The organism is Mariniradius saccharolyticus AK6 (assembly GCF_000330725.2).
Taxonomy (GTDB): Bacteria; Bacteroidota; Bacteroidia; order Cytophagales; family Cyclobacteriaceae; genus Mariniradius; species Mariniradius saccharolyticus.
In genome coordinates this window covers 173,014-230,684 of record NZ_AMZY02000018.1, presented here as the reverse complement: position 1 = coordinate 230,684, position 57,671 = coordinate 173,014, and the positions used below count along the sequence as shown (strand labels likewise).

General features: G+C 46.9%; 46 protein-coding genes, 1 tRNA gene and 1 pseudogene (2 of these 48 only partly in view). 32 read left to right on the top strand and 16 right to left on the bottom strand.

Annotated elements, in window-relative coordinates:
• The 5 genes and pseudogenes from C943_RS17620 to C943_RS17600 form a co-directional block, all read right to left on the bottom strand.
• Positions 1 to 254, bottom strand: a pseudogene (locus tag C943_RS17620) (hypothetical protein); its annotated part reaches 363 nt to the left of the window's first position; the annotation flags it as partial.
• 351 nt (positions 255 to 605) lie between these two features.
• Positions 606 to 1,880, bottom strand: coding sequence for a LamG-like jellyroll fold domain-containing protein (locus C943_RS21560; RefSeq protein ID WP_157198596.1), 1,275 nt, complete (start codon positions 1,878 to 1,880; stop codon positions 606 to 608).
• A gap of 409 nt (positions 1,881 to 2,289) precedes the next feature.
• Positions 2,290 to 2,772: a response regulator transcription factor gene (locus C943_RS21555; RefSeq protein WP_008630575.1), complete on the bottom strand. Its 483-nt coding sequence runs from the start codon at positions 2,770 to 2,772 to the stop codon at positions 2,290 to 2,292.
• A 335-nt stretch (positions 2,773 to 3,107) separates the two neighbouring features.
• Positions 3,108 to 3,180: transfer RNA gene (locus tag C943_RS17605), tRNA-Gly, on the bottom strand.
• Between the two features lie 101 nt (positions 3,181 to 3,281).
• On the bottom strand, positions 3,282 to 4,373 hold the full coding sequence (locus C943_RS17600) for a DUF1573 domain-containing protein (RefSeq protein WP_008630573.1): 1,092 nt from the start codon (positions 4,371 to 4,373) through the stop codon (positions 3,282 to 3,284).
• Positions 4,374 to 4,445: 72 nt separating this feature from the next.
• Here C943_RS17600 and trpS point away from each other — a divergent pair, with 72 nt between their 5' ends.
• The 4 genes from trpS to C943_RS17580 all read left to right on the top strand — a co-directional run bounded on the left by trpS (position 4,446) and on the right by C943_RS17580 (position 8,432).
• Positions 4,446 to 5,420 (top strand): tryptophan--tRNA ligase, encoded by a 975-nt coding sequence (gene trpS / locus C943_RS17595; protein WP_040481201.1) that lies wholly within the window; start codon positions 4,446 to 4,448, stop codon positions 5,418 to 5,420.
• A 350-nt stretch (positions 5,421 to 5,770) separates the two neighbouring features.
• Positions 5,771 to 6,949 carry an aspartate aminotransferase family protein gene (locus C943_RS17590; protein WP_008630569.1) on the top strand — a complete coding sequence of 393 codons (1,179 nt, stop codon included), beginning with the start codon at positions 5,771 to 5,773 and terminating at the stop codon, positions 6,947 to 6,949.
• A 69-nt stretch (positions 6,950 to 7,018) separates the two neighbouring features.
• Complete coding sequence (locus tag C943_RS17585; protein WP_040481167.1) at positions 7,019 to 7,450, top strand: hypothetical protein; 432 nt, start codon at positions 7,019 to 7,021, stop codon at positions 7,448 to 7,450.
• A gap of 22 nt (positions 7,451 to 7,472) precedes the next feature.
• Entirely contained in the window at positions 7,473 to 8,432 is a 960-nt protein-coding gene (locus C943_RS17580; protein WP_008630565.1) for a maleylpyruvate isomerase N-terminal domain-containing protein, read from the top strand.
• A 19-nt stretch (positions 8,433 to 8,451) separates the two neighbouring features.
• Here C943_RS17580 and C943_RS17575 read toward each other — a convergent pair whose 3' ends face one another.
• From C943_RS17575 to C943_RS17560, 4 genes are all read right to left on the bottom strand, one after another.
• A complete protein-coding gene (locus tag C943_RS17575; protein ID WP_008630563.1) occupies positions 8,452 to 10,119 on the bottom strand; it encodes an FAD-dependent oxidoreductase in 1,668 nt (555 codons plus the stop codon).
• 184 nt (positions 10,120 to 10,303) lie between these two features.
• Entirely contained in the window at positions 10,304 to 11,620 is a 1,317-nt protein-coding gene (gene xylA / locus C943_RS17570) for a xylose isomerase (protein ID WP_008630561.1), read from the bottom strand.
• A 110-nt stretch (positions 11,621 to 11,730) separates the two neighbouring features.
• The gene (locus C943_RS17565; RefSeq protein WP_040481198.1) at positions 11,731 to 13,224 is read right to left on the bottom strand and encodes a xylulokinase; all 1,494 of its coding nucleotides are present in this window, start codon (positions 13,222 to 13,224) and stop codon (positions 11,731 to 11,733) included.
• Positions 13,225 to 13,234: 10 nt separating this feature from the next.
• Positions 13,235 to 14,878 carry a sodium/sugar symporter gene (locus C943_RS17560; RefSeq protein ID WP_008630556.1) on the bottom strand — a complete coding sequence of 548 codons (1,644 nt, stop codon included), beginning with the start codon at positions 14,876 to 14,878 and terminating at the stop codon, positions 13,235 to 13,237.
• Positions 14,879 to 15,029: 151 nt separating this feature from the next.
• Here C943_RS17560 and C943_RS17555 point away from each other — a divergent pair, with 151 nt between their 5' ends.
• Positions 15,030 to 17,168, top strand: a complete 2,139-nt coding sequence (locus C943_RS17555; protein WP_008630553.1) for an alpha-glucuronidase family glycosyl hydrolase — start codon at positions 15,030 to 15,032, stop codon at positions 17,166 to 17,168.
• Here the strand turns inward: C943_RS17555 and C943_RS17550 are convergent.
• Positions 17,165 to 18,871, bottom strand: coding sequence for a M56 family metallopeptidase (locus tag C943_RS17550; RefSeq protein ID WP_008630551.1), 1,707 nt, complete (start codon positions 18,869 to 18,871; stop codon positions 17,165 to 17,167). The two genes, C943_RS17555 and C943_RS17550, sit on opposite strands and share 4 nt — an antisense overlap.
• Complete coding sequence (locus tag C943_RS17545; protein WP_040481165.1) at positions 18,868 to 19,239, bottom strand: BlaI/MecI/CopY family transcriptional regulator; 372 nt, start codon at positions 19,237 to 19,239, stop codon at positions 18,868 to 18,870. The genes C943_RS17550 and C943_RS17545 overlap by 4 nt, the downstream gene beginning before the upstream one ends.
• A 198-nt stretch (positions 19,240 to 19,437) precedes the next feature.
• Between C943_RS17545 and C943_RS17540 the strand changes: the two genes are divergently transcribed.
• Positions 19,438 to 20,310 (top strand): hypothetical protein, encoded by an 873-nt coding sequence (locus tag C943_RS17540; protein ID WP_008630547.1) that lies wholly within the window; start codon positions 19,438 to 19,440, stop codon positions 20,308 to 20,310.
• The gene (locus C943_RS17535) at positions 20,307 to 21,872 is read left to right on the top strand and encodes a S1 family peptidase (RefSeq protein ID WP_008630545.1); all 1,566 of its coding nucleotides are present in this window, start codon (positions 20,307 to 20,309) and stop codon (positions 21,870 to 21,872) included. The genes C943_RS17540 and C943_RS17535 overlap by 4 nt, the downstream gene beginning before the upstream one ends.
• A gap of 37 nt (positions 21,873 to 21,909) precedes the next feature.
• Here C943_RS17535 and C943_RS17530 read toward each other — a convergent pair whose 3' ends face one another.
• From C943_RS17530 to C943_RS17515, 4 genes are read right to left on the bottom strand one after another with little or no spacing between them, the layout of a single operon-like run.
• A complete protein-coding gene (locus C943_RS17530) occupies positions 21,910 to 23,310 on the bottom strand; it encodes a TolC family protein (protein WP_008630543.1) in 1,401 nt (466 codons plus the stop codon).
• Between the two features lies 1 nt (position 23,311).
• Positions 23,312 to 24,664 (bottom strand): HlyD family secretion protein, encoded by a 1,353-nt coding sequence (locus C943_RS17525; RefSeq protein ID WP_008630540.1) that lies wholly within the window; start codon positions 24,662 to 24,664, stop codon positions 23,312 to 23,314.
• Positions 24,665 to 24,676: 12 nt separating this feature from the next.
• Positions 24,677 to 26,377: a peptidase domain-containing ABC transporter gene (locus tag C943_RS17520; protein ID WP_040481160.1), complete on the bottom strand. Its 1,701-nt coding sequence runs from the start codon at positions 26,375 to 26,377 to the stop codon at positions 24,677 to 24,679.
• Entirely contained in the window at positions 26,367 to 27,047 is a 681-nt protein-coding gene (locus C943_RS17515; protein WP_040481196.1) for a TetR/AcrR family transcriptional regulator, read from the bottom strand. Before C943_RS17515 ends, C943_RS17520 begins: the two co-directional genes overlap by 11 nt.
• Before the next feature lie 250 nt (positions 27,048 to 27,297).
• Between C943_RS17515 and C943_RS17510 the strand changes: the two genes are divergently transcribed.
• From C943_RS17510 to msrB, 24 genes are all read left to right on the top strand, one after another.
• Positions 27,298 to 30,537 (top strand): S41 family peptidase, encoded by a 3,240-nt coding sequence (locus C943_RS17510; protein ID WP_008630537.1) that lies wholly within the window; start codon positions 27,298 to 27,300, stop codon positions 30,535 to 30,537.
• A gap of 1,426 nt (positions 30,538 to 31,963) precedes the next feature.
• On the top strand, positions 31,964 to 32,782 hold the full coding sequence (locus tag C943_RS17505; RefSeq protein ID WP_169334635.1) for a sensor histidine kinase: 819 nt from the start codon (positions 31,964 to 31,966) through the stop codon (positions 32,780 to 32,782).
• Positions 32,783 to 32,784: 2 nt separating this feature from the next.
• A complete protein-coding gene (locus C943_RS17500; protein ID WP_008630529.1) occupies positions 32,785 to 33,528 on the top strand; it encodes a LytR/AlgR family response regulator transcription factor in 744 nt (247 codons plus the stop codon).
• A 100-nt stretch (positions 33,529 to 33,628) separates the two neighbouring features.
• Positions 33,629 to 33,880, top strand: coding sequence for a hypothetical protein (locus C943_RS17495; RefSeq protein WP_040481158.1), 252 nt, complete (start codon positions 33,629 to 33,631; stop codon positions 33,878 to 33,880).
• Positions 33,881 to 34,300: 420 nt separating this feature from the next.
• Complete coding sequence (locus tag C943_RS22115) at positions 34,301 to 34,765, top strand: hypothetical protein (protein ID WP_157198594.1); 465 nt, start codon at positions 34,301 to 34,303, stop codon at positions 34,763 to 34,765.
• A 66-nt stretch (positions 34,766 to 34,831) separates the two neighbouring features.
• A complete protein-coding gene (locus C943_RS17485) occupies positions 34,832 to 35,491 on the top strand; it encodes a hypothetical protein (RefSeq protein WP_157198593.1) in 660 nt (219 codons plus the stop codon).
• Between the two features lie 5 nt (positions 35,492 to 35,496).
• The gene (locus C943_RS17480) at positions 35,497 to 36,147 is read left to right on the top strand and encodes a hypothetical protein (RefSeq protein WP_008630515.1); all 651 of its coding nucleotides are present in this window, start codon (positions 35,497 to 35,499) and stop codon (positions 36,145 to 36,147) included.
• Between the two features lie 220 nt (positions 36,148 to 36,367).
• A complete protein-coding gene (locus C943_RS17475; RefSeq protein WP_040481152.1) occupies positions 36,368 to 37,210 on the top strand; it encodes an N-acetylmuramoyl-L-alanine amidase-like domain-containing protein in 843 nt (280 codons plus the stop codon).
• Positions 37,211 to 37,308: 98 nt separating this feature from the next.
• Positions 37,309 to 38,397, top strand: coding sequence for a DUF2891 domain-containing protein (locus tag C943_RS17470; RefSeq protein ID WP_008630509.1), 1,089 nt, complete (start codon positions 37,309 to 37,311; stop codon positions 38,395 to 38,397).
• Positions 38,394 to 39,605: an Nramp family divalent metal transporter gene (locus C943_RS17465; protein ID WP_008630508.1), complete on the top strand. Its 1,212-nt coding sequence runs from the start codon at positions 38,394 to 38,396 to the stop codon at positions 39,603 to 39,605. Before C943_RS17470 ends, C943_RS17465 begins: the two co-directional genes overlap by 4 nt.
• 426 nt (positions 39,606 to 40,031) lie before the next feature.
• Entirely contained in the window at positions 40,032 to 40,361 is a 330-nt protein-coding gene (locus C943_RS17460) for a hypothetical protein (protein WP_008630507.1), read from the top strand.
• 511 nt (positions 40,362 to 40,872) lie between these two features.
• Positions 40,873 to 41,889, top strand: coding sequence for an alkaline phosphatase D family protein (locus tag C943_RS17450; protein WP_008630506.1), 1,017 nt, complete (start codon positions 40,873 to 40,875; stop codon positions 41,887 to 41,889).
• A 125-nt stretch (positions 41,890 to 42,014) separates the two neighbouring features.
• Positions 42,015 to 42,950 carry a DUF1593 domain-containing protein gene (locus tag C943_RS17445; RefSeq protein ID WP_211208896.1) on the top strand — a complete coding sequence of 312 codons (936 nt, stop codon included), beginning with the start codon at positions 42,015 to 42,017 and terminating at the stop codon, positions 42,948 to 42,950.
• Positions 42,951 to 43,026: 76 nt separating this feature from the next.
• Positions 43,027 to 43,836, top strand: a complete 810-nt coding sequence (locus C943_RS17440) for a metallophosphoesterase family protein (protein WP_040481148.1) — start codon at positions 43,027 to 43,029, stop codon at positions 43,834 to 43,836.
• Positions 43,837 to 43,910: 74 nt separating this feature from the next.
• Entirely contained in the window at positions 43,911 to 44,408 is a 498-nt protein-coding gene (locus C943_RS17435) for a nuclear transport factor 2 family protein (protein ID WP_008630502.1), read from the top strand.
• Between the two features lie 106 nt (positions 44,409 to 44,514).
• A complete protein-coding gene (locus tag C943_RS17430) occupies positions 44,515 to 45,081 on the top strand; it encodes a Crp/Fnr family transcriptional regulator (protein ID WP_008630501.1) in 567 nt (188 codons plus the stop codon).
• 69 nt (positions 45,082 to 45,150) lie between these two features.
• A complete protein-coding gene (locus C943_RS17425) occupies positions 45,151 to 46,005 on the top strand; it encodes an alpha/beta fold hydrolase (RefSeq protein ID WP_008630500.1) in 855 nt (284 codons plus the stop codon).
• A gap of 205 nt (positions 46,006 to 46,210) precedes the next feature.
• Positions 46,211 to 47,302: a 6-phosphofructokinase gene (locus C943_RS17420; RefSeq protein WP_008630499.1), complete on the top strand. Its 1,092-nt coding sequence runs from the start codon at positions 46,211 to 46,213 to the stop codon at positions 47,300 to 47,302.
• A 4-nt stretch (positions 47,303 to 47,306) separates the two neighbouring features.
• The gene (locus tag C943_RS17415) at positions 47,307 to 47,750 is read left to right on the top strand and encodes a DinB family protein (RefSeq protein WP_008630498.1); all 444 of its coding nucleotides are present in this window, start codon (positions 47,307 to 47,309) and stop codon (positions 47,748 to 47,750) included.
• Positions 47,751 to 49,187, top strand: a complete 1,437-nt coding sequence (locus C943_RS17410; protein ID WP_008630497.1) for a sulfatase family protein — start codon at positions 47,751 to 47,753, stop codon at positions 49,185 to 49,187. It begins immediately after the preceding gene.
• Between the two features lie 222 nt (positions 49,188 to 49,409).
• Positions 49,410 to 50,567 (top strand): acyl-CoA dehydrogenase family protein, encoded by a 1,158-nt coding sequence (locus tag C943_RS17405; RefSeq protein WP_008630496.1) that lies wholly within the window; start codon positions 49,410 to 49,412, stop codon positions 50,565 to 50,567.
• 153 nt (positions 50,568 to 50,720) lie between these two features.
• Positions 50,721 to 52,403, top strand: coding sequence for a long-chain-fatty-acid--CoA ligase (locus tag C943_RS17400; RefSeq protein ID WP_008630495.1), 1,683 nt, complete (start codon positions 50,721 to 50,723; stop codon positions 52,401 to 52,403).
• Positions 52,404 to 52,488: 85 nt separating this feature from the next.
• On the top strand, positions 52,489 to 54,087 hold the full coding sequence (locus C943_RS17395; protein ID WP_008630494.1) for a GMC family oxidoreductase: 1,599 nt from the start codon (positions 52,489 to 52,491) through the stop codon (positions 54,085 to 54,087).
• Between the two features lie 109 nt (positions 54,088 to 54,196).
• A complete protein-coding gene (gene msrB, locus C943_RS17390) occupies positions 54,197 to 54,619 on the top strand; it encodes a peptide-methionine (R)-S-oxide reductase MsrB (RefSeq protein ID WP_008630493.1) in 423 nt (140 codons plus the stop codon).
• A 25-nt stretch (positions 54,620 to 54,644) separates the two neighbouring features.
• On the opposite strand, the gene C943_RS17385 is transcribed toward msrB, so the two are convergent.
• The gene (locus tag C943_RS17385) at positions 54,645 to 56,168 is read right to left on the bottom strand and encodes a sulfatase family protein (RefSeq protein WP_008630492.1); all 1,524 of its coding nucleotides are present in this window, start codon (positions 56,166 to 56,168) and stop codon (positions 54,645 to 54,647) included.
• A 328-nt stretch (positions 56,169 to 56,496) separates the two neighbouring features.
• On the opposite strand from C943_RS17385, the gene C943_RS17380 reads away from it, so the two are divergent.
• On the top strand, positions 56,497 to 57,671 hold the 5' portion of the coding sequence (locus tag C943_RS17380; RefSeq protein WP_008630491.1) for a linear amide C-N hydrolase. It continues 205 nt past the right edge of the window; only the first 1,175 of its 1,380 coding nucleotides appear in the window; its start codon is at positions 56,497 to 56,499; its stop codon lies beyond the right edge, outside the window.

Here is a 57,671-nt window from a genome sequence, read left to right as displayed (position 1 = left end):
TTAGAATCCCTTATGGCAAAATAATTCGCGCTACCGGGTTCGATGCAATCGGACTCACAGTCCGAACTGTAGACCAAGCGGGCACCTATCGGATCTTCGTCAGGTTCGAGCGCAATACCGTCCATATCCACGAATTCTTCCGAAACCTGTACAGGCGCTTCCTCGGGAGCTAATTGCTCACAGGAAAAAAGCAAACCAAACGCAAACAAAACCACCAAGTAGTTTTGGATGCTCTTCCTTTTTAGTATTTCCATCTTTTTTGGGTTTTTGATTGGAACTTAACTTCAAATAAAGCTACCTCCATCGGGGGAAAATGGGAATGATGACAGGCATCAGAATGAGTGATTTTTATCATTAAAATACTGTAAATCAGTAAATTGAAAGACTATTTCCAAACGTTCAAACCTAAATCAGGCTAATCATCTAAAAAGCATACCCTACTATTAGGACAATTGGAAAACGAACAGAATCGAAATCAAACATTAATTACATGCTGTCAAAAAAAGTCGTGGCATAAGTGCTATTTACAATTTTCTGGAGAACCTCAGGATTCAAAAAACATAAGTTCCGACTTGACCCGTCGAAACTTATGATTCAAGCTAACCTCAATGTCCTTCCGTATCCCGATCCGAGAAATCGGTTTTGGCGTAGTTCCAAACCTTGATATTGTCGATGACGCCACCGGCACCCCAGGTATCCCAAGCCACAAAGTTTCCAATTCTAAATCCACCTTCTCCAAATTGTCCTACATGAGCCATGTCACCGTTATCAAATTCCATGTTAAATCCAATCACCTCTATTCCATTTCTAAACATTTTCATCCTTTGGCCTACAGTCCAGTTTGCATCGTGAGAAATCGCCAAATGAATCCATTCATCTTTCGGGAAAAATTCAGAATAATTCTGTTGGTTCCCAAGGTCGATCTTATGCCTGCTTACCCAATCCCCTGAATTATTGTTAATTGTAAAAAACAATTGCCACGATCCAACATATCCACTATGGCCTGTAAAATCGACAATTCCAATTCCATTATCTTCATAGGCTCCAGAAATGAATGAGTAACCCTCCCAGTCCTCAACAGTCCTTTTATACCAAAATTCTATACAAAATGCGCCAAGTGGGATGACATTTCTTGGGCTGAAAGGAGAATGCACTTCCCTTTGTCCATCATATTGGGGCACAAATAATCCATTTCCATATTTACCAATTTCAAACAACATCCCTGATCCCGGAAACAAATCAGGTCCAAACTCACTGTTGGTGATTTCTTCAAAGGATCCAAGTTTATTCCAAAGAATTAGTCCTTCATGGGTATCCTCACAGACCGGTATCAAATTATAGTCTTCTGAAAATGATATCGGAGATCCAAGACCATTTTGGACGATCGAAAAACTAACCAAATCGCATTTTGCCCATCCTTCCGAAAGCGGGACCGAATAGGTGGCGGTGTATCCAGAAGGTACCTCCTTGAATTCCTTCACGCTTCCATTGATTTGGATTACAATCGAGGCCTTCGCCTGAGAGGGCCCGGAGACAACCTCGTATTTGGCCTTTACCACAAACTTATCCTCGGTATTGTAGGATTTGTAGGTGACTTTTTTTGTGTTGATCCCGGAACTTAGGCTTTTGGAGTCCGTTATCGCAAAGTAGTTCCCACTGCCCGGCTCGATGCAATCAGACTCACAGTCCAAACTGTAAACCAAGCGGGCACCTATCGGATCATCTTCGGGTTCAAGCGCAACCCCGCTCATATCCACGAATTCTTCCACAACCTGTACAGGCGTTTCCTCGGGAGCTAACTGCTCGCAGGAAAACAACAATCCAAACGCAAACAAAACCACCAGGTAGTTTTGGATGCTCATTCTTTTTAGCGTTTCCATCTTTTTTTGGGTTTTGAATTTGACTAGTACATTTTTGAATTCAGCTACTACTTTAGGTAGATTTTCGGAGTAATTACAGGTATCAAAACCTGTTATTTTCATCACTATTTCGCATCCTTTGAAAAATCAAAAGAACATGACACTCGATTCATGACTTAAGAAAATTTTCCAGGTTGAGGCTTGGAAATACCTAAGGGACTTCCGTTATGGGTAGGAGATTTCCAATGATTTTTCCGTCTGCTTGTTGCTTTTGAGGAAATCAGTTGTGGCAATTTGGTAAGTAAAAAAAGAATTTTTGGAAATCGAATACTCCACACTACAATCTGGACTGTATCAATACAAACAAAATTCGAATTGTGACGACCAAAAAGAAATACCCTAAACGAGGTATTTTGAACTAATCAGTTATTCAAATTCCGGGCATCAGGTGCAGCAATCCTGAAAGGTTGTGGATCTTGAGCTTCTTATAAATCCGCTTTCGGTGGGTGCGGACCGTGTGTGGACTCAGACTCAGTTTTTCAGCGATTTCGTTGGTCTCATACTGACAGAATATCAACTGCATGATCTCCATTTCCCGATCCGAAAGTTGGTAGTCGTCACGCAGTTTATTGAAAAAGTTACTCGTGAAGAACTTCACACCCCGTGTCTTCCCGGGGGGAAAGTAAGGTTTTCCGTCCAAACACAAGTCTATTGCCAAATGCAACCTTTCAAAATTGGCGCCTTTACCTACGTATCCCTTCACCCCCTCTAGACGAAAAAGCTCAATCGTTGACTCATATTCGTGGTTACCAATCAATAGAATTTTTAGATCGGGCTTTTTGATCAAAAGGTGCCTGATATCCGACAAGGCATCTCCGGCATAATCATCCAAATCAATGATCAGCAAATCCAAATTTTCCCCGTTTTCGAGTTTGGATAATAACAGTTGGGAGTTTTGGAAGGGCTCTATCTTTTGAAAATGAAGGTTCGACCTTAAAAGACATTGCAGCCCTTTGGAAAACAATTCAGAAAAAGAGTATATGCCGATTACCATAGATAAGAAAAAAATACTCTCGTAGATGGAAATTTGGGCAGTTTGTTTCAAATTTTGAATTCCTAGGAGGTTTATTTTCCTGCTTTGTTTTCGAACATCATGATTTGTTAACGGGATTGTAGGGCGGCGTAAAAAGGACCGGAAGCAAATAGCTAAGGAGGTGTATCTGATCGTGAATCAGGAAAAAGTAAAAGAGCGGGTAATCGGTCTCGAACCGACGGCCTTCAGCTTGGGAAGCTGACGCTCTACCAACTGAGCTACACCCGCTTTTTGTATTCCAAATCTAACCAAGTGCCTGCAATTTCCAAAAGGGAAAACCCGCAAATCCTAAAAAATAACAGACTCGGCTGTTGATCCCAAATTAACAATTAGCGCACCGAACTCCGCACCACAATCGTGCGCACGGGATTGATGGGATCGTTGCTGAAAATGGTAATGTGTTTGTGGTCGATGCCCCTCCTACCCTTCGGATCAAAGGTGAAGGCCAACTCGGTCCTTTCACCGGGTTGCAAGGTGTCCTTGCCAAGCGTGGTCACGACGCAGTTGCAATTGGTGCTGACCTTGCGGATATGCAGCGGTTCCTGCCCTGTATTGGTCATCGAAATCGTCCGGCTTACTTTTTGGTTGGCGGATATTTCCCTCAAGTCAAACTCCGTCTCCGTAATGCCCAACCTTGGAACCATATTTTCCATGCTTTTTGGCACTGGCGGGAAATATTCATACACCACAGCCAAGACCCGAAGCCCAAGATCCTCCCCTGGTTTCAGTTTCAGAGAGATTTTTTCTTCAAAAAAACCAAGGTCCTTCTTTGCCTCGCCATTATACTCCATGACAAGAAGCCCTCGCTGACCGGGCTGAATGGCATCCGGCGCAAAGGATAGCGATAGGTAATCCGAAATTCGGGCACTTTCCTCGGCCAAGCTGATTTCTTCGCTACCAAAATTATGGACCTCGACATATTTGATCTTGGGCTCGTTGGTAAACACATACCCGAAATTCACAGCGCTTAGCCGCATGCCGACACTTCCCATCCGATGGGGGAAGTCCATTTCGGGGTTTTCCGAAAGCGGCATATTGATTCCCTCCAAAAACAGGGTGTCGCCATAGATATCCTCGTTTGTTCGGACGATGATGCCTTTGGAAAATTCACCCCCCCTTTGTTCGGGGTTAAACTGCACCTTGATACTGCCGATCTGGCCCGCGGCGATGCTGTCTTTGGAATATCCCACAGTCGTACAACCACAATCGGGCACGACATCTGTGATCAAAAGGGGTACCTGGTTTTCATTTTTTGCAAAAAACTCCACTTCAACAGGACCCTTTTCATCCAACACGGGTCCGATGTTGATCTTTTTGGTTTCCCAGGTAAAGGTTTTGCGCTGAACAGTCTGTGCTGTAAGGTTTTCAGTGGCAAAAACGGCTAAAACGAGCGAGGCGATAAGGGTAATTCTGTTTTGCATACGGGCAAATAACGTGAAAATTCAAGCCAATTGTACCTCGAATTGTATTATTTTGCGGCAAATTTTACAACCATGGCAAGAGTCCTGACAGGTATACAAAGCTCCGGAAAGCCCCATTTGGGCAATATCCTCGGGGCTATCATCCCTGCTATCGAATTGACAAAAAAGGAAACAGACGAGTCGTTTATCTTTATCGCTGACCTGCATTCCCTCACCACCATCAAGGACGGTGACGAAAGGAAAAACAATACCTTGGCCGTCGCGGCTGCTTGGTTGGCGTTTGGGTTGGATATCCAAAAGACGGTTTTTTACAGGCAATCGATGATTCCGGAGGTCACGGAATTGACTTGGTACCTGAGTTGCTTTACGCCTTATCCGATGCTTGCCAATGCCCACAGCTTCAAGGACAAATCCGATCGCTTGTCGGACGTGAATGCGGGCCTGTTTACCTATCCCGTACTCATGGCTGCGGATATCCTGCTTTATAGCGCCCATATCGTGCCCGTCGGCAAGGACCAATTGCAGCATTTGGAGATCGCGAGGGACATCGCACAGACTTTCAATAACAGGATGGAGGAGGAAATCCTCGTGGTGCCCGAAGCACGGATTTCCGAGGAAGTGATGGTCGTGCCAGGAACCGATGGCTTGAAAATGAGCAAGTCATACAACAATTACATCGACATTTTCCTTCCTGAAAAGGAACTGAAGAAAAACATCAACAGCATCGTCACGGACAGCACGCCACTTGAGGAACCCAAAAACCCGGATACTTGCAACGTATTCAAACTCTATTCCTTGGTTGCCAGTCCTACCCAAACGGCGCAATTGCGGGAAAAATATCTGGCCGGCAACTTCGGTTATGGACACGCAAAGATGGAATTCATGCAGGTGATTCTGGAGAAATATGGAGAAGCCCGAAAAACCTACGATTACTTCATGAACCATCCCGCCGAGTTGGAAGCCAAATTGGCGGAAGGAGAATCCCGCGCCAAGGTGATTGCACAGGATGTATTGGGAAGGGTTAGGAGAAAGTTGGGGTTTGTGTAAGAGGTGAGACACGAGACTTGAGACTCGCATACCATGTTCAAAGTACAAAGTATCCTTAAATCAACCCCAAGAATCGAAGTGTTACGGCCGTGGATTATGGACTATTGACTATTTGAGTACCAAGTAAGAAGTACGAAGAACCAAGTATCGGGAATCCGAATCGGGTATTGAAGTTCAATTCCCGAAGCTATGGACTATGGACTATGGACTTCGCCACAAATAACTCAATAACCAACAAACAACCACAAGAATTGAAGTTCGATTGCCGAAACCATGCACTATCGACTATCTACAGACTCCCCACCATTAACTCAGTAACCTAATAACTATTAACTATTCTCCCCTTCCCCATGAACAACCGCCAACTCTTTCTCTCCCACCTTGCCCAGACGACGGATTTTCCGCTGATGATCGAGGTGGAAAAAGCAGAAGGAGTCCATCTGTACGGACCAAACGGGGAAAAATATATCGACCTGATTTCGGGTATCGGCGTCAGCAACGTTGGCCATCGGCATCCGAAGGTGCTGCAAGCGATCCAAGAGCAATTGGACAAGTACCTGCACCTGATGGTCTATGGCGAATATGTGCAATCCCCCCAAGTCCAATTGGCCAAAGCGCTTTGCGAAACCCTCCCTCCCAGTTTGAATAATGTCTACCTCGTCAATTCGGGCAGTGAGGCCGTAGAAGGTGCGCTCAAATTGGCGAAGCGCTATACCAACCGCAGGGAAATCATCTCCTGCGTCAACGCCTACCACGGTTCTTCGCATGGTTCGCTTTCCGTCGGCGGCAACGAGATTTTCAAACGGGCTTACAGACCACTTCTCCCCGGAATTCGAAACATCCGCTTTGGGGAATTGGAAGATTTGGAGTTTATCAATGCCGATACCGCAGCCATCATTTTGGAAACGGTGCAAGGAGAGGCAGGTGTCAGAATCGCCGAGTACGGCTATTTCCAAGCACTCAGAAAACGCTGCAATGAGACCGGTACGCTGTTGATTTTGGATGAAATACAGGCCGGATTTGGACGTACGGGCACTTTTTGGGCATTTGAGCAATTCTTCATTGTTCCAGACATATTGGTTTGTGCCAAAGGAATGGGCGGCGGGATGCCGATTGGTGCATTCATTGCCAACAAAGACGTCATGGGCGTTTTCAAAAATAACCCGCTTTTGGGCCATATCACGACCTTCGGCGGACATCCTGTGAGCGCTGCAGCTTCTTTGGCAACAATTCGCGTAATTCAAGAAGAAAACCTTTTGGCTGGCGTCGAATTAAAGGCAAATCTTTTCAAGGAACTCCTCAAACATCCCAAAATCAAATCCGTCCGCAACAAAGGCCTGATGATGGCGGTGGAGTTCGAATCTTTCGAAGTCCTCAAGCCCATCATTGACCGTGCAATCGAAAAAGGTGTGATTACGGATTGGTTCCTATTCTGTGATGACGCCATGCGAATCGCACCGCCTTTGACGATCTCGGAAAAAGAGATTCGGGAAGCCTGTACGAAGATTTTGGAAGCGATCGAAGGCTGAACGGGATCGAGTACTTCAAAATGATCCTGTCAAAGCTTCCTATATTTCAAAAAATAATCTAATCAAAAAATGCGAGAAGCCTTGTCCCTGTGGCTGCGAAAAGCTCCCAGAAACGTATTTTTGTTCGATGGTGCAGGCGCCGCAATGTCGGCTATGCTCATCCTCGGACCCCTATGGTTCTTTTCCGAGGAAATCGGTGTTTCAAGGGATTTGCTGTGGCTGCTGGGGCTGGTGGCATGCCTTTTCTGCCTATACGATTTGATCTGCTTCGTTTCCGTGAAAACGGAGAAACCGAATTTGCTGAAGGTGATCATGCTGGCAAATCTTTCCTATGTTTTGCTAACCATGTGGATCCTCTTTATTCAAAGAAGCGAAGTGACTGCCATAGGATGGCTATATTTTATCTCAGAATTCCTTGTGATTGCATTTGTGATCAAAACCGAAATGGATATCCTTAAAGGTTGGACCGGAGGAAAATCCGAAAGTCGAGAGGCAAAATGAGCTATAGGGTGAAACTTATATTTTGAAAGCCCGTGTTTTTTGGAAGAAAGACAGCACTTCCGCCAAATTCCTTCGGGTAAATTCATTTTATGACAAGAAAGGTTTCATTATTCAACGGGACAAAGTTTATTTTGTCAACCAAGACATTATTTTGGCCATGATTCAAACCAGCCACCTTTTTCCTGTTTTGGATGAAAAACTGATCCAACTCCTTCGGTCTTTGAATTCCGAAGATTGGGAGAGAAAAACCATTTCCCCAAAATGGACCATCAAGGACATTGCGGCGCACCTGCTTGATGGCAATATCCGCTCCCTGTCGATGCTGCGGGATGGGTATTATGGGGAAAAACCAGAGAAAGTCAATTCTTACGCTGATTTGCTCGATTTTCTCAACGGGCTCAATACTGATTGGGTAAAAGCGATGAGACGTGTGAGTCCTCGGTTGTTAGTCGATTTGCTGGAAATAACGGGAAAGGCATATTGTGCGCATATTGCATCTTTGCCTCCATTAGAACCTGCCGCTTTTTCGGTTGCTTGGGCAGGTGAGGATGTTTCCCTAAACTGGTTTCATGTCGCTCGGGAATACACCGAAAAGTGGCACCACCAACAGCAAATCAGGTTAGCAGTCGATCTGGAATCCGAGTTGTTTCAGGCTGAACTTTACCGTCCTTATCTCGAGACGTCGATGCTGGCCTTGCCGCACCATTATCGGAAAATGGAAGCTGAAGATAATACCTTGATTAAAATTCAGGTAAGGGGTGAAGGCGGAGGCGATTGGTGGTTAATACGAAAAACCGATGCCTGGGAATTGGTTATCCATCCAGACAAAATGCCGGATGCAGCGGTTTCCATTCCTGGGGAAATTGCCTGGAGGATTTTTACCAAGGGAATTACAAAAGAAGAAGCAAAGCTGCTTGTAGAGATATCTGGTCAAAAACACTTGGGCGAACACATACTGAGCATGCTGGCAGTAATGGCGTAGGTTCGTGCAGTATTCCGACTCAATTCAACCTTTCTTCCAAATACAGGACTTGTCCGTCCTGCTTCAGCCTCTGCTCTAACACTTCAAAAGATAAGTCCTGAACAGCACTTTTTTCATCAATTGCCATTGCAGCTGCCGTCGCTGCGGATTGTCCCAAGATCATGAAAACCGGCTCCATGCGAATTGACCCAAAGGCCGTGTGGGAACTCGAAACGCAGACTGGCACGAGGAGATTGGTACAGTCTGATTTTTTTGGAATGATGGTTCCGTAGGAAATACGATAAGGCTCCTTTGGTTTGACGCCGATATCTCCTTCGTTCTGCACGTAGCCGTTGGGGCCAACAATCCGCTGAGCATTGTGCGAATCCAAATGGTAGGAGCCCATTCCCACGGGTCTTGGGACCACTTTATCACCCAAAACATCATGTTCGGTCATGACATAATCGCCGAGCATCCTCCGTGCTTCACGCACATAAATCTGATGCGGCCAGTTCCCGTTGTCGGTGAATTCATCTTTTGCCACGCCATATTCATTGATCCGGGCCCGGACTTCTTCAGGCACTTTGGGATCATTTGCCAAAAAGTACATCAAGCCTTTCTGGTAATCCTCATGTTCCTTGATGATTGCCCTACGTTCCTCATAGCTTGCCTCGGGATAGGCATAGTTCTTTCCAATGTAGTCTGTACTGAACGGACCATGGTTGTTGGTATCGGTCTTGAGGTTTGGAATCGGGTCATATTTGTCAAAGGTTTCTCCCCATCCTGCAGCATAAACCCGCGCCAATAGTTCGTAACGCGCTGGATCGTAGTTTTCTGGCTTTGGAAACGGTACCCTGTTATCTGGGTGCTTGCTGAGGCACATTCGAAAATTGTAGGCTTGGATTTTATCATCACCTGTACCGTTTTCCGGGATTTTTTCATCTGAAATCTCGGGAAGGAGTCCAGAACTCGGATCTCCGGGAATCACATAGGGCGAAATGCTATCCCTGAAATAATGGCCATGCTGAAAAACGCCAAACTGTACACCGTTCCACTTTTCCCCATAGGTGGCATTGGATTCCCTGCCGACATGATAGGGTACACCCGCGGCCGCCATCAAATCCCCTTCGTAGGTAGCGTCGATGAACATCTCTCCTTTGAATACTTTACCGGAAAGCGTTTTGAAGGAAACGATCCTTCCTTCCTGTTTTTCAACACCGGAAGCTCTTTCTAGCCATTCGTCTCTAAAAACCTGAATATCAAATTCTTTTACAAAATCCTCAAAAACCTGCTCGGCGGCATGGGGCTCAAAAATCCACATGGTCCGGGCATCGCCATCGATCGCCGGCGTACCCTGGCCGACGTTTCCATAGTCGGCCTTTGCTTGCCATTTCCAGGATTCTTCTTTTTGGTAGTGCAAATAGATCCGATGGTAAAATTCCCTCGCCAATCCTCCAATCACCGACTTGTCACCGGTATCCGTAAAGCCCAATCCACCCGCAGAAAGCCCTCCCAAATGCTTATCCGGTGATACCACCAAAACCGACTTTCCCATTTTCTTGGCCTGTAATGCAGCGATAATTCCTGCCGAGGTCCCACCATACACGATAATGTCAGCTTGATATTCGGATTCGTTGCTTGGTTTCTGACATGCATTGAAGATCATCGCTGAAATCAAGAAAAGACATAGCATCGTGAGTTTATTCATGGCTGAGGTTGGTCGGTTGCAGATGAAATTACGATTTGATACTTAAATGGGGAACAATTCTATGACCAAAGGCTTGTAGTTTTTTTGAATTACGGTCCCGCTGAATGTGATGGAAAACGAAAAATGAAAAAGCCGATCTGGCGTATCCAAATCGGCTTTTTCGATGGCTTGAACGAGAAAGCTATCAGACGATGTATTCGTTCAACAAATTCTCATAAAGCTCCTGCTTGCCGCTGGTTTGCTTAGGCTCGCCGACAGACAAGGCATGGGACCTAAGGTCTTCCAAAGTCAATTTGCCTTGCTCAAACTCTTTGCCCTTACCTGCGTCGAAGGAAGCATAACGCTTTTGACGGAGTTCGGAATACGCTGAGTTAGTGATGATTTCATTGGCAATCAACATGGCCCTTGCAAAAGCGTCCATGGAACCGATATGGGCCAGGAACAAATCTTCCAAATCCGTTGAGTTTCTGCGCACTTTGGCGTCGAAATTAACACCACCACCTTGGAGACCACCACTCTGCAGGATCACGAGCATTGCCTCGGTCAATTCCTGCAGGTTGAGCGCAAATTGGTCGGTGTCCCAGCCGTTTTGATAATCTCCCCTATTGGCATCGATTGAACCCAACATGCCGGCGTCAGCTGCGACTTGCAGTTCGTGTTGGAAAGTGTGTCCGGCCAATGTAGCATGGTTGACTTCTACGTTTATTTTGAAGTCTTTGTCCAATCCATGGTGACGTAGGAATCCGACTACAGTCGCGGAGTCATAGTCATACTGATGTTTGGTGGGCTCCATGGGCTTTGGCTCGATAAAGAACGTACCCTTAAAGCCTTGCTTGCGGGCATAATCCCTTGCCATGGTTAGAAACTTGGCAAGATGTTCTGTCTCACGTTTCATATCGGTATTCAGCAAAGACATATAGCCTTCGCGTCCACCCCAGAACACATAATTTTCTCCTCCGAGTTTGATGGTCGCATCAATGGCATTCTTCACCTGCGTCCCAGCCCAAGCCACCACGTCAAAGTCCGGATTGGTCGATGCACCGTTCATATAGCGCGGATTGCTGAAGACATTGGCCGTGCCCCAAAGCAATTTCACACCAGTTGCCTTCTGCTTTTCCAATGCATAATCTGTGATGATCTGCATGCGTTTTTCATACTCCGCAATGCTTCCACCTTCGTCGATCAAATCGATGTCATGAAAACAATAATAAGGAGCACCGATCTTGGTAATGAACTCAAAGGCTGCATCCATTTTGTCCTTCGCCCGCTGAATTGGGTCGGGGTTGGCATCCCAGGGACGAACCATGGTACCCGGACCAAAGGGATCTGCTCCTGTCGCGCAGAATGTATGCCAATAGGCAATGGCAAACTTGAAGTGTTCCTTCATGGTCTTGCCAGCCACGACTCTGTTTTCATCATAGTATTTGAAAGCGAAAGGGTTTTTAGATCCTTTTCCTTCAAACTTGATTTTTTCGATAGTTGGAAAATAGGTTTTTGACATGTTATAAATAGGTTATTGAGTTATTGTTTTTCAAGCTGACAGATTATAGACCAAAGACGATAGCCTGCATTTCGAAACCAAATTGATAATTTATAATTATGAATTCACGATTAGCCTTTTACTTTCTCCAAAGCCGCAACCCATTGTGCATATACCTCTTGGTACTGATTGGTCTTTTTGGCGTTTGGTTCAAGGGTGGAGATGCGCGAAAGACTTTGAAAGGCTTCTTCTTCATTCGCGTAAATCCCCGCACCAATCCCCGCACCTCGCGCTGCTCCTTGTGAACCATCGGTATCATACAATTCCAGCGTCACTTCATTCATATTGACAAAAGCCTCTCTGAATAAGGGACTTAAGAACATATTGGCATGTCCAGCTTTTACCGTATTGAGGTTCATCCCCATGTCTTTCATGATCTGAAAGCCATAAGTCAATGCGGCAACGATTCCCTCTTGACCTGCACGGAGCAAATGTCGCTTGTCATGCTTCAGCAGATTCAATCCTGAAAGATGTGCGCCCACGGGTTTGTTTTCCATAATCCGCTCTACGCCGTTACCAAAAGGAATGAATGACAGTCCGTCTGATCCGACCGGAACTTCCGCTGCCAGGGCATTCATATCTTCGTACCCTATGCTGTCGCCTCCGATCAGCCTCTTCAACCAAGAATTCAAAATCCCTGTGCCATTCACGCAAAGCAATACTCCATAGCTCGGGGCCTGCCTGCGATGATTGACGTGCACAAAAGTATTGACCCGAGACTTAGGGTCATATACCGCTCGTGTACTCACACCGTAAACCGTGCCTGAAGTGCCGGCGGTCGTTGCCAGTTCACCTTCCTTCAATACTTTAAGGGAAAATGCATTGTTGGGTTGATCTCCTGCCCTGTAGGTCACAGGCACGCCCACATCGATTCCCAAGAGCGATGCTGATGCCGCCGATACTTTCCCCTGTTGGGAAAATGAAGGTACGACATCCGGGATCAGTGAGCGCTCGAACTTGTAGTGATCCAAAAGATCCTTTGAAAGGCTGTTTTTTTGGAAATCCCAAAAAATCCCTTCGGACAGCCCGGTCTCAGAGGTCATGGTTACGCCGGTCAACTTTAGAGCGATATAGTCGCCTGGAAGCATGATCTTGTGTATCTTCTGATAGATTTCAGGTTCGTTTTCCTGCACCCACTTCAACTTGGAAGCAGTGAAGTTGCCAGGCGAGTTCAACAAATGGGGAAGGCAAAACTCAGCCCCCAGCGACCTGAATGCTTTGTTGCCGATACCTACTGCGCGACTGTCACACCAGATGATCGCGGGACGAAGCACCTTGTTGTATTTGTCGACACAGACCAAGCCATGCATTTGGTAGGAAATACCTATCGCTTTGAGCTCCCCTGGTTTGATGTCTCCCTCCTTTACGAGCGCCTGGGTGGCGTCTACTACATATTTCCACCACATTTCTGGATCCTGTTCCGCCCAGTCTTTCTTCGGCGCGTCGATGGGCATTTCTACTTTCGGCAATGCCTTTGAACCGACAACCCTTCCCGAATCGGCGTCAAGCAAAGTGGCTTTTACAGACGAACTACCGATATCGTACCCAATCAATAATCTTCTTATTGCCATGATCTTACCAGAAAATGATGTACAAAGCAGCGATGATACCGGCTATTAACATAGCGCCGATCTTGAAAGTGGTACTTGTCCTGAAAAGCTCCTTGTTGACTTCGATGCTCTTGGGATGGTCTTTACCTTTGCCCTCGTAAAGACTGATCGCGATGATCAATGCAGAAATGATCAAGAATACCACGCCCATCCTATCGATGAACGGCAGGTTTGGAAGCCCGAATTTCAACACGGTGGACAATGGAATTGTCAAGATCGCAGCGGTAAGCGCAGCATTGGATGTCGTTTTCTTCCAAAATACACCAAAGAAGAAAATCGCAAATACACCCGGAGAAACAAAGCCCGTGTATTCCTGGATAAACTGGAATGCCTGATCGAGATTGCCCAATGCAGGAGCAACAACGGCCGCAACTACAAAAGCAACCAGTGCGGTAATCCGACCTACTGCTACCTGTTTGGTTTCCGAAGCGTTCTTATTGATAAATTCCCTGTAAATGTCCATCGTGAAAATTGTGGAAGTACTGTTGGCCATCGACGCAAGGGAAGAAACAATCGCCGCAGTCAAAGCAGCAAAGGCAAGACCCTTAAGCCCTGTCGGTAAAATCTGCAGCAAAGTTGGATAGGCTCTATCGGACTTGATCAATCCCGTAACTGGATCGTTCATCGAAGCGATGAAATTGACATCAATACCGTTCTTCACGATCACCCAAGCCGCAATACCAGGAATCACGACGATCAAAGGCATCAAAAGCTTCAGGAATCCTGCAAAAATCACCCCGAGTTGCGCTTGGTTGAGGTCTTTGGCGGCCAAAGCCCTTTGGGTAATGTACTGATTGAAGCCCCAATAACTCAGATTGGTAATCCACATTCCACCAACCAATACACTGATGCCCGGAAGATCGAGGTAGGCGTCCCTTACCCCGCCTTTACCGTCGGAAATCATCATTTCTCCTTTGGAAAAAATCATTGAAAAATGTCCGGGTACTTCCTTTCTCAACATTCCCAATCCTTCCCAAGCATCCCCCCCTCCAACTATTTGTAGGGCAATATAAGTCGTAGCCAAGCCACCCGCTATGAGAAAAATGACCTGTACAACGTCAGTCCATGCAACTGCCTTGAGACCGCCGTAGATCGAATAAACCATAGCAAATAGCGCCAACCCGATTATCGCAGTCGTCATCGGAATGTCCAAAATGGTATTCAAGCTCAATGCGCCGAGATACAATACCGAAGTGAGGTTTACGAACACATACAGCAAAAGCCAAAAAATAGCCATCGTCGTCCGCACCCTCGAGTCATACCTATCGAGCAAAAAGCCCGGCATGGTGTAAATGCCTTTTTTGATGTAAACCGGGAGAAAAAAGATCGCCACAACCAAGAGTGTGGCAGCTGCCATCCATTCATATGTGGAAATCGCCAAACCCATCGCAAAGCCGGATCCCGACATCCCGATGAACTGCTCCGCCGAAATATTGGAGGCAATTAGGGATGCTCCGACTGCCCACCAGGGCAGCGCTTTGGAGGCGAGGAAATAGTCTTTGGAATCCTTGACGTGGCCCTTTTTTTCTCGCGAAACAAAGAGGCCCATCCCAATGATCAGGCAGCAATACCCGACAAAAACAATTAGGTCTAATGGTTCTAATAGCATGGGTTATGGTTTATTGTTTTGGTTTTTTGTTCGGAATCGATTGAAAAGAATATTTTTCATTTCTAAACCGTAATGTTTCCAAATATAATGTTTTCGGCAAATCCGCTAACTGTTTTTGTATATTTATCGGGAACCAAACCTGTTGAACGGCATGAAGCAATTTACCCTCAGCTTGGCCTTTTTCCTGTGCTTTTCGCTGACATTCGCAAACGACGGATATAAGCTTTGGCTGCAATATTATCCCTTCGAAAATGCAGAGCATGAGGCCTCTTGCTTGCCCTATTTTTTAAAGATTTCGGTCGTCGGGAATTCACAGACTATCTCCGTGATAAAGGAGGAAATAGAGATTGCTGCCGAAGGATTCTTTGCCAAAAAACATAAACCTGAATTCCAGCAAAACCCCGACGCACGCCTTTGGATCGGAACAATCGAATCAGTTCCCGCAAACCTTCAAGCAGCTTGGAAATCTGAATTGTCGCAAATCACGGAGGAAGGATATTGGATCAAGTCGCAAGCTGGTAGGCTGTATATTATTGGAAAAACAGATAAGGGCCTTCTCTACGGGACATTCGGCTTTTTGAAAGCTGTCCAGACCAGAACCCCGCTTGATGGATTTGAAATATTGGAAAACCCGAAAATCCAACTCCGCCTGCTCAACCATTGGGACAATCTAAACCGTACCGTCGAGCGCGGCTATGCTGGATTCAGCATTTGGAACTGGCACCGGTTGCCCAAGCACATCGACCAACAATACATCGATTACGCGCGGGCGAACGCGTCCATCGGCATCAATGGAGTTTCCGTGACCAACGTCAACGCCAACGCCTTGGTCCTGACGCCTGAATATTTGGAAAAAGCGAAAGCGCTTGCGGATGCGTTTCGACCCTATGGTATCAAGGTCTATCTGACTGCCAGATTCAACGCGCCCATGATTTTGGACAACCTACCGACAGCAGACCCACTACACCCTGCAGTGCAGCAATGGTGGAAAAACAAGGCGAAGGAGATTTACGGATACATCCCTGATTTTGGCGGCTTCCTCGTCAAAGCCGACTCCGAGGGCCAACCCGGACCACACAACTATGGCAGGACCCAAGCCGAAGGTGCCAATATGCTCGCAGAAGCCGTCAAACCTTTTGGAGGAATCGTCATGTGGCGTGCATTTGTCTACAATGAAAAAACCCCGACAGACCGTATCCGACAAGCCTATGACGAGTTCAAGCCCTTGGACGGAAAGTTTCGGGAAAATGTGATCGTTCAGGTAAAAAACGGCCCACTCGACTTCCAGCCCCGTGAGCCTTTCCATCCGCTATTCGGTGCCATGCCGAAGACCCCTTTGATGATGGAATTCCAAATCACCAAAGAATACCTGGGGCAGGACACCCATTGGGTAAATTTAGCAAGCATGTGGCGGGAAATACTTGACGCCGATACCTACGCCGAGGGAAAAGGCAGCACGGTCAGCAAGGTCCTGCAGGGCAAGGTCCACCCCTATTCCCTGACCGGCATCGCGGGAGTTGCCAATATCGGCACCGATCGCAATTGGACCGGGCATCCGACGGCCCAGGCCGATTGGTATGCCTTTGGCAAGCTCGCTTGGAATCCCGACGCTGATGTCGATCGAATTGCCACGGATTGGATAAAGATGACTTTTATGCAGGACCAAGATTTTATCAATACCACAAAGGGCATCATGATGAAATCCTACCCGATTCTCGTCGAGTACATGACGCCCTTGGGATTGCACCACATCATGGCGCGGAGTCACCACTGGGGTCCGGGACCTTGGGTAACGGGCGGAGGAAGGGAGGATTGGACAGCGACCTACTACCACAGGGCGACAAAGGATAGCATCGGTTTTGACCGTACTGCCGGCGGAAGCAACGCCCTTGCCCAGTATGCACCTGAATGGGAAAAAGCATGGGGGAATCCCAGCACAATCTCCTTGGATTACCTGTTGTGGTTCCATCGCGTACCCTGGGATTTCGAATTGTCCACAGGGAATACGCTTTGGAATGAAATGGCCTTGCGCTATCAGCGGGGCGTCGAGGGGGCCCGGTGGATGGAGGGGCAATGGATACAACTCGAGGGCAAAATTGATCCCGAACGATACCAACACATCGCATCATTTCTGCGGATACAGGTTGAGGAAGCGGTATGGTGGCGGGATTCATGCCTGCTGTATTTCCAGCAGTTTTCGGGAAAACCGCTGCCACAAAGCGTGGAAAAACCCCTGCATGACTTAAACTATTACCTCAACTTCAAAAGGAATTTTGTACCAGGAATTTAGATGGTCGAAAATGACAGGAAAAATTTTGTTTTACCCTTTTCTACCGTGATCGAGAATTGCTTTCCGATATCGTAGATCACCGAGTTTTTGCGAAGCTCAAGTTCCTTTGGGTCGAGCATTTGGAAGGCATGTAATATCGATGCCTCGTAGTTTTCTGGCCAGTATTCTTCCAATTCTTTGGTTTCCTCATTCATCTTGACCCAGCTCATTGCATAGTATACCACGTAACGTTCTCCATCCACCAATTGAAGAGTTACTTCATTCAATTTCTTGGGCTTGCGAATAAATTGTGCGTCATAGTAGGCGTGGGTTGACAGCTTTACTGAATATCTACGCCGTTTCAAAAAACCCCTTTCTTCGATGCCACGAACTTCAAAAAGCGCAAAATCGGATGGTTTGTGGCTATCAAGCGCATTCACCTCCTTTTTCTGTCCATCGATCTCCAACTCCAACCCCTTGGATTTCTTCCAATTTTCAAACACCTCGTTAGAAATGACCTGCTTTTCGGGCGGGGTTTGATACAAAAACCAAACATTTGATGCCCGATCAGATCCCTTTAATTCCAGTAATTTTTCATATGCCAATCCCTCAAGGAAGGGGAACTCGGTGATGTTCCCCCTTTGTTCGGGTGGAACTTGGTCGTACGCCCTTTTCAATGCGCCAATATCCAAACGAGCTAGGCTCAGAACATAAGGATTTTCAGGTTCCATTGCAGCGGTTAGGATTGCTTCATAGTCGCCTGTTTGTTCAGACAGAGCCGTAGCTTGCATATTCCAAGTACCATCGTATTTAGCCGGGCTGAGTCCAAGTAAAACCGTCAAAACTAATATCGCAGCAGCAAATTGAAGCCACTTTATCCGAGCCGGGTTCGCTTGTTTCCCGATCATGATTAGTCGCCTTTTGGTTTCGGAAAAATGGAAAGCACTACCAAACCCGGCGGAGTAAATATCATTCGCATTTACCTTGGAAAGCAAAAGCCTTTGGTAGTCTACCACCTTTCCGGATTGCCTGATAACTGCATCGTCCGCGAGGTATTCGTGATTAAGTTGGATATACCTTTTGTAGAGGAGAAAAACAGGGTTGAACCAAAAGACCACTTTCAAAAACTCTATCAAAATGATATCCAAAGTGTGCTTTTCCCGGATGTGGCAAAGTTCGTGACTGATAATGTCAGGCTCAAGCTGCCCGTGTTCATAGGCATCTTTGGAAAGAAACAAATACTTCCAAAAAGCAAATGGCTGGATCGGAACGCTCATCAACACAATCGTGTAGCCGGACTGTTTGAGTTTCTCGGCAGTCCTGATAGTCTTTGAAATCGTGAATAGCTGGTAAGCAAATCTTCCCAAAAAGAACCCCAGACCCAACAAATAAATCCCTATCAATACTTGCGTCCCGTTTACTCCAAGGTCAGGCTGGTTTACTATCCGATGCACCTGGTCTTCAGGAACCGAAATCACGGTGCTGTTTGCCCCCTCAAGCTCTGGTGTGGCAAAACCGTCGATACTTGCTTTGAGTATTTCAACAGGCCGCTGTGGGGCGAAAGGTTTTGATAACTCAACAAATGGAATCAAAAAACCCAATGCCAGGGTAAAGAGGAGAAAATACCGATTGAACACGAACATCTTTTCCCTTTCCAGAACCAACTGATAAAACAAAAGGAAAAGGACCAGGGCCAAAGTTGAAAGAAGAAGGAAGGAAATCATGGCTTTTTGGATTTTAGTTGTTCTTCGATAATGGCCTTTAGGGACTCCAACTGCTTGGTGTCCATGGCCGTCTCCCGTGTAAAGAAAGAGGCAAACTGACTAGGGGAACCATCAAAGAAGTTCTTTACGATCTCGTTGACCTTTTTGGAGAAATACCCGGATTTGTCCACAAGCGGGTAATATTCCCGCGAGTTACCAAAGGTGCGGTAAGAAATCGCCCCTTTTTCAATCAGCCGCTTAAGCAGCGTCGCTATTGTGGTGGGTGCAGGCTTTGGCTCAGGATAGTCATCCGAAATATCCTTCATAAATGCTGAACCCCTACTCCAGATAAAGTTCATCAATTGCTCCTCGGCGTTCGTTAAGTTCATATTCTACACGGATAGATGTTATTCTACAAATATAGAATAAATATTAAACTTATTGGTGTCAGGTTGAAAATTTCTTCAAAACTTTGAAAAATCAAATTAAATATGGATAATTATATACCTTTTGAAATATTCAATTAGATAGATGAATATTTTATAACAAATCATAATATTATTTTCTGATTTTTTACCCTCAATCAAATGGAAGAAGAGCAAAAAGAACACGTAGCAAAGGAATTGATCAATTCTACGAAGGAGTGGATCGTCGGAGATCCGCAAGCAGGTCCAGTCAAAGTGACTTTTCTCTCGGGATTTTCGGCAGTTTTCAATGGACTCGGCATCGGCCTGCTGCTTGGAATCTTGTTGGGTCTATCAGTTTCGCCAGTCGTCAGCGGCGTAATCGCGACGATTTCTTCACTTTTGGCTGTTTTGATCGGGTTGAATGAAAAGTTCCTCGACTCCCTCAAAAGCCTCCGAATCGGCTCATTTGGGCTTTTTTCAGTCGTTGGTATTTTGCTAGGTCTTTATCTGAGAGCCAACGACCCCTTTGCGCCAAGCCTTTTGGACAAAATGGAAGAATACCGATCCATCGGCTACAGCGACGAAGATGCGAGGGCGATGATCACGGGATTTATAAAGGCCGATTCGGGAAAAGTCGTAAGGCAAGCAAGTGTACTTTACTCAGGTACGATAGAAGCACAGGACTGCGATTACCTCAGTGGTGCTAATTCAGGCACGGAAACAAGTGAGATTATCGAAGCTTTTAAAGCACCAGGAGGATTCTGGGCTGATTTCGCTGAGGAAGTTGATAGAAGCATCCCTGAGGCAGATAAGGGCCAAGTGCTGCTCACGATCAGAGACATCCTTTGTGTGGCGCCTCCTGCGGATTTCACAAAATTCAAATCGTCTTTTGTTTCCCTCGTTGCTGGAAAGACCGAGGCTGGTGCGATCGAACAAGCCCTCTTGGGTGACCAATCAAATTTTGGAATCCTGGTAAATCAACTCCAACAGAAATTCAACGAACAGCAAAGATTCACCATTTATCAACTTTTAGCCAAACTCTTCAAATCATGAGAAATCTACTCTTTACGATTTTCGTTATTTCGGTTTTCCAAATGGAGGCCTCAGCACAGTCCTTTGATCCGGATAAAGCAATCAATTCTGTCGTTCACATTTGGGTAACGGATGTCAACGGTACAAAGCAAAAGAATGTGTTGACAGGGTTTGTTTGGAAACAACCAAATCAAATCGTCACCGCTTTGCATGGCATGAGACCAGGCTGGAAGATCGAGGTAAAATATGCGAAACAGGCGGCATTCAGGGAAGCAAGAATCAAGAAAGTCCTACCAATGGCTGACCTTGTACTTCTGGAATTAGTGAGAAATGATCAAAATTTCACCAACGTAGCCCCTATTTTGAATGCCAATACCGAAAAAATCACGGCAAGCAAGGAGGTACATTGTATTGGGTTGCTGGAGGGATCTTCTGGAATACCGACCCGTACCCTGATTACTGGGCGCATACATCCAAAAGAAACACTGAATAACCTCTTGCCGGATAAAATAAAAAGGGATTTGATGGCGTCTTCAAGCCTTAACCTAGATTTGGATATTCTGTTTTTCGGTACTGGAAACCTCCTTCCAAGCAATTCTGGTGCTCCAATATTCGATAATCAGGGCAGATTGGTTGGAATCGGTAGCGGTGGTTTGGAAAAAGGTACAGTCAATATAAGTTGGGCCATCCCTGCGAAGTATATAGCGGACTTGGAAAGTTCTAGTATTACTCAGTTGCCTTCGAATGTAGCGGGCAACCGAAGCCTATTTTCATCAACTGTATTTACTAGCGAAGATGGGGATTCGATAGAAGAAATCTATCAAAATTCCAACCAGCTTCGGCCAGTGCAGACCAAGGATTTTGAGTTCTATCTTACAAAAAACAGAAGTATTATCGAATTGACGGAAACTGCCGAAGACCCCGAAAACATCATGATGCTCAGCGATGAGATCACTCGGCAGTACAACATCAACATGAATCTCAGCAACATCCGCCTCGACATCTATGAGGATATCCAAAACGGAGTTGTGGTGGTTGTTCCCGAGGGTCTCAACTTGGAGGTAATCAGCCCCGGTACAGATGAAGAAGCATTGCAAGTCAACTTCAGGGACAACGACTTTACATATCTGGCCTTTGCAGTGGCTAAAAATGATGAGGTTGACGATATCAACTCCATGGATATCGACGAGGTCATGTCCTTTTTGGATGAATACTTCTACACCGAATTGGCGCAGGCGTTTGATATCTCGGGATTCGAGATCGTAGAGGAATATTCTTACGTCGATGACGGGTTTGACAGCGGTAGAAAAAAATTCAACATCATGGCCAATGGCGCAGAACTCCTTTCAAGTCCTGAAGATGGAAGGGAATATGGGATATTGACCTATGTGACCTTGCTTGCTGATGAATACAATGTCATCCTGACAGCAGCAGTGACGGCTCTCCCTGTGGACCTGATTTCGGGTGCACAGACCAATGGGCTGAACTGTACAGGCGCGCGAGGTAACAGCGAAGATTGTATCAGGATTCGGGATTTTTATACCGCATTCACAGCGGCGCACCTTAGCACTTTCGCTTATTGATAAGAGATCAAGTTAGAATAGGTTTGAGCCTATTCGCTCAATTTCCCTGTAAAAGCACTTCGTCAAAGCCCAAGCCTGCGGCATTGAGCATCTTGGCGTAGGCTGCTTTCCGTTTGGCTGCCAAGTCATTGAGCGTGGTTTGTGCGGCGATAAGGCTGACCTCACGCGCATTGACTAGAAAAAGCGAACTCTCCCCGATTTCAAACCTCGTCATTTCCCCAGCCAATAGTTTCCTGAGACCGACGACGTTTTGGTTGTATACTCCCAACTGTGATTGCACGGTCTCAAAGTTGTAAATCTCAGACTCCAGTTTGTTTTGGAGTTGGACCAGCTTGAGGTCTCGCTGGTACTGCTTGAAGTTGATTTTGGCTTTGGCCAATCCGAGGTCTCCCCTTTCCCTTCTCAGGAATAGGGGCATGGCAAAGGTGAAGCCCGCTTTATAGTTGTTTTCCAAAAACACCGCCTGATTGAAGTCACTCAGGGATTCGGAAAGAAAATTGTAATCAAACTTCATAACCGGCAACAACAGGTTAGCCTTATACCTGCGGTCCATTTGCAGGGACTCGATGTCGAAGTCGGTAAGCCTGAGTTGTGGATGATAAAAGATATAATCCCTGAGGGCACCCTTATCGTAGGCAAACTCAACTTCATCCAAAACATTCTCCGGAATGATTGTCTCCAACAAATCCAATGGACTGTCATTCTCATCCCACAGGAAAGTATTGAGCATTTGTGTGGAGCGGAAAAATTGGATTTGGGCAGATTGTAGCCTATAAATCCTGTCCATCACCTGTGTGTAGGCCTCAACGGTGTCGATTGCCGGAAAGTCGCCTTGAATATAGCTTTCCTTGACCATTTCAAAACGCTGCTTCGCCAAATCGACACCCTCCTCCAAAATCTTTACATTCTGGAAATCGGCTGACCAAACCCAATAGGACTCCGTCGCTTCCATATACAGGTCATTTAGGATCTGAAGCCGTTCTGCCTTGGTTGCTTCGGCATAGATTTGCGCCTGGCGCAGCGCCAATCGCCGCCGGTCCATGATCAGATTTTGGCCCAAATTGACCGATGCACCTACCGCCAACAAACCCTCCGGCGGAAGCGCCTGTTCAGGATTGAGGAAGTTGCCAGTGTTGTACTCATACAATCCCTTCAATTCGACACCAGCCCATGTCGGTACTCGGACTCCCGTTTGTCTTTTATCGTAATAATTTGAATCCTTAAACCTCTTGGCGTCATAGTCAAAGTACAGGACGGGGTCAAATCCGCCCCTTGATGCCCTCAAAGTTTGGGCACCAAAGTCCAACGTGATTTCCGCCTGCTTGGAGACCGGATGATAGGCCTTTACCCAGGAAATAAAGTCCTCATAGCCCAATACGGTTTGGGAGATCGCGGTGCCGAATGCTAAGAAAAAGAAACAAAAAAGAAGGTACCTCATGTTATTTCCCGGCTTTTAGTTCAGCTTTTTCTCTCTGTGTATAATAGTCCGGCGGGAATCCATTGAGCTGTCGCCATATCTCGTACCAAAGGGGCACATCATTCAACAAGGCGATGCCGTCGGCACCCGAACCTATCCGCAAAGCCGGCGGCCAGGGTTTTTCCTCAGGATCCTCGATCACCAAAATCCGATACCGTCCATCCGGTCCGGCAAAATTATCGATCGCTTGCACAATACCTCCAAAAGTACCATTGGTGATTTGCGGCCAACCTGAGAACACAATCGCCGGCCAGCCATCAAAAATGAACCTGACCTTGTTTCCGATGCGCATCAATGGGAAATCCACCGGCTCGACGAACATCTCCACAGCCAACTGGGCATTGCCTGGCAAGATCGAAATGATCTCCGCACCTTCCTTGATCGTCTCGCCAATACCAACTTGGATGGCACGAGTAATGTATCCCTCCTGCGGTGCAAGAACATGCCGGTAGCCGGTCCGCACCTCATAGTTCGAGTATTGGTTTTCGAGCTTGGTGACAGTTGCCTCTGTATCAAACTGCGCAGACATGGCCTCGTACATATCGGCCCTTGCCTTTGCCATTTTGTCCCGGAAGTCATTGTCGATTGCGTTGAGTTCGATCTGGGCTGCTATTCTTGAATTGATACTTTGCAAAAGCTTGTTTTCAGAAGCAATCAAACTTGCCTGTACTTCTTGAAACCGCAATTCCCTTTGTTCGAAATCCGTCAATGACCTCAAGCCATCTTTGTAAAGCTTATCTGCCCGCTTCAGCTGCTCTTCCCCGATCTTGAAGTTCACCTTCGCCTGTTCCAAACGAATACTATCTGAAGTCACCTGTAGGACGGCCATTTGGAGCCTATTTTCTGCCTGCTCCCTTCTGAGCACGTTGTTTTCCTTCAGGGCCTGTATCTGGATCTCGAGGGCTTTCACTTTCTCGGCATAGGATTTTGCCGAAAGGGTTTTTGCCGCTACCTGCTGCTCCGTCCGTTCCAGGAGCAATGGGTCAAAGTAGTCATCCTTGATTTCGGAAATCGCGAGTACCGTGTCACCTTTTTGTACGTAGTCGCCTTCTGCCACATACCATTTTTCGATCCGTCCCGCAATAATGGAATGAACCGTCTGCGGACGTTGGTCAGGCCTAAGAGCGGTCACGAATCCCTTCGAGCGCACATTCTGAGTCCAGGGCAAAAACAAAAACAGGAAGGTCCCCAATAGAAACCAAATGAGGATTTGGACCCTTTTTTTGCTCTCCTCCTTCGGGATTGTCATGTCGATGCTTTTGAATTCCTTAAAGGAGACGTTTGCACCGATCGTATTTTTCGATATACCTAGCATAGACTTGTCGTTTTAAGCTTTGTTCATGGAAACATAAACACCCGCATCCCCATCATAGATAACCTTGCCATGGTCGAGTTTGATGACCCTTGGAAACTTCGCAATCGTATCCAAATCCTGTGAAACAAGCATTACTGTCCAAGAACCATTTAGGATATATTCTATGATTTCCGCTTTCTCGTCCGGCTCAAGGAAGGCAATCATATCTTCCAGAAAAAGTGCCTTTGGCTGGGTCACGAGACACCTTGCCAAGATAATCCTGCTGCTGATGGATTTGCTCAATCCTGCGCCCTCGGGCATAAGCACTGTGTCCCAATCCTCGGTGAGCTGATAGATAAAGTCTTTCAATCCCACCAAGGCCAAAATCTCTCTCACTCTTTGGTCATCGACGTCCCTACTGAGGGTGACGTTGTCATAAATACTGCCATGGAAAATGGACTGATGGGAAAGGCTATCCCCAATGTAGCTGCGTAGTCTTTCCAGATTCATCGTGTCGATCGGAAGGCCATTCACAATGATCCTGCCTCGGTAGTCCGTGAAAAGTCCCGACATGAGATACAGCAGGGTACTCTTGCCGCTGCCACTTTTTCCAGTCAATACGGCTTTGTCTCCGGGCTTAAGTTCAAAGCTTACATCGTCCAAAATCTCCTGAGTGGTGTTTTTGGACCTAAAACTCAGGTTGCGAATCTGGAATTGGAGACTTTCATTGTTGGTTTGGAGGAATTTCTCTGTCCCCTCCTGTCGTTCCATCGGGATATCCATGATTTGGCCAATCTTTTCCGTCGCAGTCAAGGTATCGTAGACAGCGTCCAAGGAAAGAATAATCTTTTCCACCGAGCTCACAATCAAGATAATGATGACTTCAGCCGCTACGAACTGGCCAATGGATATTTGGTTATCGATCAAAAGCAAACTACCCACAACCAACAATGTCGTCACGATCAAGGCTTTGAACGCAATCATGACCTTGTACTGGAACACCAGCACGCCGAAGTGTTTGTTACGATAGTCCACATAGGATTGGAGCAACTTATCGATAGCCTTGAAAGGCAACTTGGAATTCCCTGCCAACTTGAAAGTCTCCATCGTGCGCGCGATCTCCTCGAGCCAAAAAGCCGTTTTGTACTTCATTGTGGACACTTTCAGGTTTGTTTCCATCCCCTTGGGGCTGGTGTAGTAGAAAATCAGGATGACCAATGCAATCAGCCCAAAACTAAAAATCACGAAGAAGATATTGTACAAGGCCAATAGGATCATCCCAAAAATGATCTGAACGGTCGAAAAGGAAAAGTCGATCAATATCTTGGAAATGCCTTTTTGGAGATTGACCGCATCAAAGAATCGGTTGGCCAATTCGGGAGTGTATTGCTTGCTCAGCTCATCCAACTTCAAGCGAGGAAGTCGATACGCAAATCCAAACCCCGTCTTGGTGAATATCCTCTGCTCCAATTTCTCAGTCAGGTAGAGCTGCGACACCTGCAAAAAGCCACCGAAGACAATTCCCAGGGCTACGACCATTACCATGATCAACCATGCGGTACTCACCCGGCCTCCAAGCACAAAGTTGACGATCGCCTGTATACCCAAAGGATAAATCAAGGAAACGGCACCATTGAGTATCGAATAGAAATAGATGGAATAAACCTCCTTCTTCTCTTCATTGAGAAGTTTGAAAAACCTTTTCAAGGGGGTTATTGCATAGTCAGCATTCATGGGATATAGATTTAAAAACGAGGTTGTGGAAAAAATCCATCCGAGCATCGCCGCCGGCTATACCGTCGGTCAGGCCAGGAAGATGCTTGGCATAATAGGATTGTGTAAGACTTGATTCCATCACCGTGGACACCAGGGTTTTGGGATACTGATAATCTGGATTGATTTCTTTGATAATCTCGGCAATACGCGCACCAAGCTTGTAATATTGATCGAAAAAACCCTTTTGGTCCTCCTCATCGACTTCCTTTGTCATCAATGCTTTTGCAGCCTCGTCGGTCAACAACTGCCTCAGCGCACGCGGATCAATGAAGTCATTTTTGGTAAATATGGGTCCATTTACCAAGACTTCGATTGCGATGGCCAACTTTTTCTTTGGATCATCCAAGTTGGCAGTTGCAAAGACCAGATTCTGTTCCAAAAAGCCCCAATACCAAGCATGGAGATACAGCAGCAGCTTGTGCTTGTTGTCGAAATACCTGTAGATCGCGGACTCGGTACAGCCCACAGCCTGAGCCAACTTTTTGAAAGTGAAACTCTCAAATCCCAATTCGATCAACAGCGCGACACTTTTTTGGATAATTTCCTTGCCCAAATCGGAGCTAAAAGGATCCTTCAAAAAGATATCCCCGTTGACTTCTACCCTGAGCTTCTGTAAAATTCTCTCCATAATCAGATCGAAAAACATGTACTCTAACTGATGTCTTCGAAAAAAGGTTTATTGAAATCACAAAAAGTTTGTAATACTCACAAACTATTTGTCGAACGGTAATTGAAAGCAGAAAACCCCTTCCAACTCTTCCATAAAAACAGTTATTCTTTCGCTGTCTGGAAAAAGGTTTCAGTTTGACATTATCAATTCTTACCTTCCAACTTCTATGGGAGTTTAAACCCAAGTAAATCACATCCACATCTACCCAATGAAAAAAAACCTAATTACAGCCTTGGCATTTTTGGCAGTAATTTCTGCCTATGCCCAAGGTACCATGCTCCTCAGGGAGCCGACAATCAGCCAGGAACACATTGTGTTTGTCCATGCCAATGACCTTTGGAGAGTGGCAAAAACCGGAGGTGAAGCAATCCGCTTGACAAGTAATGAAGGCAGTGAAAGCCTTCCAAAGTTTTCTCCCGATGGCAAATGGATTGCCTTCACAGGTCAGTACGATGGCAATACGGACGTTTATGCAATCCCTACCGAAGGTGGCGAACCGAAACGCTTGACTTGGCATCCGGGCGCCGATTTGGTCAGTGGTTGGACCCCTGACGGCAAAAACATCCTTTTCACTTCCAGTCGGGAGAATGTGCCAACCCGCGAATCAAAATTTTACCAGATTCCACTCGCGGGAGGCATGGAAGAGGCCTTGCCAATCCCTCGTGCCGTCAATGGCGAAATCTCTCCCGATGGTAAATCCATCGCCTACCAACAGATAGCATTTTGGGACCCTGAGTGGAGAAATTACCGGGGCGGCCAAGCCAAGCCGATTTGGATCGTGGACTTGAAGGACTTTTCCCTCAAAATGACTCCCCAGACAGACAATGAACGCCATACCCAGCCGATTTGGAATGGAAACCGGGTTTTCTTCCTGTCTGAAAGGGACTATGCCAACAATATTTGGTCCTTTGACCCGAAGTCAAATGACCTGAAGCAGGAGACTTTCCATGCCGATTTTGATGTCAAAAACCTCGATGGCAACGGCACCGAAATCGTCTACGAGCAAGGCGGCTTCCTTCACCTGCTCAATCCTGCTACCGGCAAATCCCAAAAGTTGGAGATCAATGTCCGCGGGGACTTCCATTGGGCAAGAGAGAGATGGCAACCAGTCAATGGCAGAAGCCTGACGAATGCAAGCCTTTCCCCGACTGGGCAACGTGCCGTATTTGAATTCAGGGGAGAAATCATTACAGTTCCCAAGGAAAAAGGCGACGCCCGCAACATCACCAACACTTCGGGCATTGCCGACAGGTCTCCTGTCTGGTCGCCCGACGGGCAACAAATCGCTTGGTTCTCAGACGAAAGTGGCGAATACCAACTGATGGTTGGCGATCAGGAGGGCCTCAGCAAGCCAAAAGCGATCAAGCTCCCGAACAATTCCTTTTACTTCAGACCCGAATGGGCACCCGACGGCAAGCACCTCGCTTTCACAGATACCGACTACAACCTATGGATTGTCAATGTCGCCACGGGTGCAGCCAAGATTGCCGATACGGACCGCTTCGCCCATCCCAACAGGAGCCTAAACCCCGTTTGGTCACCTGACTCAAAATGGGTAGCCTATGCCCGCCTTTTGGACAACCAATTCAAGGCAATTTTCACCTACCAGATCGAGACCGGTAAGAAAATCCAGATCACGGACAGCATGGCTGATGCGATTACGCCAATCTGGGATGCCAATGGCGAGTACCTGTACTTCCTTGCGAGTACAAATTTTGGCCTCAATACAGGCTGGCTGGACATGAGCTCGTATGACAGGCCCGTGACGCGAAACTTGTATTTGGCGGTCTTAAGTAAGGCAGGAAAATCACCGCTGCTTCCCGAAAGTGATGAGGAAAAACCAAAGGAAACAGAAAAGAAAGAGCCTGCGAAAAACGGTGAAACCAAACCGGTGGTGATCGATGAAGAGGGATTGGCCAACCGTATTTTGGCAGTTGATATTCCCGCGCGAAATTATATCGGATTGGTGGAAGGGCCTGAGAATGTGGTATTTTATCTGGAAAGCATCCCCAACGAAAATGGGCTCACCCTGCACCGCTATCAATTCAAGGATAAAAAAGCAGAGGCTTTCATGCCCAATGTCAGCTACGCCACCGTCTCCAAGGACCGGAAGTCGCTCCTGTACCAATCCAATGGCAACTGGGGTATTGTGGATACGGGAGGCGCACCCAAGAAACCTGGTGACGGCAGCCTCAAGGCCTTGGCCAGCTTCAAAGTCAAAGTCACACCCAAAGAAGAATGGGCACAGATCTACCGCGAAGGTTGGAGGTTCCAAAGGGACTTCTTGTATGTGGACAATGTACACGGCGCACCTTGGAACGAGATCTATAGCTGGTACAAGCCTTGGGTTGAGCATGTCAAGCACCGCACCGACCTCAACTACATCATCGACATCTTGGGCGGAGAAGTGGCCGTGGGGCATAGCTATACTTCTGGGGGCGATTTTCCGCAGATCGAATCGGTCAACATTGGCCTCTTGGGAGCGGACTATGAAATCAGCCAAGGAAAATACCGCTTCAAAAAGATCTACAACGGCGAATCTTGGAACCCAAACCTCCGCGCGCCGCTTTCAGTACCGGGTATCGATGTAAAAGTGGGTGATTACCTGCTCGAAGTCAACGGACAAGCTGTGAACGGAAACGAAAACCTGTACAAATACTTTGAAGGCACGGGGAGCAAGCAGACCAAAATTAAAGTCAGCTCCAAAGCAAACGGCGAGGATGCACGGGTATTGACCGTGGTCCCGGTTGAAAACGAGGGTCAGTTGCGGATGATGGATTGGGTAGAAGGTAACCGCAGAAAAGTGGATGAACTGTCAAAGGGCAAACTCGCTTACGTCTACGTCCCAAACACGGGAGGTCCTGGCTACACGTATTTCAACCGCTACTATTTTGCGCAGCAGGATAAAAAGGGAGCTGTCATCGACGAAAGGAATAATGGCGGAGGTTCGGCCGCAGACTACATGGTCGATATCATGGCCCGTGAGCTCCATGGCTATTTCAATAGCCGCGCCAACGACCGAAGGCCCTTCACCACCCCGATGGCGGGAATCTGGGGACCCAAAGTCATGTTGATCAACGAGCGCGCAGGATCCGGCGGCGACCTGCTCCCCTACCTTTTCAACAAAATGAAAATCGGTCCGCTGATCGGCACCAAAACTTGGGGTGGATTGGTCGGCACTTGGGATACGCCACCGTTTGTGGACGGAGGACGCATGGTTGCACCGCGTGGGGGATTCTATGACATCAATGGCGAATGGGCTGTGGAAGGCGTCGGCATATCGCCCGATATCCCAGTTGAACAGACGCCCAAGGACGTGATCGCTGGCAAAGATCCCCAATTGGAAAAAGCCGTACAGGAAGCACTCAAACTCCTCGAAACCCAAAGTGTCGAACTCAAACCAGAACCCAAAGCGCCAATCAGGTATGCGAGGCCGAAGGGGAAATAGGGAAGCACGAGGTTGGAAGGACGAAGTTGGAAGTACGAAGTACGATGTACTAAGTACGAAGTTAGAAGTTAGAAGTGCGAGGGCTTTTTTGAGGACTCGAAATTTTGTCAGGGGTCAGAATGAAATGACCTAAGAAACACAAACACGAAATACCCGGAGGATTGCTTCGGGTATTTTTATTGATGGAAAATAAATCAGAGCCACAAGCAAGGTCTAGCTATCCCCTAGTTTGGTACTACTTTGCTACTGCCTTGCACCTAGACTACTATTACTTTGCACCTAGACTAACTCAGGTTTGGGGGTAGGTGGTTGGTACTTTGCAAAAAGGTCGAAATCTCGCAGGCTGCGAAAATAGAATTATGTTTCTTGGTCTAGTCCAAAATATCTTATCCCGGAAAGTCAACGAGATCTTTCTTTTCTATTCTGCACAAAATCCAACAAAACATCGTTGGAAATCAATTTGACGGTGCCAAGAGAGCAATGTCTTCTTTGGAAAAATATTCGCAGTCGGCAGCGGTCATTTAGGCCAAAGATGTAACATTACATCTACTCATCGTATTCACCTTTTTGATCAACAACATTTCTCAAATCAATCAGGCATTTCGACCTTATTCCAAATCCCTTCGGGGTTGATCTCACAGCTGAATGCAATAAATCTATTTGAACCTGAACTTTTTATCCAAATCCCAAAGGGATTGAATACCAAAGATTATTTGCCCCGGATGCCAATCAGGAGAAAACGTGAAGCGGGAATCCCAGGATGGCCCGCAACTCCCTAATTGGTCAAAGTCCCCAAATCCCGAAGGGATTGAATACCCTTGGGTTATTGGCCCCGGATGCCAATCCGGTGGCAAGGAAATGGCAGATCCACAGGATATCCACCAACCACGAAAGTGTTTGAATTCAACCCTTCCAGGGTTGGAAGTACTTTGACGCTCATTTTCCCGAGTGCCTCCGGGTTGCACCCGGGGTAAATACCACTCCGTGGCTTTAATCCCGAAGGGATTGATCTCTCCGCTGAAATCCTAGAATAAACCCAAAAGCCACCCCTTTTGGAGGTGGCTTTGGATTTAAACTTACGCTACCCTAGTGTCTCTTAAAACCGTGATAGAAGATACCCGCGTAAAAAAGTACTTGAACCTAGCATCTTGTCATCGGCTTTGATAGCCTTAGACAGCAAATGGAGGGTTTGGCTTTGAATTCGGTCACAATGGGTAGAAAACGGCAGCAAACACCAATGCAATCGATCTGGTAACGAGGACTTTTTGGACCCCATTATAATAATGAAGACTATGATTTTATTATCTCCCTAATGGATATTATAAACGGAATTAATCGACCTTATCAAATCGCTTTCGACATTTTTTACCTATTTTAGGTTTTCCTTCATTTTCTTATGTGTCGAATGCATTTTCTGAGCTCAATTTTGGAAAAGGATTTCTTTTTTCCCCCTATGCTTTTGGTACAGTCTTCAGCCGGTTCCCAATCCGAATTCAAAACCTTGGTCATTTTCGCCCTTTTCCCGGTTTTGATTGCCTTTTCCTTCCTGATCTTTGTCTTTTACCGCTCGCGGCGGGAAGCGGTCTTTAGGGAAAAGGAAACTGAACTGCAACTCCAGAAAACAGAAGTGGCGCTCAAGGCCCTCAAAGCCCAAATCAATCCGCACTTCATCTTCAACTGCCTCAACAGCATCCACCACTACATGTACCACCATCCCGTGCAGGAAGCGGGAAATTACCTGCTGAAGTTTTCGCAACAAATCCGCTATGTGCTTGAAAGCAGCGAAGTCAAGATGGTACCCTTGGCAGATGAAATCGAAGCCAACAAGAACTACCTGGAATTGGAACAGTTGCGGGTCAACCAAGCCTTCCGCTTCAGCTTTGATGTCGACCCTACCCTAGACCCGGAATCCATCCATATTCCCCCGATGCTGATACAGCCATTTCTGGAAAATGCCGTGTGGCACGGTGTCGCGGGCGGGGGCGAGATCGAGATCAACATTTCCCAATGGGACGAATGGCACCTGCTCTGCCAAATACAGGATTCCGGTAATGGGGGCCATTTTGAAAATGATTTTGACTTGAAAACCAAAGTGAAAAAAACCTCCCTCGGCATGAGCTTGATGAAAGAGCGCTTTGCCATGCTGAACCAAGTGAACGGTAAAAATGCCGGATTCAGCCTCGAGGAAAGGACGGATGGAATACCGGGAAAAATCGTGAAACTTAGAATCCCTTTTGAAGATTGACCATGCAGACTTTTACGGCCATCATCGTTGAAGATGAACCACATGCACAGGCCCAACTCAAGCAGTTGCTGGAAAAACATACGGATATCCTGATTGCGGGACAAGCTTATAACTTGGCGGACGCCGGTAATTTGGTGGAGAAGGTAAAGCCCGACTTGGTTTTTTCCGATGTGGATCTTCCGCCGGGAAATGCTTTTGACTGGCTCGCCACCTATCCCAAGCTCCCATTCTCCGTCATTTTCACGACTTCCTATGATACTTATGCCATACAGGCCTTTCGCCTTGCGGCGGTGGATTACCTCTTGAAACCACTCATGCAAGGAGATTTGGACAAGGCACTTGACCGCTTCCGTTCCCAAGAACAAAGAGATGCCGGATTCTCCCAAGTCAGGCAAATGCTGGAAAACCTGAACCAATCCAACCAAAAGAAAAAGATTGCCCTCCCTACGCTTTCAGGCTTTTTATTCGTGCCCATTGATGAAATCATCCGATGCGAGTCGGACAATACCTACACGACTTTTTATACCCTTAGCCAAAAACCCATGGTCGTGTCCCGCACGCTCAAGGAATGCGAGCAGTTGCTGGCCAATCAGGGATTTTTTAGAATTCACAACAGCCATTTGATCAACTTGGCATACGTGCGTGAGTATATCAAGGGCGAAGGCGGACAAGTAAAAATGGAGGACGGAAGCTATGTGGATGTCTCGCGGCGGCGAAAGGATGAGTTCCTGAGTTTGATACGCTGACCACTCCGATTTCTAACCAAACCTAACCAAGTTCTAGGGGAAGCTTTACATCCGCTAATCGCCATTCCCAGGGGTGGAGACAGAGCGGTATATTAACCCGATGAAAAAATTGGTGGTGAGTGCTTTTATGGAAAAAGGCAAGGTCCATTTGGTTTTGGATGGGCAGGCTTTGGAAATGGGTTTCCCGAATGAGGTGGAACTCGACGACCGGGCGCATGTGCTGCAGTGGTATGTGGAGAGCCTCCAAGGCGGTCAATTCACCATCAGCATCTCCTCACCCAAATCCGCCGAAATGCAGCTGACCAAAAGGCTCGGAAAAGGCGAAAAGGATTGGGGGGGTGTGGAAGTGTGAGGGGTTGGGAAGTTGGGATGTTAAAAAGGCAGGATGATTTTCTAAAATAGAAAAAAACTAAGTCTCAGCGCTTCTTTAAATAAACCTAGAAATGCAAAAATCATAAATATGGAGAATATCACGAATGGTTCATCCGAACAGGAAACTATGAAATCTGGGCCTGAATTAATCCCATTAGTTCGGCTCGGGGCAGATATGGTCAGTAAATATTTGGCCATAAGTCAAGACAGAGTTCGCGGAATCAACATTGGGTCGTTTGCAGGGCTTTTTGATGCGGCACACTTTCGAAATGACATATCAGCAAATTATATAAGGCTTTGGTACTGTTTAAATTACGATGACAACAGGTATCCTGAGTTCTTTTTGGCCTTGGAGACCTTGCATTCGCTCGATCCCGACCTCCCTGAGGATGTTACCAACATGGCCAACGATCTGATATTGCCTGTAGTAGTACCTTATCTTGGCGAAAACGATCAGTATGATGCTATTGTTGAATATCTGAAAGGTGATTTGTTTTCAAAATACATCGATAAAAAAGAAGGGAGAATAGAACAAGGACTGGTTTTGAAATTTGCATCCAACTTTCGAAATCAAATCCGAAAACACGCTTCAAACGAATTGAATCCCAAAGATCCATATGCGAAGTTTGTCGTTTCGATTTTCGCCACTAATTATGAATTTCATGAATTCATGAATCAAATGCCTGAAAAAGTCGCCTACCTTTTAGGCTATAGTAGAGACTATGAACACTACCCAAATTTTTTGAGACCAATTCTCGCCGCCGTTGACAGATCGGGCAAAATTATACCCAGCACCATGAGTGAATCTGGGGGTGAAAGCTATTCACTGCTTCAAAAATCCACACCTCCACCACCGAATTCATAAAAAACGACTTCAAGGCCAATTTCTTAAAAGGAATTGGCCTCTTTGTTGTATTTTGGATTCAAGATCATGAATAACGAAGCAGTATATTTTATCAATGTTTTTTCGACCCTCTCCGCCGCGATACCGCTTGGCATCGGTTTGCTGATTGTTAAGAAAGGAGCGTCTTCCTTACGGTATTTTCTTGCATTCTTGGCTGTCGGATTTTTGGTGGATTTACTAGGTTGGTACAATGCCCATTATCCCAACAATGGTTTTTATTCGATTGTAAGAACGCTATATTGGCTCATTGACCTTACTTTTTATGCCTTTTTTTTGCGCTGGGTTGCCAATTCGAGGGTGGTGAGGGTCATCTGCCAATGGGTCTTCCTGGGTTTGGTATTGCTGTGGGTTGCGCAGCTTTTCGAATATTCCTTGTTAAATACATTTAAGCTAAGCCTCGGTGTTGCTTACTCCTTTATTGCGGGCTTTGTACTATTGGAGTTGATCGAAAACAAACGTGGCGATGGGTTGCCGCTGGTGTTTTGGTTGGTATTCGGTATCTTCTTCTATCATTTTTGCACGTTTTTCGTCATGGGGATGATCACCACTTCGACCGGAAACAAAATCTGGTGGCTGCATAATGCCGTCAACATCACCACCAATATCATCTATGCCCTTGGGTTCTGGGTATGTAGGGATGAATTTGCGGCTGCGAAAGTCGGGGGTCAAACTTTATCCAATACCTGATTGTGATGGCAATCGATGAATGGATTCGGATCGTTTCGATTTTTTCTATTCTTGTGCCTTTGTCCATCGGATTTTGGCGACGAAGGTATTTAGAAAAAGGGCTGCGGTATTTTTGGGTTTTCTTGCTCTTTGCCTTTGTCGTCGATGTAGGCATTTATACCTGGGTGAGAACAGGGAATAACAAGGTAGCTTCGCTAATCTACAGCCTTTACTCGCTTGCAGAAGCCTTGGTATTCCTCGCTTTTATTCGATACTCCAGTGGAAATTTGCTCCTGAAGCGGTTTGTTTCCCTGATGTGGGTACTTACCTTGCTCCATTGGCTTGGATTGACGATTTTCTCCCTTGTCAAACCTGCATCCAATTTCCTGATTAGCGCGGTATTCGATCCAGTTTACCAAGTCATCGCAGCATTTTTGGCTGGGTTCGTACTGTTGGAAATCGTGGAAAAAAATCCACAACCTTTAAAAAAAACTGCCTTTTGGATCTTGCTGGGGATCTTTTTCTATTGCTTCTGTACTTTCTTTATCCTCGGGCTGGTGAACACTATTCTTGGTCAAAAACTTTGGTGGCTGCACAATATCTTCAATATCACAGCCTATGGCTTGTATGCTGTGGGATTTTCGTTGGTGAAAAATCGGCAAAACGAACCGGGATAAGCGAACCGTAGAAATATTGGTGGTACCCAAATTGGCGCATTGGGAGCTTTGAGATCATCAAGCCACTCACCGAAGCTTTCTTCTCTTCCGAAAAGCCTTCCATCTCCACCCTCGAGGTTACCCATTTCCGTTATCTAACTCTTGTCTCATATCTCATTCTACTTTCGCTTTTCCCAAAAAAATCATGCATTTTGGCAATTGAAAGCAATTCCGAAAATTCATGCGCCAATTCCTTTTCCTGCTTTTTTTCCTTCCTTTCCTTGCTCCTGCACAAACCGTCTGCAGCCTAGAAAGCAAAGAGCGATTGGACGGATTTCTACAAAAACTCTCCGAAACCGACAATTCCAAACAGGATGTCAATGATCTCGTCGTCGAGGTCGGAACTTGGTTTTTGAAAACTCCCTACGTCGAGAAAACCCTCGAAATCCCCGGCGATGAGCAGTTGGTTATTGACTTGATGGGATTGGATTGCACCACTTACCTGGAGACAGTAGTGACTTTGGCAAGGTTGGGAAAATTGGGAACCTACACTTTTGAGGACTACAGCACACAGTTGGCCAATCTCCGCTATATCGAGGGTGTACAAGGCGATTATCCCACACGCCTGCATTACTTCTCGGATTGGATTGCGGATAATGCGAAAAAGGGAATACTCAAGGACATCACTGCTGATATCGGCGGTGTCGTTTACGCGAACCAACCTTCCTTTATGTCTTCCAACCCGAAGTTCTACGCCCAACTTTCCAATCCAGCCTATGTCAATGAATTGAAGGAGCGGGAAAAAATCATCGGCGCAAGGACTTACCATTACATTCCCAAAGAAAAGATCGCTTCCCTCGAGCAAGGCATCCAAGCCGGGGACTTGATTGCCATTACGGCTTCCATGGCCAATCTCGACATCGTGCACGTGGGATTTGCGGTGAAAAAGAATGGGCGAATCCACTTGATGCACGCAAGTTCTGTTTCCAAGATGGTCGAAGTATCGGAAAAACCGCTTGCCGAGTACCTAGCGCCCAATAAATCCCAATCCGGCATCATGGTCGCAAGGCTGACTGGTAAATGAAAAAGTGAGTTTGCTGCTCTCGGAAAAGCAGCAAAACCAAACCTAGGCTCTTGTGTCTTGCTTCTTGTGTCTTATGTCTCCAATCCCATACTGATAACATGAAACCCCTCTTCTTCCTATTCCTCATCTCTGTTCTCCTTCTTTCCTGCACCCAACAGCAGCAAAAAAACACCCCCGAAGCACCCATCAAGCTGACTTTGTCCGAAGCCAACCGACTTGCCGCTATGCCGATGCATTGCCTGCAGGTGGAATATCCCAACAAGCTCAACCAAACAATAGGAAATGAGTCCGAACTCAAAAGCCCCAAAGCGCTGCATCCCGCCTTTTATGGTTGTTTTGACTGGCATTCGAGCGTGCATGGGCATTGGATGCTGGTGAGTCTGCTGCGGCAGTTTCCCGATTTGGAAAACAAGGAGGCAATCAAGACCAAACTCCTTGAAAACCTCAGTGCGGAGAACATCACTGTGGAAGTGGCCTATTTCGAAGAACCTTTTGACAAGACTTTCGAAAGAACCTATGGCTGGGCTTGGGTGCTGAAACTCGCAGAGGAACTCCACCTTTGGGATGATCCATTAGCCCGGCAGATGGAAGCCAACCTGCAGCCATTGACTGAGCTCATGGTGGAGAAATACCTTGAATTTCTCCCCAAACTCATCTATCCTATCCGCGTCGGCGAGCATACCAATATCGCATTCGGGCTTTCCCTCGCCTACGATTATGCCAAAACCCTCGAGAACACACCCCTGAAATCCCTCATCGAGTCCCGTGCCAAGGATTGGTTTATGGGCGACAAGGACTGTCCGCTGACCTGGGAACCGAGTGGATTCGATTTCCTTTCGCCCTGCTTCCAGGAACTCGACATCATGCGCAAGGTCCTGCCGCAAGCGGAATTCCTCCCTTGGCTGAACAGCTTTTTGCCAGACCTCTCCAAGGCGGAATTTTCACTCGAACCAGGAAAGGTCAGCGACCGCACCGACGGCAAATTGGTACACCTCGACGGTCTGAACTTCAGTAGGGCTTGGGTACTTTATGGTTTGATCAAGGAATACCCCGAACAATACGGCCATCTCATGGCCATTGCCAATGCTCATATCAAATATTCCCTCCCGAGCATCGTCGATGACAACTATGAGGGCACCCATTGGCTGGGGAGTTTTGCCATTTACGCCCTGCAGCAAGCACCATGAGCTGGAGAAAATACATCGGCCCCGGTCCGGTTATCGCGGCCGCATTCATCGGGCCGGGGACAGTCACCGTATGCACCATGGCAGGCGTGGATTTCGGCTATGAGCTGCTTTGGGCCATGCTGCTTTCGATCTTGGTGACGATCGTCTTTCAGGAAATGTCCGCCCGCATCGGACTCTTTACACAAAAAGGCCTCGCCACTGTTCTTTCGGAAACGCTTCAAAAAGGCATTTTGCGCTACTTTTCCATCGCGCTGATCCTCGCGGCCATCGTCCTCGGCAATGCAGCCTACGAAGCCGGGAATATCAGCGGGGCCGCACTCGGCCTTGAGGCTGCGGTCGAAACCAAGATTGTACCACTCGGACAGCTCAAGGTTAACCTTATCAACCTGATGATCGGTGTGCTCGCCATGGTCCTGCTGCTCACAGGTAGTTTCAAAACCATCGGCAACGTCCTCACGGGACTTGTCATTGGGATGAGCCTTGCATTTATCGTTACCGCAGTGCTTTCCAAGCCTGACTGGATCGAACTTTTACAGGGTTTTATTCCGAAGGCCAATGGCGAAAAAATTTTCACTGTTGTCGCTCTGATAGGCACCACAGTCGTGCCGTACAACCTATTTCTCCATGCGGACCTGGTAGCCAAAAAATGGCACGAACCCAAGGATATCCGCTACATCCGGTTCGATACAGTCCTCGCCGTCACGCTCGGGGGCATCGTGTCCATGGCGATCATGGTTGTGGGGAAACAAGGTGGTGCCCTAGAAGTCAGCCAATTCTCTGACCTTGCCAAGGGAATCGAAGTACTCATGGGCACAGGCGCAAAATACCTGATGGCCTTTGGCCTCTTTGCTGCCGGATTGACATCTGCCATGACGGCACCCCTTGCCGCAGCGATCGTGATTGCCAACCTCTTCGGATGGACTTCGGACCTCAAGTCCAAAAATATGCGCATCAGCATGGCCGGCATTTTGCTGCTCGGCTTGGTGTTTTCCTCCTTCGGGATCAAGCCCCTGCTCCTCATTTCTGCAGCCCAAGTCGCCAACGGTGCCCTTCTTCCCCTCGTCTCTGCCTACATCCTCTGGCTTGTGAATCGCAAGAGCCTGATGGGAAATGCCACCAACTCCCCTTGGATGAATATCCTCGCAGTTGGCCTGTGGTTGGTTACACTGGGTTTGGGTGCAATGGGAGTTTGGAAGGTTTTGGGGTAGGCGTTTGGTTAAGGGTTATTGAGTTATTGGGTTATTGCTTCGCCAAGCACAGACGTAATTCTCTTGCTTCAGCTTCACTTGGTCATCCCGAGGCACGAGGGATCTAAAGAAGTTATTTGTTATTGAGTTATTGGTTCCTGAGCACAGTCGAAGGATGGTTCTTGAGCGAAGTCGAAGGATTGAGTTATTGCTACGCCATCCAGAAGCATTCGTATTAAGTGAGGGCTTTCGCTTCGTCATCCGGAGTTTTAAATATTTAGAGTTTACAGAAGGGTAATAACACGAAGGTTCACGCCTCGGATGCCGCGATTTCGAATCGGGCCCGGTGAGAAAATTATTTCTGTCAAGGGTAGGGACGAGGGATGTCATTCATCGAATTGAATCCCAATTCTGATTGTTATCTTACACCAATAAAATCAAACTCCTATGTGGACGACAACATCACTTTGGTTTGAAATCGCGGTAGTCAGCATCATCTATGCCTTGGGAAATATCCTGCTGGGACATTTTGAGGAGCGGACACCAAAAGTGCGCCGGGTCGGCAAATACCTCCTGACATTGGTCATCGTCTGCGGTATTTCCGTCATGTTTGGCAGATCCGGTGCGATGATTTTTCTCTCCGCCTTCATCCTGCCCCTGGTTTATATCCACGGCTATTACCTTCCCAAGAAAAAAGGCATTAACGGCTGGACTGGTGAACCCAAAGCCAAGTACTACGAATACCGAAAATGGGACAAGGATATTTTTTCCAAATAGTGCAAATTGCCAAACGGCACTCCCATGGTTAAAACCATGGGCTATGGGACCGGATCGCGCAGACACCAATCATTTGGACAATTTTTAATATTCGCGTTGCCCCCCCCTTTCGGCCTTTCCCACCTCGCATTTACCACGCAAATTATCCCCAAATATTATTCCGAAAAAACTGGAATTTCCATCTTTTCACCTCACTGTTTCTACTTATTTATGAAAAGTTTCGTGTTGAAATAGAAACCATGTTGTATTAGACCGAAATTTTGCGGCTTTTTTTTTGAAGTCCCTGGTTTGGATTAAAATTTGTCCCCTCTCCATGGTCTGGTTTTTTACAGGCAGTAAACATTTTCCGCGTAAACACGCCGGCAGGATTGCAATTGAAAACTTATTTACTGTACAAAAGAGTTGATAGTGACCAATCCAACCAGGTCCAAACGTTAACAAATTGCTAAATTTGATTAATGGGGTACATTCCCAGGCATTCCGTCTCCAATTTTCCTGAAAATTATTCCACATGAAGTCGATACGAATATTGTTGTTCTTATCCAATGTGCTTTTGATTGGTCTTTCAGCCAAAACGAGAGCGCAAAATTCAGATCAAAACCCGATCACAAAAATCGCTTTCGGCTCCTGCAACAAGCAAGATGTACCCCAACCCCTGTGGAATCCAATCATCAACGACCGTCCTGATTTGTGGATTTGGATGGGAGATAATATCTATGGGGACTCTCCTATCATGGACACGCTTCGTGCCAAATACGCGCGGCAGAATGCCCACCCCGATTATGCGCGCCTCCGGGCGGAGGTCCCGATTGTCGGTATTTGGGACGATCATGACTATGGTAGAAATGATGCGGGAAAGCATTACGCCCAAAAGAAAGAATCCCGGGACCTTATGTTTGATTTCCTCGGTGTCCCAGCCGAGGCCCCCGAGAGAAACCGTGAAGGTGGCTACTCGGCGCATATTTTTGGTGAGGAGGGAGAACAGGTAAAGGTGATTCTTTTGGACGCCCGCTATTTTCGGGATACGCTTGAACGTGTAAATCGCGTTTATCAGCCAAATCCCGAGGGTGGCATTTTGGGAGATGCGCAATGGAAATGGCTGGAAAAGGAGTTGCGTGAAAGTCCGGCAAGGATCAACCTGATCGTGTCGGGAATCCAGTTTTTACCAACAGAGCACGCCTATGAGAAATGGGCCAATTTCCCAAATGAGCGTGAGCGCCTGCTCGATGTAATCGCTTCCTCCAGCGTCCAAAACCCCATTTTACTCAGCGGTGACAGGCACATCGCCGAAATCATGCAACTGAGGGATGCGCGTTTTCCAAAAGGAATCTATGAAATCACATCCAGCGGGCTTACCCATACCTGGAGCGGCGCGGCAGAAGAAGCCAATCAGTTCAGGGTCGGCGAACTAATCGCCAAGCTCAATTATGGATTGGCCACGATCGACTGGAAGAATCAAGAAATAACTTTTGAAATCAAGGGAGAAGGCGGCGCAGTGTATGCCACGCAAAAGATCCCACTACAATAAAATTCCCAAAAAATACGGTGATAGAAAAATTTCGATAAATGTTGAGAACTTTTCAAACGAGCGCACCGGAATCACATTTTGAGAAGAAAATGCCCTTTCCATCAAATAATAAAAAAATAAAGTATTTGCTGTCGTCCCTCGTAATCTTTTTCACTGCGGCTGTTGTTCCAGGCTTTTCACAAGAAAAAATCCCCGTCATCATTTCCACGGATATTGGTGGCGACGACCCGGATGACCACCAGTCGCTGGTGCATTTTCTACTTTATGCTGATCGTTTTGAGACCCTAGGCATCATCTCCTCCCCTCCCGGCAAAGGCCGACTGGGCGATATCGAGGAAGTATTGGATGCCTATGAAGAGGATTTCCCAAAGCTGAAAGCCAGTGGATTGGACTATCCTTCGCCCGCTCAGCTTCGCAAAGTATCCAGACAAGGAGAAACGGAAATCCAAACCACTCCTTCACCCGAAAGGCTAAGCCCCGGCGCTGAGTTCATGGTCAAGCAAATCATCGATTTTGGCAAACCAGTCTATGTCTTGGTATGGGGATCGATGACGGATTTGGCCCAAGCCATCCATTTTCATCCCGAAATCAAACCGTTAATTCGTGTGTATTCGATCGGTTCTTGGAACACGCAACAGGACCAAAAATCGCGGGATTACCTCTGGAACAATCATCCGGACTTTTGGTGGATAGAAAACAATACCACCTTTCGAGGCATGTACATGGGAGGGGTTCAGGAGGAGCCTTGGGGCAATAGCTCCTTCGTGGAAAGCTTCGTGAAGGATTTCGGCCATCTCGGGAAACTGTTTTTTGAGAAAAAACCCGACATCAAAATGGGCGATACGCCGAGTGTGCTGTACCTGCTTCAGGGTAATCCGGAAAATCCTGAAGGGGAAAATTGGGGAGGATCATTTATGCGATCGAATGATAGACCAAATTATTGGACAGATAGAGCTGATCCCGAATTGATTGAAAACATGCGTCCGGGCGCAAAAACCGTCAATAAGCATCGACGAGAATTTTTGAAGGATTGGAAAGAGCGGATGGAAATGTTAAAATGATGCATTACCAAGGGGAAATTGTATCACGCAACATCCTTTGATTTCATCCTGAGGGTATTTTTTCTATTTTCCTTACATGAACCGAAGACCTTTTTTACAGAAACTCGCATTGGCGGGCACTTCATTAGTGACTATGCCCTTTGTGCTTTATGGGAAAATGAATTTCCCAAAGGCCACCCGTCTCAAATTCATTACTGCCTCAGATGGCCATTGGGGGCAACCGAATACAGACTTTGAAGGCTTTCACAAAAACCTTTTCGACGCCATACACCGGGAAAAGGACTTGGACTTTGTCGTTTTTAATGGAGACCTGATCCATGATAAGCCGGAGCTGTTGCCGGAAGTGAAGGATTTCTATCGGCAACTCCAGGTCCCCCACCACGTTTGCCGGGGCAATCACGACCGGGTAAGTGAACAGGACTTCCAAAAGGTCATGGGACAAACGACCAATTTCTCTTTTGAGGCAAAGGGATCGGGGATACTCCTACTCGATTGCTCCAACGAGAAAGGAGAATACCTCTGCGCAGATCTTGACTATGCGAAAAAGATTCTGGACGAGTATTCAGCCCTCGAACATGTCTTTGTATTTGTCCATATCTCCCAAAATGATTGGACTCGGCACGGCGTAGACTGCAAACCCTTTCTGGACCTGGTTACTTTCTATCCGAATGTGCGGGCGACATTCCACGGACATGACCACGACGTGGACGGGCAAATGATCTACCGCAAAAAACCCTTCCTATGGTCTGGGCATTTCGGGGGCAACTGGGGCAATCCCTTTCCCTCCTACCGCGTCTGTGAAGTGGGTGAAGACGGCAAAGTCATCAGCTATCTCAAAACGGTCAAGGATGGAACGATCCTCAATGGACATACGCTCAAGAACTGACTGTTCTTCACTAGTGAATTGATTCTGGCGATTGTCCATGGGGTAGAATTCGATTCTCTTACCTTTATGACACCATGAAACCAACCCTCACCACATTATTGCTTTTGCTGAGCCTTGCGCTCCATGCACAGGAAGACAGAAATAGCGCCCTTTTCCGCGCCATGCAGGTGCAGGACAGTACGTTTTTTGAGCGCAGCTTCAACCGCTGTGATATCGAATACTTGGAGGAACACATTACCGCGGACCTGAAGTTTTTCCACGACCAAGGTGGATTCCAGGACAGGGATACTTTCTTCCAAAACGTGAAAAACAACCTCTGCGCCGGCGGACCCCAAAAGCCCATAAGGAAAGTTGACACCAACAGCCTTGCCGTTTTTCCCCTGTACCAGAACGGCCAATTGTACGGGGCTATCCAGCACGGGAGCCATCATTTTTACCTGCGGGAAGCGGGCAAGGAAGACCTCTGGACCAGCACGGCGAAGTTTACCCACGTGTGGATCTTGGTCGGGGAAACATGGAAACTGAGCGAGGTCCTGAGTTACGACCATCTGGGTCCAAAGGATGGTGATTAGGTCGAAGGTTTGGGATTTAGTGCTGGTTGATCCGTTATACACTTTTCTCAGAACTCCTTCAAATTCAAATATCCAATTCATAGTAACCCCTAATCCCAAAAAAAAAATGGACAGACTCGATTACTTCCGGCTTTTCCATGATATTCCGACCCGGGATTATGAACTGCTGCGCGCCAGATTGGGAAGGAAATCCTTTGAAAAGGGGGAAAACATCATCGTCCCCGGACAGGTACAGCGGGAGCTTTATTTTGTCAATGAAGGTGTGCAGGTGTCCTACTTTGACCTGAAGGAAAAGCCCCAGGTCATCGCCTTCACCTATCCGCCAAACCTTTGCGCCATTCCTGAATCCTTTCAGTTTCAGGCTCCTTCGAAGTACTTCCTGAGTTGCCTGACCCGCAGCGAGATGGAATCCATCAGCTTTGATGCCCTGCAGGACCTTTTTGACAAATCCCAACACATCGAGCGGCTTTTTCGGAAGATGACCGAAGCGGTATTGGCAGGTGTACTGAACAGGCACGTCGAGCTGCATTCCCTAACCATAGAGGAGCGCTTCAGGGCATTTTGCCGACGCAGCCCGCAGCTTTTACAATTGGTGCCGCACAAGTTGATCGCATCCTATCTGGGTATCGATCCCACCAACTTCAGCAAGCTGTACAATCGCATCAAGATATGATCTTGGTCTAGACCAAGAATCGGGTCCCGGGAGAGCGCGAGATTTGTCTCACAAACAAATTCGAATGCGATGAAAACTCCTTGGTTGGACACCTCAGAATACCCCTTTTCCCCAAACTATTTCCAGATCGACGGGCACAGGCTGCACTACATCGACGAAGGAAAGGGACAAACTTTGCTCTTTGTCCATGGCACACCATCTTGGAGCTTTGATTTCAGAAACGTGATCAAGGACCTCCGCGGGAATTTCCGCTGCCTTGCGATTGACCATATGGGTTTTGGACTTTCGGACAAGCCGGAGCGGTACGATTATTCGACCCAAAACCACAGCAAGACCTTGGAGCGTTTTGTCAGCGGCCTACAGCTTGACAACATCACGGTGGTGCTGCATGACTTTGGAGGTCCGATCGGAATGGACTTTGCGATGCGCCATCCGGAAAAAGTCAAGCGCCTCGTCATTCTCAATTCTTGGCTTTGGAGCAGCGAACAGGATCCCGAATTCATCAAGCTAAACCGGATTTTGAAAAGCCCGCTTCTCCCCTTTCTATACCGGTACCTGAATTTTTCCCCGCGGTTTATCCTTCCGGGTTCATTTGGGGAAAAAAAGCTCCCCAAACACCTGCTGAAACAATACACAAAACCCTTCAGCAGTCCCGGCGAGCGCAATGGCGCCTTGGCATTTGCCAGGTCCTTGTTGCACGATCAAGGCTGGTTTGAAGGACTTTGGGAAAAGCGGCATTTGATCTCCGACAAACCCACGCTTTTCATTTGGGGGATGAAGGATCCTGCCGTCAAACCGCATAACCTGGAGAAGTTTGTTTCCGGATTTCCAAATTCCTCTGTCGTGAAACTTGCATCTTGTGGGCACTTTCCGCAGGAGGAAGAACCTGAGGCGGTAGCGCGGGCGATTAGGGGTTTTCATTAATTTTGACCGGCCTCCCTGCATGGTTTGTATTTGCAAAGACCATAATTCTCTACCCCTCACCGAGCCTTTCCTTAAAAAGACAAGATGGTTTCACCGTCAGGTATCGTCTACATATCTGGTAAAGCATAGCCAAATTGCCACGCCCCCTAAAAAATCTCTCCCCTTTTTTGTAAGTTGCCTTCTCATCATTATTTACTCCAATCAAATGAAAAAACTTTTAGTGGCCACTGGGGGCGGAGATTGTCCCGGCCTGAATGCCGTCATCAGAGGTATTGTCAAAAGAGCCAAAAAATCGAAAGAATGGGGAGTTTATGGTAGCATGGAAGCCTTCAACGGCATCTTTACGGATCCACTCAGGATCGTCAAATTGACCGGAAAAAAGACAGCCGGAATCCATATCAAAGGGGGAACCATCCTCAAGACCACCAACAAAGCCGACCCTTTGCACTATCCGGTCAAGGACGAGAACGGAAATATCCAACTGGTAGACAAGACCAAGATGTTTGTCGACCGCATCAAGGATTTGGGCTTCGATGCCGTGATCAACATCGGCGGAGACGGTTCCCAGAAGATCTCCAAGGCATTCTTCGACCATGGCTTGCCAGTCGTCGGCGTTCCCAAAACGATTGACAACGACCTCTCGGCGACGGATATGACATTTGGATTCCAAACGGCCGTGCAAATCGCGACCGATAGTTTTGACAAATTGGTCACGACTGCCGAAAGCCACCACCGTGTCATGATTATGGAGGTAATGGGCCGGGATGCTGGTTGGATCGCGATCCATACGGCCATAGCAGGAGGCGCGGAGATTTGTTTGATTCCTGAGATTCCCTACGATATCGAAAAGCTCGTGCAAAAGATCGAATCCCGCTACGAGAAAGGGCGTGGGTTTGTCTGTATTGTCATTGCAGAAGGCGCCAAGCCAAAGGCGGGCAGCATTGTGGCGCGTCAGGGTGAGGAAGGTTCGCGGCATGTGCGTCTCGGGGGTGTGGCATTCCAGCTTTCCCAGCAATTGAAAGATGCAGGCGTGCGGGCAGAGATTCGGGAAACAGTCCTCGGTCATACCCAGCGTGGTGGTACTCCGACGGCTTTTGATCGGGTGTTGGCATCCTTGTTTGGGGTCAAGGCATTTGAAATGGTTATGGAAGGAGATTTTGGCAAAATGGTGGCCTTTAAAAACAACAGCTTCATTTCCGTGCCCCTGGAAGAAGCTACCCGCAACTACAACCACGTCGGCGTCGACAGCTTCATTGTCCGAGGCGCCAAAGGATTGGGAATCACATTTGGAGACTAACGCCATGAAACAGACCTTGATCTTCATGTTTGAAAGGGACTTAAAAAAGCTCAAGACCGAACTGAATGCCTATTCGGATGAAGCCGTCATTTGGCAAGTAGCGGGAAATATTTCGAATTCGACGGGTACCTTGGTGCTGCATTTGGTCGGTAATCTGAACCATTTTATCGGCACGGTAATGGGGCATTCGGGATACGTGCGTGACCGGGATGCCGAATTTTCGACGAGGGGAGTTTCCAGAAAAGACATGCTCGAAAAGATCGACAGCACTATCCAGGTCATTACGGAAACGATACTGATGTTTCCGGAGGATAAGTTCAATGCAACCTATCCCCATGCCGTTTTTGGCGAGCCGATGACTTATGAGTTCTTTATGTTCCATTTGGTAAGCCACCTCAATTATCATTTGGGACAGGTAAATTATCACCGTAGGCTACTGGATGTGTAGATGATCAAAGTCAAAACATGGAATCCGCTCAAATGGGGAATGCTGATGCTCTGGATTTCCTTGGCAATTAGCTTCCCCACTTTGGCGCAAGACCGTCCCAACGTCATCCTGATATTCGTCGATGACATGGGTTATGGGGACTTGGGTGCTTATGGAGCAGAGGATATTGCTACCCCAAACCTTGACCAAATGGCCGAAAACGGCGTCAAATTCACCAATTTCTACGTTTCCCAAGCAGTTTGCTCCGCTTCCCGCGCGTCCTTATTGACGGGGACGTATGCCAATCGCCTGGGAATCCACGGGGCATTGGACCATACTGCCAAGCATGGATTGAATCCTGAGGAAATCACGATCGCAGAAATGTTGAAAGAGCAAGGATACCAGACCGCCATGTTTGGAAAATGGCATTTAGGACACCACCCTCCTTTCCTTCCGACAAAGCAGGGATTTGATGAATTCTATGGAATCCCCTACTCAAACGACATGTGGCCGCAGCACCCTCAGACAAAAAACTACTATCCCCCGCTTCCGCTTTTTTTCAATGATAATGTCGTGGACACGCTGCACAATGACCAAAGCAGATTGACAACCGAGTTGACAGAACGGGCCGTCAATTTTATCCAGCGGAAGAAAGACCAGCCATTTTTCCTGTATCTCGCCCATCCCATGCCGCACGTGCCGCTGTTTGTTTCGGAAAAATTCCGCGGAAAATCGAAACGCGGACTTTATGGAGATGTCCTGATGGAGATCGACTGGTCGGTGGGACAGATTCTGAAAACCCTTCGGGACAATGGCTTGGAAGAAAAAACACTCGTTATCTTCATCTCCGATAACGGGCCTTGGCTTTCCTTTTCGGGGCATGCGGGTTCCGCGTATCCGCTGCGTGAAGGAAAAGGCACTTCTTGGGATGGTGGCGTCAAAGTGCCGGCCTTGATGTATTGGAAAGGGAAAATCCCCGCAGGAACTGTTCAGACCAACCCGGCGATGACGATCGATATGCTACCGACGATTGCGAAGCTCACGAGAGCGGATTTGCCGAAGCTACCGATTGATGGAAAGGACATCAGCACGATGATCCTGGACGCCAAAGCAAAAAGCCCACAAGAGGCCTATTTCATCTATTACAACCGCAATGAACTGCAGGCAATGGTCATGGGTGATTGGAAGCTTTATTTTCCCCACTCCTACAGAAGTCTCGTACCGGGACAAACACCGAGAAGCGATGGCTTACCGATCGATTACTACATGATCAAGATGGAAGAAATGGAACTTTACCATGTGACTAGTGATCCTTCCGAAACAACAAACTTAATCGCTCAGCAATCGCAAATCCTCGAAAAGATGCTGCGCTTGGCCGAATCCGTACGTATCGATATGGGTGACGCATTGCAGAACCGGGATGGAAAGAACAACCGAAATCCAGGACGGGTTGACTGAAACCCGAAAAAACAAAGGCGCAAAACATCACATTCGACTTCTTGTTAAAACACTCCTCAGCATTTTGATTCCGCGCAAAAATCCATGCCGGCATCCAATAACCTTCGTTCAACAAAATAATCTTTGGCTGAACACTGGGGTTTTTCTACTTTTACTCTCAATATCAGAGAGTATCGGCATCTGTTAGGTTTCTATTTCGAACAACATCAAACCCAAATATATATGTACCAAGTGCCTAGAACGATTTTTTCGGATGAACATGAGCTTTTCCGTCAGAGTGTAAGGGATTTCATTGCCCGAGAAATCACCCCCAACAATGCTGCTTGGGAAAAAAACAAACAGGTCAGCAGGGAGTCATGGAGGAAGTTGGGCGAAAACGGCTTCCTCTGCATGCAGGCTCCCGAGGAATATGGCGGCATGGGAATCGATGATTTCCGCTATAATGCCATTTTTATAGAGGAGTTGGGGCTTTCCAGTTGCTCGGGACCGGCGATAGGTTATCCTCTGCACAGCGATATCGTATTTCCCTACCTACTGCATTACGGAACTGAAGCTGCCAAGGCAAAATACATTCCCGGGATGATTTCAGGGGAAATGATCGGTGCGATCGCCATGACCGAGCCGGGTGCAGGTTCAGACTTACAGGCAATTCGCGCGACTGCTGAGGACAAGGGTGACCATTACCTGATCAACGGCTCGAAAACTTTCATCACAAACGGCTACCTCTGCGATGTAGTCGTAGTAGCCGCCAAAACAGATCCGACACAAGGTGCCAAAGGGATCAGCTTGTTTTTGATAGACAATTCCATGGCTGGTTTTTCCAAAGGAGTTCCATTTGAAAAAGTTGGGTTGCATGCCCAAGATACTTGTGAACTGTTTTTTGAAGATGTGAAAGTCCCAAAGGAAAACCTCTTGGGAAATGTCGGAGAAGGCTTCAAATATTTGATGACAGAGTTGGCACAGGAAAGGCTGATCGTGGCCTTGGCAGCGGTTTCGCTCGCCGAATCAGCCTTTTTGTCCACCGTTGAATACGTAAAGAACCGCCCGGCTTTTGGCAAGATGGTTTCCGATTTCCAAAACACCCGGTTCAAACTGGCCGAGATGGGAGCCAAACTCGAACAGGGACGTATCTACGCCGATCAGCTTGTGATGCTGCACAATGCCAGAAAACTGGATGGAGCCATGGCTTCCTCGGCCAAGTATCTGATGACGGAACTCCAATGTTGGGTTTCCGACGAATGTGTGCAGTTGCACGGCGGCTATGGCTATATGTGGGAATACTCCGTGGCCCGGGCATTTGCAGATGCGCGGGTGCAGCGGATCTATGCGGGGACCAATGAAATTATGAAAGAATTGATCGCGAGGAAGATATTGCAATGAGGTAATAAATCGAGCCGAATTGCAAACAAAAAAGCCACCACTCAAACAGAGAGCAGGTGGTTTTTTTGTTTTTTTAAACACAACAATTATCGCCTATATTTAGTCATTCATCTACAAACCTGTATCAATCAAAACCCAAAATAAAATTCCTATATGCACAACTTCCCTTGGTTTAAATTTTATCCCACTGCCGTGGACCCTGAAGTCAATGTCGAAGCTTACGATTCGGTGGTCAACCTGTTTGAAGAGAGTGTCAAGAAATTTGGAGATGCCATTGCCTACGAGTGTATGGGCAAGACCTTGAGCTTCAATGATGTTGACAATTATTCCAAAAAGTTTGCCTCCTACCTTCAGAATGATCTGAACCTGAAGAAAGGTACAAGGGTCGCAATCCAAATGCCCAATTGCCTACAATATCCAGTGGCGCTTTTCGGGACGCTCCGTGCGGGGATGGTCGTGGTCAATGCCAACCCGCTTTATACACCACGGGAAATGAAGCATCAATTTGAGGACGCAGGCGCGGACGTGGTGGTGATTTTGGCGAATTTTGCGTCCAATCTTGAAAAGATTAGGAGCGAAATCAAGGCGAAACATATCATCATTACCGAATTGGGCGATATGTTGGGCGGTCTGAAAGGAGTCATCGTCAACCTCGTCGTGAAGTATGTCAAAAAGATGGTGCCACCGTACCAGATTGCCCGAGCAATTTCCTGGAAGGAAGTGATGTCCAAAGGCAGTGCATCCAAGTTTCGAAAGGAGGAAATGAAGCTGAATGACCTTGCCTTTTTGCAGTATACAGGCGGGACCACCGGGATATCCAAAGGCGCTGAATTGACACATGGCAATATCGTCGCCAACATGCAGCAGATCTCAGCTTGGATGAAGCCCAAGTTGAGGGAAAGAGAAGAAATCGTGATCACCGCCCTTCCGCTTTATCACATATTTGCCTTGACTGTCAACTGTCTGGCAATGATGAAAATCGGTGCACATAATGTCCTGATTACCAATCCAAGGGATATGGCCGGATTCATCAAGGAACTTGGGAAACATAAATTCACAGTCATCACTGGTGTAAATACATTGTTTAATGGTTTGCTGAACCAGGAAGCTTTCGGCAAGTTGGATTTCAGTTCCCTGAAAATCGCTGTGGGCGGCGGCATGGCCGTGCAACAAGCCACCGCAGAGCGTTGGCAGAAAGTGACGGGAGTACCCTTGGCGGAAGGTTATGGATTGACCGAAACATCGCCTGTCGCCACATGTAACCCGATAGATGGCACGGAACGGATCGGCACGATTGGGGTACCATTGCCGAATACCGACGTGAAAATCATTGACGACAATGGAAATGACCTGCCTATTGGAGAGCGTGGGGAATTGTGTATCAAGGGTCCTCAAGTAATGCGTGGATATTGGCAAAGACCGGACGAAACCGCCAAAGTGATGGACGGCGAATGGTTCAAAACCGGGGATGTCGCGGTCATGGATGGAGACGGATTTCTGAAGATCGTAGACAGGAAGAAAGAAATGATTCTTGTCTCAGGCTTCAATGTCTATCCCAACGAAGTTGAAAATGCCATTGCACTTCATCCAAAAGTATTAGAAACAGGTGTGATCGGTATGCCTGACGACAAGTCAACAGAAAAAGTAGTAGCCTATGTGGTCGCAAAAGATAAATCCTTGACGGCAGAGGAACTGATAGCACATTGCAAAACACAGCTGACCAATTACAAGGTACCGAGGGAGGTCTATTTCGCGGACGAGTTGCCAAAAACCAACGTGGGAAAGATCCTTCGTCGCAAGATCAAAGAGATGCACGAAAAGACCCTCGAGGGGTAATCATATAAAAGCAGGTAGAGATACCTGCTTTTTTTATTTCGGGAAGTTTCCTAAATTTTTGACTGGCATATAATAACCACCCAAAATGACCTTTGACTATATCATTATCGGCGCGGGCTCGGCCGGCTGCGTGCTTGCCAACAGACTTTCCGAAAATTCCAAAAACTCCGTGCTCCTTCTGGAGGCTGGAAATCCCGATACCAAAAAAGACATCCATATTCCCGGTGCTTATACCAACCTTCATCGATCAGATACAGATTGGGCGTTTTGGACAGAACCACAGGAACATGTTGACGGACGTAGGATATTTATTCCTAGGGGCAAAACCCTTGGCGGAAGCAGCAGCACCAATGCCATGGCCTATGTCAGGGGAAATCCGGCCGATTTTGACGAATGGGAAGCACTCGGGAACAAAGGTTGGTCATACAAGGATGTACTGCCATTTTTCCAAAAATCAGAACACAACGAAAATCTGGATGCCAAATATTGTGGCAAAAATGGACCCCTTCATGTGGGTTATTCCAAACAGCCCCACTTTTTAGGACAAAAATTCCTGGATGCCTGCTCAGCCTCGGGGATTCCACAAAACCCGGATTATAACGGTCCCGATCAAATCGGAGCCGCCATGCTCCAATTCACCATCAAAAACAATGTACGGCAAAGTACCGCGACAGCCTTTTTGAAGCCGATTCTCAATAGGCCTAATCTCACGGTCAAAACAGGCAGCAGGGTATCACGGATTGTGCTGGAAGGCAACAAGGCGGTTGCGGTAGAGGTATTGACCAAAGATGGCAAAAAAGTGACCTATACATGTGAAAAAGAAATCATCCTCTCGGCCGGAGCTATCCAATCTCCCCAAATCCTCCTACTCTCCGGCATCGGCGATAGGGATTATCTCGGACATTTTGGAATAGAGCCAAAAAACCACCTTCCGGGCGTAGGACAAAACCTACAGGACCACATCTGGTCTGGCGTGATCGCCCGTTCCAATGTCCCAACCAACAACCACACCCTGAAGCCATTGGAAATGGGGAAGGCTTTGTTCAGGTACCTGCTTTTCAAAAAAGGCCCACTTGGAGAGAGTCCCCTGACAGCCAATGCCTTTTTGTCGTCAGATGGCAGGTCCAGCCGTCAAGATATCCAATTCCACTTTGCGGTGACTGGAATCGCGGAAGACTATTCCACGGACATTTATGACTTATCGACATTTCCCAAAGAGTCGGGATTCAGCATCATGGTAATCTTGTTGCGACCAGAAAGCCGAGGCTTTATTGGCCTGAAATCAGCAGATCCCCTGGCCGAACCAATCATTCAGCCAAACTTACTTTCTCAGGAAGAGGATATCAAAAAACTGCTTTGGGGCCTTAAAAAGGCAAAGGAAGTCATGGACCAATCTCCGCTTAAGCAATATCATCAAGGAAATGTCTATCTGCCTTGGGATTTTCGGAAGGACGCGCTGGAATGGCATTTAAGAAAAAGCCTGGAAACACTGTATCACCCCGTCGGAACCTGCAAGATGGGACAGGATGACGCATCCGTGGTAGATGAAAAATTGCGCGTACACGGGATAAAGGGATTAAGAATCGCCGATGCTTCCATTATGCCTACGATCATCTCCGGGAATACCAACGCCGCCTGTATCATGATTGGCGAAAAAGCCGCCGACATGGTCCTGAATGCCTGATACTGCATATTCATTTAACCAATATTTCTGGCAGGAACAGTGAACAAGTATGAAACCCTGTCGGTTAATCCGGTAGACACAACGTGGACTCAACAATCCCGCAAATCCCATGGCAAAAAATCAGAAAATAGACTTCCCTATCCAAAAAGAGGAGACCGAATGGAAAAAGGAACTCGATCCAATGAGTTACCATATTCTCCGTGAAAAAGGCACCGAGCGGCCATTTACGGGACAATACTACCTCAATAAGGACACGGGAATTTATGAATGCAAAGCCTGCGGAAATGAAATTTTCCACTCTTCGGCAAAATATGACAGCGGCTGCGGTTGGCCATCCTTCACTGAACCCATCAAGCCAGAAGCCGTCGTGGTGCAGATGGACTATTCCCACTTTATGATCAGGGAGGAAATCCTTTGTGCGCAATGCGGCGGCCACTTGGGACATCGATTCCCAGACGGACCTAGGGACCGTGGCGGTATCCGCTACTGCATCAACTCTGCTTCGATGGATTTCAAAAAACCTGATCAATAAACAGCCGGTTGACGCGTTCGACTTTCTATTGTTTGTCGTCAGAACTTAAAGTGATACAGGGAATGCCTGTTTTCGAGTACTTCCCTAATGGAGGTTCAATCCTGTATTTCTCAATCTCAGACCTTACATCAACATCTTTCATTTGATAATCAGGCGTGTACCGCAAATCATCCCAATAGGTACTTTTAGGATCGGAAAACCTTCGATCTCCCGTTTCCCTCATCCAGTTAGTTAGTTTCTCGCGGAGTTCCTCCTTTACAGGGCTGTATTTTTTGCTGTATGCGAGGTTATTTAGCTGGTAGGGGTCTTTCACAACATCGTACAGTTCTTCTTCTGGTCTCAAGCCAAACGATAGTTCAAAGAAATCAAGTCCGTTGTTCTGTTTGCCCTGCATCTGCATGATGAGAAATTTTGTGATCGAATTGTCTACATCACCGTATTGGCCTACTGACTGGTGTACATGGGGATCTCCCGATGGCAAGCGATCTGGCATCATATTTCGGATGTAGAGATATCGATCGGTTCGAACAGCCCTAACTGGATAGCTGAGGTTTCCCTTTCTGACATTGGCATGCCGCTCTCTTTCCAAAAATACCTCAGCCTTGCCGGGTTGGGTCGCAGCGAACAAGGGCCAAAGACTGTCTCCACTCATATTTGGAATCGGAATCCCCATCGCTTCCAAAAATGATGGCGCCAAATCGATCAAGTTAACAAAACTCTCGATTTTGGTGCCTGCTCGAATCTTCGTAGGCCACCGAATAGCTAAAGGTACCTTTACGCCAAAATCATAAAGATTTGCCTTTGATCTTGGAAACGGCATCCCATTATCTGAGGTAATGACGACGACAGTATTATCCAATTCGCCGATTCGCTCCAAGGTCGCGATCAAATTCCCACACTCCCTGTCAAAACGCTCAACTTCAAAATAGTAATCCAAAATATCGTTCCTTACGCATGCAAGATCCGGTAGAAATCCAGGAACATCAACGTCCTCCAACCTCATCCCCGCCTTTATTCCGGTATTGGCCTCGTAATCCCGGTGCGGATCATGACTTCCAAACCAAAACACAAAGGGCTTGTCTTTAGGTCTTTCAGTAAGGAAAGCGTCAAAATCTTCAAAATTCTTTCCTGCTGGGTTATCCGAAAGACCGGATACCTGAAAATCTCCCGGACCCCATCCTTTTCGTGTGGAACCAACGAAATATCCGTTCTTCTCTGCCAAGTCGACATAGGTGGGAAACTCGGCAGGCCATTCGGACCACAGGTTGCCACCACTCTCCAATTGATGCGGATATTTGCCGGTCAAGACTGCTGCGCGTGCAGGAGAACAAGACGGAGCAGCTGTAAAGGCATTGAAAAAAACCGCCCCTTCGGTCCCAATCCTGTCAAAGGTTGGGGTCCGCGCAACCTTGTCTCCATAGATACCTGCATGCGGGAAAGACCAGTCATCCGCAATGATGAATAAAATATTAGGCCTTGAAGTCTGACTTGACTCGGCTTTTGGCACAAACCCGGACAAAAGTATAGATATCGCAAAGAGGATTTTCATATAAGCAAGAGGATTGGATCGAAATTAAACTTTTTCGGCGATTTAGGGCGATCTCATTACTCTCAATTAGCGATTGTCAACCTGAAGAGATGACCTTACAGCTAATGTCGACCACTCCTGTTTGAGTAAATGCCTTAGCGGAAAGTATTTAAAGTCTCGGTTTATTTTCACATGTAGAAATTTAATTTGTATTTAAAATACATTTTTTTATATATTTACAGAAAAATTAATCAGAGAATAAAATCTATCTCTCATCATTCACCCATAAACCAGTAAAATAATTGAACAATATTCAATTCAATTGACTGGTTTTCAATTTTTGGTAAAAATGAAGGCTTACATCGTTACACTGTTGCTGTCTTTGGCATTCATTGAGTGCTTTGCCAATACTGCCTTTTTCGTACATGGTACCAAGGGTATTTTGGCCAAAAATCATGACTCGAAAAGCGGACATGGCATTCTGATACAAAACCTGCCCGGGCAGAGAAAGATCGCTTACGGCTTTCATGCCGGAGAAAAGGCCTCTTGGACTTCCATTTACGGGTCGATTACGATAAATCAATTGGGAAAGGAGTTTCCCGTCGGTGGAATCAACGAAGCAGGATTGGTCGTGGAGCACCTCTTTCTGGGTACGAGTGAATATCCCGAAACAAATGCTCCAAGTATTTCAGAGCTTGAGTGGATCCAATATCAACTGGACAACTTTGGGTCGGTGAGTGAGGTAATTGCAAATATCCATCGGCTTCGCATACGCCCCTTGGAAACCGTACATTACCTGATTGCAGACCCATGCGGTTTTTCGGCGGTCATCGATTTTGTAGATGGTGAGGTTAGGTTTTCCGAAAAACAGGGTGAATTCCAAGTCATGACTCAGGTATCGAGCGAAGTTGCCCAGAAGTATTTTTCTCAAAGCGAAGACAAATCTGCCAAATCAGAAAATAGCTCTTTGAACAAATACATGCTTTTGATGGGGCACCTGGGTGCTATCCCTCAGATGAATGTAAACCTAAGCTTTGATCTATTGGATATTTCCGCAAACAAGGCTGGGCAACAGAAAACCCAATGGGGAGTCGTGTATGACCTCGAGGAAAGGTGCATTTATATCAAGACAAATTCATATCCCCAAACCCGGCAGGTTTGTTTGGCGGACTTTGATTTTGAATCTAATTCAACGAGTTTGGCGAGTCCAATTCAAACAAAATCCATCAATTGGAATCCTATGAACCAAGGTACACATGCAAACCTGCTCGCTTTGGGACTTAAATATGATCGATTGAGGCTGGACGAGGCTTCGCTAGTCCAACACATGATAGATCCCTCAATATCAATTTTAGATACCGTCTACACCCAAAACCAAGTGGACTTAGTGGTGAAGTTCGTGACAAACAAGCCTTCAGGAATCGTTAGTTATATATTCAAACCAGATCAGCAGCCAAATCAGGCCGGTTTGGGGGTGAAGTCCGGACAGTTTATTGTCGAAAAAAAAGAAACCATTCGCGTGAT

Bases quoted from the DNA above. Each gene is read 5' to 3' on its own strand.
- C943_RS17485 (WP_157198593.1), top strand. From the start codon at position 34,832: ATGAATAACGAAGCAGTATATTTTATCAATGTTTTTTCGACCCTCTCC.
- C943_RS17550 (WP_008630551.1), bottom strand. From the start codon at position 18,871: ATGATTTCCTTCCTTCTTCTTTCAACTTTGGCCCTGGTCCTTTTCCTT.
- C943_RS17405 (WP_008630496.1), top strand. From the start codon at position 49,410: ATGTACCAAGTGCCTAGAACGATTTTTTCGGATGAACATGAGCTTTTC.
- C943_RS17460 (WP_008630507.1), top strand. From the start codon at position 40,032: ATGTGGACGACAACATCACTTTGGTTTGAAATCGCGGTAGTCAGCATC.
- C943_RS17465 (WP_008630508.1), top strand. From the start codon at position 38,394: ATGAGCTGGAGAAAATACATCGGCCCCGGTCCGGTTATCGCGGCCGCA.
- C943_RS17415 (WP_008630498.1), top strand. From the start codon at position 47,307: ATGAAACAGACCTTGATCTTCATGTTTGAAAGGGACTTAAAAAAGCTC.
- C943_RS17480 (WP_008630515.1), top strand. From the start codon at position 35,497: ATGGCAATCGATGAATGGATTCGGATCGTTTCGATTTTTTCTATTCTT.
- C943_RS17385 (WP_008630492.1), bottom strand. From the start codon at position 56,168: ATGAAAATCCTCTTTGCGATATCTATACTTTTGTCCGGGTTTGTGCCA.
- C943_RS17435 (WP_008630502.1), top strand. From the start codon at position 43,911: ATGAAACCAACCCTCACCACATTATTGCTTTTGCTGAGCCTTGCGCTC.
- C943_RS17425 (WP_008630500.1), top strand. From the start codon at position 45,151: ATGAAAACTCCTTGGTTGGACACCTCAGAATACCCCTTTTCCCCAAAC.
- C943_RS17440 (WP_040481148.1), top strand. From the start codon at position 43,027: ATGAACCGAAGACCTTTTTTACAGAAACTCGCATTGGCGGGCACTTCA.
- C943_RS17495 (WP_040481158.1), top strand. From the start codon at position 33,629: ATGAAAAAATTGGTGGTGAGTGCTTTTATGGAAAAAGGCAAGGTCCAT.
- trpS (WP_040481201.1), top strand. From the start codon at position 4,446: ATGGCAAGAGTCCTGACAGGTATACAAAGCTCCGGAAAGCCCCATTTG.
- C943_RS17560 (WP_008630556.1), bottom strand. From the start codon at position 14,878: ATGCTATTAGAACCATTAGACCTAATTGTTTTTGTCGGGTATTGCTGC.
- C943_RS22115 (WP_157198594.1), top strand. From the start codon at position 34,301: ATGGCCAACGATCTGATATTGCCTGTAGTAGTACCTTATCTTGGCGAA.
- C943_RS17600 (WP_008630573.1), bottom strand. From the start codon at position 4,373: ATGCAAAACAGAATTACCCTTATCGCCTCGCTCGTTTTAGCCGTTTTT.
- C943_RS17545 (WP_040481165.1), bottom strand. From the start codon at position 19,239: ATGAACTTAACGAACGCCGAGGAGCAATTGATGAACTTTATCTGGAGT.
- C943_RS17475 (WP_040481152.1), top strand. From the start codon at position 36,368: ATGCGCCAATTCCTTTTCCTGCTTTTTTTCCTTCCTTTCCTTGCTCCT.
- C943_RS17500 (WP_008630529.1), top strand. From the start codon at position 32,785: ATGCAGACTTTTACGGCCATCATCGTTGAAGATGAACCACATGCACAG.
- C943_RS17555 (WP_008630553.1), top strand. From the start codon at position 15,030: ATGAAGCAATTTACCCTCAGCTTGGCCTTTTTCCTGTGCTTTTCGCTG.
- C943_RS17430 (WP_008630501.1), top strand. From the start codon at position 44,515: ATGGACAGACTCGATTACTTCCGGCTTTTCCATGATATTCCGACCCGG.
- C943_RS17590 (WP_008630569.1), top strand. From the start codon at position 5,771: ATGAACAACCGCCAACTCTTTCTCTCCCACCTTGCCCAGACGACGGAT.
- C943_RS17450 (WP_008630506.1), top strand. From the start codon at position 40,873: ATGAAGTCGATACGAATATTGTTGTTCTTATCCAATGTGCTTTTGATT.
- C943_RS17395 (WP_008630494.1), top strand. From the start codon at position 52,489: ATGACCTTTGACTATATCATTATCGGCGCGGGCTCGGCCGGCTGCGTG.
- C943_RS21560 (WP_157198596.1), bottom strand. From the start codon at position 1,880: ATGGAAACGCTAAAAAGAATGAGCATCCAAAACTACCTGGTGGTTTTG.
- C943_RS17420 (WP_008630499.1), top strand. From the start codon at position 46,211: ATGAAAAAACTTTTAGTGGCCACTGGGGGCGGAGATTGTCCCGGCCTG.
- xylA (WP_008630561.1), bottom strand. From the start codon at position 11,620: ATGTCAAAAACCTATTTTCCAACTATCGAAAAAATCAAGTTTGAAGGA.
- C943_RS17510 (WP_008630537.1), top strand. From the start codon at position 27,298: ATGAAAAAAAACCTAATTACAGCCTTGGCATTTTTGGCAGTAATTTCT.
- C943_RS17540 (WP_008630547.1), top strand. From the start codon at position 19,438: ATGGAAGAAGAGCAAAAAGAACACGTAGCAAAGGAATTGATCAATTCT.
- C943_RS17525 (WP_008630540.1), bottom strand. From the start codon at position 24,664: ATGCTAGGTATATCGAAAAATACGATCGGTGCAAACGTCTCCTTTAAG.
- C943_RS17530 (WP_008630543.1), bottom strand. From the start codon at position 23,310: ATGAGGTACCTTCTTTTTTGTTTCTTTTTCTTAGCATTCGGCACCGCG.
- C943_RS17470 (WP_008630509.1), top strand. From the start codon at position 37,309: ATGAAACCCCTCTTCTTCCTATTCCTCATCTCTGTTCTCCTTCTTTCC.
- C943_RS17535 (WP_008630545.1), top strand. From the start codon at position 20,307: ATGAGAAATCTACTCTTTACGATTTTCGTTATTTCGGTTTTCCAAATG.
- C943_RS17400 (WP_008630495.1), top strand. From the start codon at position 50,721: ATGCACAACTTCCCTTGGTTTAAATTTTATCCCACTGCCGTGGACCCT.
- C943_RS17520 (WP_040481160.1), bottom strand. From the start codon at position 26,377: ATGAATGCTGACTATGCAATAACCCCCTTGAAAAGGTTTTTCAAACTT.
- C943_RS17575 (WP_008630563.1), bottom strand. From the start codon at position 10,119: ATGAATAAACTCACGATGCTATGTCTTTTCTTGATTTCAGCGATGATC.
- C943_RS17585 (WP_040481167.1), top strand. From the start codon at position 7,019: ATGCGAGAAGCCTTGTCCCTGTGGCTGCGAAAAGCTCCCAGAAACGTA.
- C943_RS17410 (WP_008630497.1), top strand. From the start codon at position 47,751: ATGATCAAAGTCAAAACATGGAATCCGCTCAAATGGGGAATGCTGATG.
- C943_RS17515 (WP_040481196.1), bottom strand. From the start codon at position 27,047: ATGGAGAGAATTTTACAGAAGCTCAGGGTAGAAGTCAACGGGGATATC.
- msrB (WP_008630493.1), top strand. From the start codon at position 54,197: ATGGCAAAAAATCAGAAAATAGACTTCCCTATCCAAAAAGAGGAGACC.